This window comes from Pseudonocardia charpentierae (assembly GCF_031845345.1).
Lineage (GTDB): Bacteria > Actinomycetota > Actinomycetes > Mycobacteriales > Pseudonocardiaceae > Pseudonocardia > Pseudonocardia charpentierae.
The window spans coordinates 1-57,671 of the sequence record NZ_JAVREJ010000025.1 but is presented as its reverse complement, the minus strand read 5'-3'; the positions used below and the strand labels follow the sequence as shown (position 1 = coordinate 57,671).

Annotated in this window: 46 protein-coding genes and 6 pseudogenes (1 of these 52 running past the window's edge); 31 read left to right on the top strand and 21 right to left on the bottom strand. The window is 68.1% G+C overall.

Going from position 1 to position 57,671, the window contains the following annotated elements; genetic code table 11:
• The 5 genes and pseudogenes from amaB to RM445_RS32550 form a co-directional block, all read left to right on the top strand.
• Nucleotides 1–642: the end of an L-piperidine-6-carboxylate dehydrogenase gene (gene amaB / locus RM445_RS26585; protein WP_311559598.1), read on the top strand. Its footprint begins 906 nt before the window's first position; the window shows 642 of its 1,548 coding nt (coding positions 907–1,548); the start codon falls outside the window, past its left edge; it ends in the stop codon at nt 640–642.
• A gap of 45 nt (nt 643–687) precedes the next feature.
• Entirely contained in the window at nt 688–1,851 is a 1,164-nt protein-coding gene (locus RM445_RS26580) for a Glu/Leu/Phe/Val family dehydrogenase (RefSeq protein WP_311559597.1), read from the top strand.
• A gap of 10 nt (nt 1,852–1,861) precedes the next feature.
• Nucleotides 1,862–3,304: a 2-oxoadipate dioxygenase/decarboxylase gene (gene hglS, locus RM445_RS26575; RefSeq protein WP_311559596.1), complete on the top strand. Its 1,443-nt coding sequence runs from the start codon at nt 1,862–1,864 to the stop codon at nt 3,302–3,304.
• 42 nt (nt 3,305–3,346) lie between these two features.
• Nucleotides 3,347–4,144 (top strand): annotated as a pseudogene (locus tag RM445_RS32555) (FAD-binding oxidoreductase); the annotation flags it as partial.
• A gap of 68 nt (nt 4,145–4,212) precedes the next feature.
• Nucleotides 4,213–4,425 (top strand): FAD-linked oxidase C-terminal domain-containing protein, encoded by a 213-nt coding sequence (locus RM445_RS32550; RefSeq protein WP_449619191.1) that lies wholly within the window; start codon nt 4,213–4,215, stop codon nt 4,423–4,425.
• Nucleotides 4,426–4,557: 132 nt separating this feature from the next.
• Here RM445_RS32550 and RM445_RS26565 read toward each other — a convergent pair whose 3' ends face one another.
• Nucleotides 4,558–5,448 carry a LysR family transcriptional regulator gene (locus RM445_RS26565; protein WP_311559594.1) on the bottom strand — a complete coding sequence of 297 codons (891 nt, stop codon included), beginning with the start codon at nt 5,446–5,448 and terminating at the stop codon, nt 4,558–4,560.
• Between the two features lie 315 nt (nt 5,449–5,763).
• On the opposite strand from RM445_RS26565, the gene RM445_RS26560 reads away from it, so the two are divergent.
• Entirely contained in the window at nt 5,764–6,228 is a 465-nt protein-coding gene (locus RM445_RS26560; RefSeq protein ID WP_311559593.1) for an IS30 family transposase, read from the top strand.
• 8 nt (nt 6,229–6,236) lie between these two features.
• On the opposite strand, the pseudogene RM445_RS26555 reads toward RM445_RS26560, so the two are convergent.
• The 3 genes and pseudogenes from RM445_RS26555 to RM445_RS26545 form a co-directional block, all read right to left on the bottom strand.
• A pseudogene (locus RM445_RS26555) lies at nt 6,237–6,743 on the bottom strand (transposase); the annotation flags it as partial.
• A 154-nt stretch (nt 6,744–6,897) separates the two neighbouring features.
• Nucleotides 6,898–9,042: a putative bifunctional diguanylate cyclase/phosphodiesterase gene (locus tag RM445_RS26550; protein WP_311559592.1), complete on the bottom strand. Its 2,145-nt coding sequence runs from the start codon at nt 9,040–9,042 to the stop codon at nt 6,898–6,900.
• 2 nt (nt 9,043–9,044) lie between these two features.
• Nucleotides 9,045–9,851 carry an SAM-dependent methyltransferase gene (locus tag RM445_RS26545; protein ID WP_311559591.1) on the bottom strand — a complete coding sequence of 269 codons (807 nt, stop codon included), beginning with the start codon at nt 9,849–9,851 and terminating at the stop codon, nt 9,045–9,047.
• Nucleotides 9,852–10,344: 493 nt separating this feature from the next.
• Here RM445_RS26545 and RM445_RS26540 point away from each other — a divergent pair, with 493 nt between their 5' ends.
• On the top strand, nt 10,345–11,364 hold the full coding sequence (locus tag RM445_RS26540) for an IS110 family RNA-guided transposase (RefSeq protein ID WP_311559590.1): 1,020 nt from the start codon (nt 10,345–10,347) through the stop codon (nt 11,362–11,364).
• 526 nt (nt 11,365–11,890) lie between these two features.
• Nucleotides 11,891–12,067: a hypothetical protein gene (locus RM445_RS26535; protein ID WP_311559589.1), complete on the top strand. Its 177-nt coding sequence runs from the start codon at nt 11,891–11,893 to the stop codon at nt 12,065–12,067.
• 891 nt (nt 12,068–12,958) lie between these two features.
• Here RM445_RS26535 and RM445_RS26530 read toward each other — a convergent pair.
• From RM445_RS26530 to RM445_RS26515, 4 genes are all read right to left on the bottom strand, one after another.
• Nucleotides 12,959–13,990, bottom strand: a complete 1,032-nt coding sequence (locus RM445_RS26530) for a VOC family protein (RefSeq protein ID WP_311559588.1) — start codon at nt 13,988–13,990, stop codon at nt 12,959–12,961.
• Nucleotide 13,991: 1 nt separating this feature from the next.
• Nucleotides 13,992–14,504 (bottom strand): VOC family protein, encoded by a 513-nt coding sequence (locus tag RM445_RS26525; protein WP_311559587.1) that lies wholly within the window; start codon nt 14,502–14,504, stop codon nt 13,992–13,994.
• Between the two features lie 9 nt (nt 14,505–14,513).
• On the bottom strand, nt 14,514–16,394 hold the full coding sequence (locus RM445_RS26520) for an FAD-dependent oxidoreductase (RefSeq protein ID WP_311559585.1): 1,881 nt from the start codon (nt 16,392–16,394) through the stop codon (nt 14,514–14,516).
• Nucleotides 16,395–16,494: 100 nt separating this feature from the next.
• Nucleotides 16,495–17,385, bottom strand: coding sequence for a helix-turn-helix domain-containing protein (locus RM445_RS26515; RefSeq protein WP_311559584.1), 891 nt, complete (start codon nt 17,383–17,385; stop codon nt 16,495–16,497).
• Between the two features lie 741 nt (nt 17,386–18,126).
• On the opposite strand from RM445_RS26515, the gene RM445_RS26510 reads away from it, so the two are divergent.
• Nucleotides 18,127–18,261 (top strand): hypothetical protein, encoded by a 135-nt coding sequence (locus RM445_RS26510; protein ID WP_311559583.1) that lies wholly within the window; start codon nt 18,127–18,129, stop codon nt 18,259–18,261.
• Nucleotides 18,262–18,582: 321 nt separating this feature from the next.
• On the opposite strand, the gene RM445_RS26505 is transcribed toward RM445_RS26510, so the two are convergent.
• On the bottom strand, nt 18,583–19,212 hold the full coding sequence (locus RM445_RS26505) for a hypothetical protein (protein ID WP_311559582.1): 630 nt from the start codon (nt 19,210–19,212) through the stop codon (nt 18,583–18,585).
• A 456-nt stretch (nt 19,213–19,668) separates the two neighbouring features.
• Between RM445_RS26505 and RM445_RS26500 the strand changes: the two genes are divergently transcribed.
• The 6 genes from RM445_RS26500 to RM445_RS26475 all read left to right on the top strand — a co-directional run bounded on the left by RM445_RS26500 (nt 19,669) and on the right by RM445_RS26475 (nt 27,690).
• Nucleotides 19,669–20,037 carry a hypothetical protein gene (locus tag RM445_RS26500; protein WP_311559581.1) on the top strand — a complete coding sequence of 123 codons (369 nt, stop codon included), beginning with the start codon at nt 19,669–19,671 and terminating at the stop codon, nt 20,035–20,037.
• A 55-nt stretch (nt 20,038–20,092) separates the two neighbouring features.
• Nucleotides 20,093–20,311, top strand: a complete 219-nt coding sequence (locus tag RM445_RS26495; RefSeq protein ID WP_311559580.1) for a hypothetical protein — start codon at nt 20,093–20,095, stop codon at nt 20,309–20,311.
• Nucleotides 20,312–20,631: 320 nt separating this feature from the next.
• Entirely contained in the window at nt 20,632–22,278 is a 1,647-nt protein-coding gene (locus RM445_RS26490) for a LuxR C-terminal-related transcriptional regulator (protein ID WP_311559579.1), read from the top strand.
• A gap of 117 nt (nt 22,279–22,395) precedes the next feature.
• Nucleotides 22,396–22,671: a DUF4242 domain-containing protein gene (locus RM445_RS26485; protein WP_311559578.1), complete on the top strand. Its 276-nt coding sequence runs from the start codon at nt 22,396–22,398 to the stop codon at nt 22,669–22,671.
• A gap of 476 nt (nt 22,672–23,147) precedes the next feature.
• On the top strand, nt 23,148–23,960 hold the full coding sequence (locus tag RM445_RS26480; protein ID WP_311559577.1) for an alpha/beta fold hydrolase: 813 nt from the start codon (nt 23,148–23,150) through the stop codon (nt 23,958–23,960).
• 1,399 nt (nt 23,961–25,359) lie between these two features.
• Entirely contained in the window at nt 25,360–27,690 is a 2,331-nt protein-coding gene (locus tag RM445_RS26475; protein ID WP_397469404.1) for an ATP-binding cassette domain-containing protein, read from the top strand.
• Between the two features lie 146 nt (nt 27,691–27,836).
• Here the strand turns inward: RM445_RS26475 and RM445_RS26470 are convergent, their stop codons facing one another.
• Nucleotides 27,837–30,245: a serine/threonine-protein kinase gene (locus RM445_RS26470; protein WP_311559575.1), complete on the bottom strand. Its 2,409-nt coding sequence runs from the start codon at nt 30,243–30,245 to the stop codon at nt 27,837–27,839.
• A gap of 218 nt (nt 30,246–30,463) precedes the next feature.
• Between RM445_RS26470 and RM445_RS26465 the strand changes: the two genes are divergently transcribed.
• Both RM445_RS26465 and RM445_RS26460 read left to right on the top strand, forming a co-directional pair.
• A complete protein-coding gene (locus RM445_RS26465) occupies nt 30,464–31,192 on the top strand; it encodes a hypothetical protein (RefSeq protein ID WP_311559574.1) in 729 nt (242 codons plus the stop codon).
• Between the two features lie 2,142 nt (nt 31,193–33,334).
• Nucleotides 33,335–33,538, top strand: coding sequence for a helix-turn-helix transcriptional regulator (locus tag RM445_RS26460; RefSeq protein ID WP_311559573.1), 204 nt, complete (start codon nt 33,335–33,337; stop codon nt 33,536–33,538).
• A gap of 214 nt (nt 33,539–33,752) precedes the next feature.
• On the opposite strand, the gene RM445_RS26455 is transcribed toward RM445_RS26460, so the two are convergent.
• Nucleotides 33,753–34,088, bottom strand: coding sequence for an ASCH domain-containing protein (locus tag RM445_RS26455; protein WP_311559572.1), 336 nt, complete (start codon nt 34,086–34,088; stop codon nt 33,753–33,755).
• Between the two features lie 205 nt (nt 34,089–34,293).
• Here RM445_RS26455 and RM445_RS26450 point away from each other — a divergent pair.
• The 3 genes from RM445_RS26450 (at nt 34,294) to RM445_RS32545 (ending at nt 37,554) form a co-directional block, all read left to right on the top strand.
• Nucleotides 34,294–35,479, top strand: a protein-coding gene (locus tag RM445_RS26450; protein WP_311559571.1) for an IS3 family transposase whose coding sequence is annotated in 2 segments (ribosomal slippage) — nt 34,294–34,553 and nt 34,552–35,479 — 1,188 coding nt in all. Because the reading frame shifts where the segments join, the coding sequence is not laid out codon by codon here.
• Between the two features lie 117 nt (nt 35,480–35,596).
• Nucleotides 35,597–36,340 carry a tyrosine-type recombinase/integrase gene (locus RM445_RS26445; RefSeq protein ID WP_311559570.1) on the top strand — a complete coding sequence of 248 codons (744 nt, stop codon included), beginning with the start codon at nt 35,597–35,599 and terminating at the stop codon, nt 36,338–36,340.
• Between the two features lie 959 nt (nt 36,341–37,299).
• Nucleotides 37,300–37,554 carry an FHA domain-containing protein gene (locus RM445_RS32545; protein WP_397469403.1) on the top strand — a complete coding sequence of 85 codons (255 nt, stop codon included), beginning with the start codon at nt 37,300–37,302 and terminating at the stop codon, nt 37,552–37,554.
• Here the strand turns inward: RM445_RS32545 and RM445_RS26440 are convergent.
• On the bottom strand, nt 37,505–38,458 hold the full coding sequence (locus RM445_RS26440) for a tetratricopeptide repeat protein (RefSeq protein WP_311559569.1): 954 nt from the start codon (nt 38,456–38,458) through the stop codon (nt 37,505–37,507). The genes RM445_RS32545 and RM445_RS26440 overlap by 50 nt on opposite strands.
• A 1,078-nt stretch (nt 38,459–39,536) precedes the next feature.
• Here RM445_RS26440 and RM445_RS26435 point away from each other — a divergent pair.
• The 3 genes and pseudogenes from RM445_RS26435 to RM445_RS26425 all read left to right on the top strand — a co-directional run bounded on the left by RM445_RS26435 (nt 39,537) and on the right by RM445_RS26425 (nt 42,095).
• Nucleotides 39,537–39,947 (top strand): alpha/beta hydrolase family protein, encoded by a 411-nt coding sequence (locus RM445_RS26435; RefSeq protein WP_311559568.1) that lies wholly within the window; start codon nt 39,537–39,539, stop codon nt 39,945–39,947.
• Between the two features lie 122 nt (nt 39,948–40,069).
• Nucleotides 40,070–40,785 (top strand): annotated as a pseudogene (locus RM445_RS32540) (putative glycolipid-binding domain-containing protein).
• 710 nt (nt 40,786–41,495) lie between these two features.
• Entirely contained in the window at nt 41,496–42,095 is a 600-nt protein-coding gene (locus tag RM445_RS26425; RefSeq protein WP_311559566.1) for a GNAT family N-acetyltransferase, read from the top strand.
• A 5-nt stretch (nt 42,096–42,100) separates the two neighbouring features.
• Here the strand turns inward: RM445_RS26425 and RM445_RS26420 are convergent, their stop codons facing one another.
• Complete coding sequence (locus RM445_RS26420) at nt 42,101–42,358, bottom strand: hypothetical protein (RefSeq protein ID WP_311559565.1); 258 nt, start codon at nt 42,356–42,358, stop codon at nt 42,101–42,103.
• Nucleotides 42,359–42,513: 155 nt separating this feature from the next.
• On the opposite strand from RM445_RS26420, the gene RM445_RS26415 reads away from it, so the two are divergent.
• Nucleotides 42,514–42,753 (top strand): dodecin family protein, encoded by a 240-nt coding sequence (locus tag RM445_RS26415; protein ID WP_311559564.1) that lies wholly within the window; start codon nt 42,514–42,516, stop codon nt 42,751–42,753.
• A 601-nt stretch (nt 42,754–43,354) separates the two neighbouring features.
• Here the strand turns inward: RM445_RS26415 and RM445_RS26410 are convergent.
• Nucleotides 43,355–43,675, bottom strand: a complete 321-nt coding sequence (locus tag RM445_RS26410) for a hypothetical protein (RefSeq protein WP_311559608.1) — start codon at nt 43,673–43,675, stop codon at nt 43,355–43,357.
• Between the two features lie 121 nt (nt 43,676–43,796).
• On the opposite strand from RM445_RS26410, the pseudogene RM445_RS26405 reads away from it, so the two are divergent.
• Nucleotides 43,797–44,006 (top strand): annotated as a pseudogene (locus tag RM445_RS26405) (transposase); the annotation flags it as partial.
• 123 nt (nt 44,007–44,129) lie between these two features.
• Here the strand turns inward: RM445_RS26405 and RM445_RS26400 are convergent.
• Genes RM445_RS26400 through RM445_RS26385 form a run of 4 tightly spaced genes read right to left on the bottom strand, consistent with a single transcriptional unit; the run spans nt 44,130 to nt 49,192 of the window.
• Nucleotides 44,130–45,380: a serine hydrolase domain-containing protein gene (locus RM445_RS26400; protein ID WP_311559563.1), complete on the bottom strand. Its 1,251-nt coding sequence runs from the start codon at nt 45,378–45,380 to the stop codon at nt 44,130–44,132.
• 44 nt (nt 45,381–45,424) lie between these two features.
• Nucleotides 45,425–46,933 carry an alpha/beta fold hydrolase gene (locus RM445_RS26395; protein ID WP_311559562.1) on the bottom strand — a complete coding sequence of 503 codons (1,509 nt, stop codon included), beginning with the start codon at nt 46,931–46,933 and terminating at the stop codon, nt 45,425–45,427.
• Between the two features lie 40 nt (nt 46,934–46,973).
• Entirely contained in the window at nt 46,974–48,260 is a 1,287-nt protein-coding gene (locus RM445_RS26390; protein WP_311559561.1) for a serine hydrolase domain-containing protein, read from the bottom strand.
• Nucleotides 48,257–49,192 carry an alpha/beta fold hydrolase gene (locus tag RM445_RS26385; protein ID WP_311559560.1) on the bottom strand — a complete coding sequence of 312 codons (936 nt, stop codon included), beginning with the start codon at nt 49,190–49,192 and terminating at the stop codon, nt 48,257–48,259. Before RM445_RS26385 ends, RM445_RS26390 begins: the two co-directional genes overlap by 4 nt.
• A gap of 200 nt (nt 49,193–49,392) precedes the next feature.
• On the opposite strand from RM445_RS26385, the gene RM445_RS26380 reads away from it, so the two are divergent.
• Both RM445_RS26380 and RM445_RS26375 read left to right on the top strand, forming a co-directional pair.
• The gene (locus RM445_RS26380) at nt 49,393–51,090 is read left to right on the top strand and encodes a sensor histidine kinase (protein WP_311559559.1); all 1,698 of its coding nucleotides are present in this window, start codon (nt 49,393–49,395) and stop codon (nt 51,088–51,090) included.
• The gene (locus tag RM445_RS26375; protein WP_311559558.1) at nt 51,078–51,716 is read left to right on the top strand and encodes a response regulator transcription factor; all 639 of its coding nucleotides are present in this window, start codon (nt 51,078–51,080) and stop codon (nt 51,714–51,716) included. Before RM445_RS26380 ends, RM445_RS26375 begins: the two co-directional genes overlap by 13 nt.
• Here RM445_RS26375 and RM445_RS32535 read toward each other — a convergent pair.
• Together RM445_RS32535 and RM445_RS26370 are read right to left on the bottom strand one after the other, a co-directional pair.
• Nucleotides 51,706–52,026, bottom strand: a complete 321-nt coding sequence (locus RM445_RS32535) for a plasmid mobilization protein (protein WP_397469406.1) — start codon at nt 52,024–52,026, stop codon at nt 51,706–51,708. The two genes, RM445_RS26375 and RM445_RS32535, sit on opposite strands and share 11 nt — an antisense overlap.
• 248 nt (nt 52,027–52,274) lie before the next feature.
• Complete coding sequence (locus RM445_RS26370) at nt 52,275–52,754, bottom strand: hypothetical protein (protein WP_311559557.1); 480 nt, start codon at nt 52,752–52,754, stop codon at nt 52,275–52,277.
• A gap of 406 nt (nt 52,755–53,160) precedes the next feature.
• Here RM445_RS26370 and RM445_RS32530 point away from each other — a divergent pair.
• Nucleotides 53,161–53,235, top strand: a pseudogene (locus tag RM445_RS32530) (Lsr2 family DNA-binding protein); the annotation flags it as partial.
• A 1,115-nt stretch (nt 53,236–54,350) separates the two neighbouring features.
• Entirely contained in the window at nt 54,351–54,875 is a 525-nt protein-coding gene (locus tag RM445_RS26365; protein WP_311559556.1) for a hypothetical protein, read from the top strand.
• A gap of 172 nt (nt 54,876–55,047) precedes the next feature.
• On the opposite strand, the gene RM445_RS26360 is transcribed toward RM445_RS26365, so the two are convergent.
• On the bottom strand, nt 55,048–55,416 hold the full coding sequence (locus RM445_RS26360) for a hypothetical protein (RefSeq protein ID WP_311559555.1): 369 nt from the start codon (nt 55,414–55,416) through the stop codon (nt 55,048–55,050).
• Between the two features lie 55 nt (nt 55,417–55,471).
• Between RM445_RS26360 and RM445_RS26355 the strand changes: the two genes are divergently transcribed.
• Nucleotides 55,472–55,645, top strand: coding sequence for a hypothetical protein (locus tag RM445_RS26355; protein ID WP_311559554.1), 174 nt, complete (start codon nt 55,472–55,474; stop codon nt 55,643–55,645).
• Between the two features lie 953 nt (nt 55,646–56,598).
• A pseudogene (locus RM445_RS26350) lies at nt 56,599–56,802 on the top strand (transposase); the annotation flags it as partial.
• Between the last annotated feature and the right edge of the window lie 869 nt (nt 56,803–57,671).

Below are 57,671 nucleotides of genomic sequence, written 5' to 3'. Positions count from 1 at the left end.
CGCTGCACCACGCTGCGGCGTCTGATCGTGCACGAGTCGGTGACCGACGAGGTGGTTACGCGGGTGGCGGCCGCCTACCGCGGCCTGCAGGTCGGCGACCCCTTCGAGGCGGGCACTCTGGTCGGGCCGCTGTTCGGTGCTGCCGCCCACCAGGCTGTGCAGGACGCCCTCACCGAGGCGGTGGCGGCCGGTGGCACGCTCGTCGCCGGCGGGGAACGTGTCGACGTCGGGCACGACGACGCCTACTACGTCCGCCCGGCCCTGGTCACCATGCCCGCTCAGGCCGACGTCGTGCAGCGCGAGACCTTCGGGCCGGTGCTGTACGTGCTGACCTACCGCGAGCTGGACGACGCCATCGCGCTGCACAACGGCGTCCCGCAGGGCCTGTCCTCGGCGATCTTCACCCAGGACCAGCGCGAGGCCGAGGTGTTCCTGTCCGCCGAGGGCTCCGACTGCGGCATCGTCAATGTCAACATCGGCACCTCCGGAGCCGAGATCGGCGGTGCCTTCGGCGGGGAGAAGACCACCGGCGGGGGACGCGAATCGGGCTCCGACGCCTGGCGCGCCTACATGCGCCGCGCCACCAACACCGTGAACTACTCGCGCGAGCTGCCGCTGGCGCAGGGCGTCAGCTTCGCCTGATGCCCGTTCGCCCCGCATCCGAGCCACGTCCCGCGAGGAGCACCAGTGATCGCCGATGACTTCTCCCACGTCGACGAGTGGGGACCCGAGAAGATCGTGACCGTCGCCGATCCGCGCAGCGGGATGCGTGGCGTGCTGGTCATCGACAACACCGCCCGGGGCATGGGCAAAGGCGGCACCCGCATGAGCGCGGGCCTGACCGTCACCGAGGTCACCCGCCTCGCACGCGTCATGACGTGGAAGTGGGCAGCGGTCGACCTCGGCTTCGGCGGAGCCAAGGCGGGCATCCGCCTCGACCCGTCCTCGCCGGACAAGGAGCTCGTGCTCCGCAGATTCGTGCGGGCGCTGGCGAGCGAGGTACCTGCCGAATACGTCTTCGGCCTGGACATGGGGCTCACCGAGCGCGATGCGGCGATCGTGCAGGACGAGCTCCGTGATCGTGGTGCAGCCGTGGGAACGCCGCGCGAACTCGGCGGCGTGCCCTATGACCAGTGGGGGGTGACCGGCCACGGCGTGGCCGAGTCCGCCGACGCCGCGGCGCAGTGGGCCGGGAGGCCGCTGAGCGGCTGCCGCGTCGTCGTCCAGGGTTTCGGTGCCGTCGGTGTCGGTGCCGTCCGCCGCCTCGCCGAGCTGGGAGCCCAGGTGGTCGCCGTCTCCACCGCCGCCGGTGCCGTGCACGACCCCGCCGGCTTGGACATCGATGCGCTGGTGCAGGCCAAGGACCGGTGGGGCGACGCTCTGGTGCAGCACGTTCCCTGCGCCGACGTGCTGCCCGCCGGGCAGGAACTGCTCCTGGACTGCGACGTGCTCGTGCCCGCGGCGATGCAGGACGTCATCGACACCGACGTCGCCGCACGGCTCAAGGCCGGCATCGTGGTGGAAGGAGCCAACCTGCCCGTCAGCCCGGCCGGTCTGGACGTGCTGCGCGAGCGGGGCGTCGTCGTGGTGCCCGACTTCATCGCCAACGCCGGCGGCGTCGTGGCCGCGGCCTTCGCGATGGACGCCCGGTACTCCGTCTTCCCGGTCGAACGGGAGCCGGTCCTGCGGGCGATCTCCGACCGACTCCGCGGCAACACCCGCACCGTCCTGGAGAACGCGCAACGTCTCGCGATCACCACTCATGCGGCTGCCCGTCGCCTCGCCGAGCAGCGGGTTGCGGCCGCCATGGAGCTCAGCGGACGGCCCGTACGCACCCACGTCGCGCTGTGAGGAGAAGACGATGACGATCCACGTGCCCACCTGGGAGCTGCGCGCCCGCTTCGCGCTGGGCCTCGCCGAGATGTACGGCGGCGAGGTGCCCGCCTACAACACGCTCGTCGAGGTCTCCCGTGCAGTCAACGACGACGTCGCCGCCCTGCGCGGTCAGGACGCCGAACGGCTGGGAAGCATCGAACGGGTCACCGCCGAGCGCCACGGCGCGATCCGCGTCGGCTCGCCCGGCGAGCTCGCCGGCGCCGCTCGCGTCTTCGCCGCCTTCGGCATGCACCCCGTGGGCTTCTACGACCTGCGCGACGCCTCCAGCAGCTCGGTCCCGGTGGTGTCCACCGCTTTCCGGCCCGTCGACGCCGAGGAACTGGCGAGGAACCCCTTCCGGGTGTTCACCTCGATGCTCACCACCGACGACCGCCGGTTCTTCGATCCACCGACGCAGCAGCGGCTCGAGGCGTTCCTCGCCGGTCGTACCTTGTTCCGCGACGACCTGCTCGCCCTGGCCGACCGGGCGGCAGCCGGAGGCGGCCTGCCGGAGCCCGCAGCCACGGAACTGCTGCGCCTGGCCACCGCGGCCTTCCGGCTGTCCGACGAGCCCGTGGACGAGGACTGGTACCGCCACCTGGAGCGCATCTCCTCGGTGGCCGCCGACATCGGAGGCGTGCCCTCCACCCACGTCAACCACGTCACGCCCCGGGTGCTCGACATCGACGAGCTGTACCGGCGCATGCAGGCCCGCGGCATCGAGATGATCAGCGAGATCCAGGGTCCGCCGGCCTGGGAGGGACCCGACGTGCTGCTGCGCCAGACGTCCTTCCGCGCACTAGCGGAGGACCGCGTCTTCCGGGCCTCCGACGGCGGCGTGCGCCGCGGGCAGCTCAAGGTTCGCTTCGGCGAGGTCGAGCAGCGCGGCATCGCCCTGACGCCACGCGGGCGCGAACTGTACGACCGACTGGTCAACGAGGTGGACCGGCTGCGCAGCGCGGACGGCGAGCAGCGCACACGCGTCGAGGTCGCCGCCGAGGTGTGGCGCGCGAACCTGCCCCGCACCGAGCGGGAGTTCGCCGTGCAGGGCTTGGCCTTCTTCACCTACCGGGCACAGTCGGGAGCCACGATCCCCGCTGGCAGCGCAACGGTGAAGGACCTGATCGACCGTGATGCGCTGGTACCCGAGCCGATCGTCTACGAAGACTTCCTGCCCCGGTCGGCGGCCGGCATCTTCCAGTCCAATCTCACAGACGAGGGCACACGCGACGACCGCCAGAGCGGCACCGCCTGGGACATCACCGCGCTGTCCGCGGTGATCGGTCGGCCCGTCCGCGACCCGGCCGAGTTGTACGCCGCCCAGCAGGAGGCCTCGCTAGATGCCGCCGAGAAGGCCCTCGGCATCACCATCGACCGGACCGCCCTGCACGCGCTGGAGGGGATGGATGTCGCCACCGTCGACGTGTGAGCCGAGCGCGCCGCGCGGGACAGTACGGCCCTCGCCGAGCTCGTGCACGATCTGCCTGAGTCGGCGACGACCGACCCGCAGGTTCTCGCCGCCCTCAGTACCGACGCTTCCCGGGCGACGGCCACCGGGCTGCCGTTCGCCGCGGTCCGGGCCCGCACCACCCACGACGTCAGCCGCGCACTGGCGTGGGCGTCCCGTCGGCGCGTGCCGGTCTCCGTGCGAGGCGCCGGCACGGGGCTGGCCGGCGGTGCGGTCGCCTACCGCGGCGGGCTCGTCCTCTCCCTGGCGGGCATGGACAGCGTGCTCGAGGTCGACGTGCCCGGCCGGTTGATGCGCGTGCAACCGGGGGTCATCACCGCCGAGGTCGACCGGGTGGCCGGTCGACACGGTCTGATGTACGCACCGGACCCCGCCAGCCACCGCGAGTCGACGATCGGGGGCAACATCGCGACGAACGCCGGCAGACTGCGGTGCGTGCGTTACGGCGTGACCGCCGACAGCGTGGCCGGTCTGCAGGTGGTGCTCGCCGACGGTCGCATGGTCACCACCGGCTCCCGCACCCGCAAGAACGTCGTCGGCTACGACCTCACCCGACTGTTCATCGGCTCGGAGGGCACCCTCGGCGTGGTCACCGAAGCCACCCTGCGACTGCTGCCGCGCCCGACCGGAACCCCCGCCACGGTGCGGGCCGTCTTCGCCACCCTGGAGGCCGCCGGCGCCGCAGTGGCTTCGGCCATGGCCGGTCCGGTAACACCGGAGGTCATGGAGATGATGGACCGCGCCAGCGTGGACATCGTCGAGCGGTACCAGCCGACCGGCCTGGCCGACATCGCCGGCGCCGCCGTGCTGGTCGCCCAGACCACCGGCATCCAGGCGCGCACCGCAGCCGAGGAGACCGGCCCGCGCAGATGTTCGCAGCGATCGAACGCATCAGCACTGACGAGGGCGTGCTCATTCCTCCCTTCGCCCACGCCGGCGACGGCAACCTGCATCCCTCGGTGCTCGTCGAGAACGACGGAGCAGCGGCAATGGCCGAGGCGAAGCGCATCCTGCATCGCATCACTGCGGAGGCGCTGCGGCTGGGAGGACCCTCAGCGGCGAGCACGGCGTGGGCAGCGTGAAGGTGCCCGATGTACCCGAGCAGCTGGACGCCGCCACACTGACCGTGCACCACGCCATCAAGACCGCCCTGGACCCGGCGGGGGTACTCAGCCCCGGCCGAGGCTTCTGAACGCCTGCTCTCCGGTGGTCTGTCAACGTCCAGAAGGGTCGCGGTAGAGCTCAGCGAGGAGACCGACCACGTCACGGAGAGCGGGATGCGGATCATCGCGCCACCAGATCAGACGGACCGGAACCGGTGGGGCGCCGACAAGGCGGCGGAAGACGATGCCCTGGCGACGGTACTGGCTGAGCGTGCCCTCGGTGGTGACTCCGACACAGCGTCCGGCGGCGATGACCGCAAGCCAGTCGTCGATGTCGTGGGTCTCCTCCACCTGCGGGCGGCTGTCGGGTGACCAGAGCTCGAGGGTGGTGGTGCCGGTGCGCGGGTCGACGGCGATGACGCGGTCAGCGAGGTCGGCGAGGCGTACGTGGCGGCGCCGGGCCAGCGGGTCGCCCGCAGCGAGCGCGCAGTGGCGCGACTCCAGCCCGACGACGGCGCTGTCGAACCGACGCTCGGCCCATACGTGGTCAGTGGCGTCCGTGTCCGGTGCGGTGCGGATGACGGCGACGTCGCAGGCACCCTCCGCCAGACCGCCGGTCGGCGAGTTGTGGCGCACCAGGTGCAGCGTCATGTCCGGGTGTTGATCGGCCCAGCGATGCTGGAACTCGGGCGTCCGCTCGCCCACCGCCGCCCAGGCGTGCCCGACGCGCAGCCGGCCGCCACCGCTACGGGCCTCCCGGTCCAGGTCGTCGACCTCTGCGAGCACGCGCCGCGCCCGAGCCAGCACGCGCTCCCCCGCAGCCGTGGGCAGCACCTCGCGGCTGGTTCGGCGTAGCAACCGCACGCCGAGCGCGTCCTCGAGCGCCGCGAGCGTCCGCGACACGGTCGGCTGTGAGAGGCCGAGCTCGGCGGCGGCGCCGGTGAAGCCGCCCGCGTCCACGACTGCGATGAAGCAGCGCAGGTGCCGGAGCTCCACATCCATGCACGAAGCGTATTGATGCAGAGCAGCACGTGGCGTGCGTTCTCTCAGAACTGCTCGGCGCCTGCCGCTGCAGCGCGCGGTACTGGTTCGGGCGGAGCCGCTTTTGTTGCTGACGTGCACGGCCAACCAGTTGCATGCGTTGCTGCGTGACCTGCCCCCGGTGGGGCGGGCACCGACGTGACCGCTGCGAGGGTCCTGGTTGGGGTCCGCCCGGCAGTCTCGGTCGCGTGGAACCGCCCCGCGCAACGACATCCCGAACATCCGCCCACTCAGCCAGTGTCCGGCCAGCGTCGCCGATCGGGTCGAGCCGGGCACTTGGAAGGCGACCTGATCATCGGCCGCGGGCAGCGCTCGGCGATCGCCACTCTGGTCGAGCGCACCAGCCGGTTCGTCGTCCTGGTCGCCCTTCGCGGCGGCCACAAAGCGCCTTCGGTCCGCGACGCTCTCATCGCGGCTCTGCGGTCCCAGCCAGCGTCGCTGCGCAAGACCTTGACCTGGGACCGTGGACGAGAGCTGTTCTGGCATGAGCAGATCAGCGCGGCCACCGGCACCGAGATCTTCTTCGGCGACACGCACTCGCCCTGGCAGCGCGGCACGAACGAGAACACCGACGGACTGCTGCGCCAGTACTTCCCCAAGCACACCGACCTGAACGAGCACGACGCGCGCGTACTCGCTCGGGTCGCCCGTGAGCTCAACCGTCGGCCCCGTCTCGTCCTCGATGAACGCACACCCCAGGAGGTCATGCGAGACTGCCGAGCGACAGCAGCTCACCTCTGATTCGCGACCACCGCTGGAAACCGCCTCGGGTCCAGCGGCCGGTTCTGCCACTCGGCCATGCCCTCGAGGACTTTGTCGGTGATCGTGGAGATGGTCTGCCGGGAGACCTGGGCGCCGTAGACCTCGGCCAGGTGCGCCTGCACCTCACCGGTGGTCAGGCCCTTCGCTGACAGCGAGATGACCAGCTCGTCGATCCCGGACAGGCGGCGCTGCCGCTTCGCGACGATCTTCGGCTTGAAGGTGGCGTCCCGGTCGCGCGGGACCTCGACCTCGACCGGGCCGACCTCGGTCAGCACTGTCTTGGCCCGGTGGCCGTTGCGGGAGTTCCCACCGTCACGGCCCGCGGCGTTGTGGCGGTTATAGCCCAGGTGGTCGGTGATCTCGCCCTCCAAGGCGGACTCGATCAGCCGCTTGGTCAGCTGGGCGAGCAGCCCGCCCTCACCGGTCAGCGCCAGCCCACCCTCGCGGGCCTTCCCAGCCAGCCGGGCGATCAACTGCTCGTCCACCGCATCCAAGCCCTCGGCCGCCGTGCCCGCCGACTCGCCGCCCACGACCTTGTCCAGGTCCACGGCCTGCTCGGACAGATCAGTCATCGGGTCCACACTCCTTGATCGGAGTTACACCGATGGTCTTACAGTCCCGCGGAAATGGCGCCGACAGCGCAGCACTTCAGAGGGTCGCCCGACGCCGCAGCTGTGCCGCCACGACGTGCGCCGGTCCGGGTCGGGCGAGGAGCCAGCCTTGGCCGGTGTCGCAGCCAAGTGCGCGGAGGCGTTGGAGTTGTGCGGGAGTTTCGATGCCTTCGGCGGTTACGTCGAGGTTCATCGCGTGCGCCAGGGTGACGAGTGCGGACACGATCTTTTCTGCGGCGGGGTCGGGGGTGTCGATTTCACCCAGGCCGACGGCTAAGGAGCCGTCGAGCTTGAGCGTGTGTACCGGCAGCCGTCGCAGGTAGGCCAGATTCGAGTAGCCGGTGCCGAAGTCGTCGATGGCCAGCCGGACTCCGATCTCCTCGAGTGCGGCGAGGGCCTGCAGGGGGCCGGTCTCCTCGGACATCACGGCTCGTTCGGTGAGCTCGAACTGCAGTCGGTCCGACGGCAGGCCGGTGTCGGTCAGGATCGCGGTGACATCGGCGACCAGGTCGGGATCCTGCAGCTGACGCGGCGCGAGGTTGACGCTGATAAATGGCGCGTCGTCGCCGAACCGCTGGAGCCAGCGCCGGGCCTGTCGGCAAGCGGTGGCCAGGACCCAGCGGCCCAGCGGGATAATGGCCCCGCTGTCCTCGGCGAGTCCGATGAACCTGTCGGGGGTGAGCAGGCCGTAGGTGGGGTGCTGCCAGCGCACCAGGGCTTCGACGCCGCGCAGCGTCCCGTCGGACAGTGAGATCAGCGGCTGGTAGTGCACGACGAATTCGTCGCGGTCGATGGCGGCGGGCATGGTCGCCGAGAGCGTGTATCGGGCGATCTCCTCCTCGACGCGGCCGCGATCGAAGACGGCGTACCGGTTCTTCCCCTGCCGTTTCGCCCAGTACAGCGTGATATCCGCCGCTGACATGAGGTCGGCCGGGGTGGTGTCGGCGACCGATTGTTCGACGATGCCGATGCTGGCCGTGATGGCCAGCTCGTGGCCGCTCACGTGCACGGGAGTAACCACCGCGGCGAGGATGTGCTCGACGAGCTCAACGACCTGGTCCACCGCGCTCGTGCGCTCGACGAGGACGAGGAACTCGTCGCCGCCCATTCGAGCCACCAGCTGCCCGGGCCCGGGGCAAAGGTGGGTCAGGCGGTTGGCGACCGCAACCAGCAGCTGGTCGCCGACGTCGTGGCCCTGGCTGTCGTTGACCGCCTTGAAGCCGTCGAGATCAATGCAGCACAGGCCGATCCGCAGGCCTGGCTCATCCCGAGCGAAGATCGCGTCGAGCCGCTTGCAGAGCTGCGTTCTGTTGGGCAGACCGGTGAGTGCGTCATGGTAGGCGAGGTATTCCAGCTCGGACTGGAGCCGACGCCGCTCGCCGATGTCCTCGAGCAGCGCGACCTGGTAGGACGGTGCGCCGGTGTCGTCACGAACCAGCGACACAGTAAGATTGGTCCAGATGATGCCGCCATCCTTCCGGAAGAATCTTTTCTCGACTCGGAAATGATCGCGCTTCCCAGCTACCAGCTCGTCGTAGGATTGCCAGATGCTCGGCGCGTCCTCGGGATGGACCATCTCGCTGACATTGCGGCGGGTGAACTCGTCGGCGGTGTACCCGAACATCTGCAGCAGTGACGGATTCGCATCGGTGATATTACCGGCCAGGTCGCCGATGGCAATGCCAAGACCAGCCTCCCGGAACATCGTGCGAAACCGGGCCTCGCTGACCGCGAGCCGCTTCTCGGCCTGTCGGGTAGCCATCAGCATGGCTCGATGAATGCCATCTTGCTCGTCGAGTGCTCGGTCGCGTAGCGCGGTTGCGTACCCGGCGGCCAGCGCCCCGAGTGCCTGAACGAGCCGCCGATCGAGGTAGGCCGGTCGTGGACGACCGAACAGCGCCGGAAGTCCCTCGCCAAGCACGACCATCGTTTGCTGCAACGTCTCGCTGCCGGTGAAGTGGGCTCGAACGAGGTCGGCTCCGACCTGACTCACCGCGTCGGCGTCGTAGTCGAACGCTGACAGCAGCTCCATCAGGCGATCGAGCAGGCCGAGCAGGTAGTCAGACAGCTCCGCCGGGCCCCAGGGCACATAGCTGGTTCCGGCGACCTGCTCGGCCCAGTGCCGCGCGAAGGAGTATCGCGCAGCGGCGGCAGCGTCCCCGCCACCGGCGCCGCCGGCCACCCTCACCGACGGCGGCCCACCGCAGCGAACCCCGCAATGCGTTCGGGCTGATCGGCACCGACGCTGCCCGGCTCGGGACGCCACTGAGGAAGAAACACCACACCGGGGGGCACCAGGTCGAAGCCATCGAGCAACGCCGCGACCTCGGCCCGCGAGCGCATCGTCATCGGTGTGCCGGTGCGTCGGTAGAGCGCAACGTGTGGACCGGCCTGATCCGGTTGCCCCTCGTGCGTGGCATGCGAGACGGCCAGGTAGCTGCCGGGCGTCATCGCCCGACGATAGCGTGCCAGGACACCGGCGGGGTCGGCTGCAGCGGGCACGAAGTGCAGCAGCGCCACCATGAGAACGCCGACCGGCCGGGACAGGTCCAGCAGGCGCATCGTCCGGGGGTCCTCCAGCACGCCCTGCACATCCCGCAGGTCGGCGTGCACGACCTCCGTAAGATCGTCGCCTGCCAGAATCGCCCGGCTGTGCGCAACGGCGACCGGATCGACGTCGACGTACACCACGCGCGCTTCCGGATCGGCCGCCTGCGCCACCTCGTGCACATTGCCGACCGTCGGAATACCCGACCCAATGTCGAGGAACTGACTGACGCCCTGGCCGATCAGATAACGCACGGCCCGCCGCATAAACGCCCGATTGGCCTGCATGATCCGCGGCAGTTCGGGCCACAGCGCAATGGCCTGCCGAGCCATCTCCCGATCAGCCGGAAAATTGTGCGAGCCGCCCAAATAGTAGTCGTAAACACGCGCAGCGCTCGGGCGACTGATATCCACATCACCCGACACCCAATCCGGCAGCGTCACAAACGACCTCCCAACCACCGCATCCGAGCAGCAGTATATGTTCGACAGCTCACGCATCAAAGTTGCTCTGATCGCGACGAACGCTCGCCTGGAATGGACCTTGGCTTCGCCTGCGGGCCGACGCGCCGACCAGGGCGTCGGCATTGACCGCGTCAAGGAGGCCCCGCGAGCAACATTTTCGGGCACCCACAGGCTTGTAGGAGGCGTTGACGGTCGCTGCGAAGGGTTGATCGAGAGAGATGAACACGGTCGGGCTGGGCACGGCGGGGTCGGCGGTGCTCGGATCGGCCGCGGCAGCACGACGTGGAAGCCCGGCTCTTCACGCGCAGCCGCCGTCGTCCGGCGAGGGAGCGCCGGTTCCACGACACCTCAGGCCACCGCGAGTCCGACACCACCGTGCACCGCGGCCCGATCACCAAGATGGGATGTGGCGGCCGCGGCGGCGGCTTCCGTTCCCGAGTGGCCGCGAGCGTGGGAGGTCATCATGGCGGTCGTGGGTGGCATCGATATCCATCGAGCCCAGCTGACGTTCGACTACGTCGATCTCGACTCCGGCGAGGTGGTGCGCGGCCGGATCGCCCCGGCCAACCGGGAACGGCTGCGCCACTGGCTGCAACGGTTCGCCGGCCGGGATCAGGTGGCGTTCGCGCTGGAGGGCTGCACCGGTTGGCGGTATGTCGCCGAGGAGCTGGCCCGGGCGGGAATCACCGCGCACGTCGCCGAGCCGGCCGAGACCGCGGCCCGGCGCGGCCCGAAGCGGCGGGCCAAGACCGACCGCAGCGACGCCCAGCTGCTGCGTGAGCTGCTCCTCGAGGGACGGATCCCGGAGTCGTGGATCCCGCCGACCCCGGTGCTCGAGGCCCGCGCGCTGGTCCGGCTCTACAAAGACCTGCTCGATGAGCGGACCGGCTGGCTGCAGCGGGTGCACGCCAGCCTGTTCCACCTGGGCGCACCCGACCTCGACGTCGGGGCCATGTCCGCGGCCGGGCGGGAACGCCTGGCGGTCGCGGAGCTGTCCCCAGCCACCCGCACGGCCGTCGACGTGGCCCTGCGCCAGGTCGACCGGCTCACCACGGACATGACCCGGGTGCGCGAGCAGATCAGCGCGCTCGGCCGCCGCCAACCGGCCTGCCGAGCGTTGCAGGCCGCGCACTACGGGGTCGGGCCGCTGACCGCGGTGGTTATCTGGGCGGAGATGGGCGACACCCGCCGGTTCCACAGCTCCGACGACGCGGTCCGCCACGCCGGACTCGACGTCACAGTCTACTCCTCCGACGGCCGGCGCAGCGCCGGGCACCTGGCCCGGCAAGGACACCCGATGCTGCGCTGGGCGCTCTATGAGGCCGCGGTCTACGCCGGACGGCCCAGCTCTCCCGACCACACCTACTTCCAGCAGGTCAAAGCCCGCCTCGGCGGCCAGCTCGCGCTGCTGTCGATGGCCCGCAAACTCGCCCGCCGCTGCCACCACACCCTGCGCAACCTCGACGACCAGGTCCTCGCCCCCGCCGCCTGACCGTGCACCCCCGGAACTGCGTGTCGCGCCCACTCCCGCCGATGAACCCGCGGTCAGCTCCCGGCAACCCTGTTGCTGCCGGCCTTCGCGCCGGACAGCCGACCAAGAACGAGCGGCCGCGCCCGTTGAGACACCCCGATCGCCATCTTGTCGCCGGACCCGGGCTCCGGGCCGAGCACCCAGATAAGCAGGGGCGCCCGACGCAACCCGGGAAACCCGCGGCCAGGCCCAACCCCGCAAGGAGCACTCTTATGCACCACACCTGATCCGCTCAAGTGATCTTCTCCGACGCCCGGTGATGATGCGCCAGCCCGGCGCCGCCGCCCAGGCCCTCCGGCCGCTACGCGGTCGGGCTACCGCCCGAGCCTGGACCCCGACACCACCCTGGCGCGGTCAACCACCGCCGAGAAGATCCCGAAATCACTGGGCAACCAGCGAGTGGACGTCCCGGGTTGCCACAGATAAATAGGGCTCCACCCAGCTCCGCTGGGCCGCAGTCGAAGCCGCGCAACGCGTCCCGGCATCAGTGGGTTGGCTGGCCGGCACCCGCGCGCAGATCACCGCCCGCCGTGGTCGCAACATCGCCACCGTCGCAGTCGCCCGCCGCCTGCTCACCCTCGCCTACTACGGGCTGCGCGACGGCCACATCCGCGCCCTCCAACCCCGACCCACCCCAACGGGAACGCGATCAGGAGCGGCATGATCTTCGGTCCGATCGGGCGCGTGGTCGCCTGGGGGTATGGCTCCCGACAGCTGGCGGCGCAGCCGAGGCCTTGATTGACCCCGCCCGATCCAGGTCGCACCACACCATGCCCCAAGCGGTGACCTCAACGCTCGCGGGGCGAATGGATGACCGGCAGCCGAACCCCGGCCTGCCCCCCACTACGGGCTCGACCGTGGTGAATCGCGACCACCCACTACGACAACGTCCCCAACATCCCGTCGTCCCGGCCCGACCAGCATGACGCCCACGACGTCGCCGCCGTACGTCCTCGGCTCCGCCTCCGGGCGCTCCGCCTTGACCGCGACGCCCTATACACGCCTGCCCAAAACCCGGCCGGAACCATCAGAAAAACGGCCCAAGCCCCGTTCAGCAACGACTTGACCGGCCCCGCTCCTTCATGGATGACCCCCAGGCTCGGTCTCGGCGTTTGGCGACCGCTGCGGAAGTACGCTGAGCTGGAGAGACGGTCTCGGCAGACGTCGATCTATGCCCCTGAACCCGGGGCCGTTGCAGTCAACGTTGCTGTCAACTGAGCTGGCTCGACAGCGACTCGGAGGCGGATCCGGGGTCGGTGCAGAGGCGCTCAGGTCACTGCCGCCGACCGGTTGTTGCGGGGATGTCGGAGCCGTCGCCGCGTCTCGATCACCAGTAAGGCCTCGCGCGTCGACACCGCTGGCTTCGCTCCGGCAGTTCTCACAGCCGCGCTCGGGCTCTCTCAGGTGATGCGCGGCGGCGTCTCCTCCACGCTACGACAGTCCGGATCGGCGACGACGATCGTCGTAGACGACCTCGTCGTGGCAGCCGCATCATGCCGAGTCGAGTCGCCGCTCGGACAACCGGCCCGGCGTCACAGCATGGCGCATCGACCGCTCACCGAATCGGGACGGCCGATTTGGTGGTGGTGCGGGTCCCGATCACGGAGGGCTTGATCAACGACTCCTGTCCCGCGACGGGAGGCGTGCCGTAGACGAAGTAGGTCTCCGCGGGCAGCGTCGCACCACCGATGGCGATTCCGGTGTCGAAGTCCGCGAGGTCCCAGGTGACGGTCTCGAAGTCGGGCTCGAGTTCGAGGATCCCGGAGTTGCCGAACAGCTCGATTCGGTTGCCCCCGGGCTCGAAAACATAGAGAAACGCACCCTGAGTGATGCCGTGCACATCGGGTCCGGCCTCGATCTGGATCCCGTATTCGCGGCACAACTCCGCGGCGTCGGTGTTGTGCTGCGGCACCCCGTACCAGAACGCCAGGTGATGAAGTCGTCCCTTCGATCCGGTCGAGTCGAGCATGATCGCCATCTCGTGGCCGAGGATGTTGACGCTCATCCACGCCCCGATCTCGGTGTCGCCGTGCGCGAAGTCGACGACCCGTTCACGGGTGCCGAACCCGAGGGTTTGCTCGAACAGCTCCTTCTGCACCGTCACGTCCGATGCCATCAGGTTGACGTGGTCGAGCCGGCGCGGTGGCAGGCCGCGCAGGGGGCGCTTGGAGCGCCGGGTCAGGATCGGTGAGCGTAGCTCGGGCGGCGCGAGGTACTTCTCGACCTCCCACACCAGCTCCATCGGATGTCCGTCCGGCGAGGCGAACGCGAAGGTGCGCCCCACCCCGAGGTCGCCCTTCGTCCAGCCCCGCCCGAGTCCTGCCTTGTCCAGGGCTGTGGCGCGGCGCTCGAGCGCCTCGGGGGAGGTCGTGCGCCACCCGAGGTTGGCCAGGCCTGGCCCGTCCGCAGCAGTGACCTTGAGGCTGTGGTGGTAGGGATCCTCGTAGCAGCGCAGGTACACCGAGTCTCCCTGGCGGTCCACCTCGCGCATGCCGAGGAGCTCGGTGAAGAACCAGAGCGTGCCCTCCATGTTGGGAGTCAGCAGTTCGGCGTGGGCGAGGTGCGCGAGCTCGAAGCGCGGGTTCATGTCAGACCTCCGGGCGCCAGCGGCGCAGGTCGGTGGTGGCCTCGTAGGCCTGCGGGGAGGGGTAGGTGACGAGTTCGACCGTGCTGCCCCACGGCGTGCGGGCGTAGACGTAGCGGTTGCCGGCCCCGGCGTCGCCGCCGGGTAGCTCTCCCGGGCTGCTGAGCAAGAGGCCGCCGGCCCGTTCGAGCTGCTCGGCCGCTGCGTCGATGTCGTCGACGTAGACGCAGAAGTGCTGGAGTCCGTAGTCGCTCGGCCGGACCGGGTCGCGCTGCGGGACACCGGAGTAGGTGAAGAGCTCGAGGTTGGGGCCGTTGCCGAGGCGCAGCATGCGGATCGCTGTGATCACTGCGCCCTCGGGGACCCCGAGGCCCTTCTCGATCGCCGGGCCGCCGAGCGGCTCGTCGATCATGTCGTAGAGCATTTCGGCGTCGAACGCCGCGGCGAAGAATGTGGTCGCCTGCTCGAGATCGGGAACGGTCAGCCCGATGTGCTCGACGGCTCGGATGACGCTCATCGATCCTCCTCAGATCCGCGCCGCGGTCCAGAACCCGGACTGGGTCGCCTCGTACATCCGCCCGCCGCGCAGGCGCGTCCCGACCACCTGGACGTGTTCGCCGTCCACCCGGTCGGCGAGGACGGCGGATGCGACGCGCTCGCCGGCCCATACGACCGTGCCGGTCGGAGGCGGCTGCACGTCGGTACGGGTCGTCACGCCGAGCTGGGCCAGTAGCCCGGCGAGGTGTCCGCGCTGCATGTCGTTGGTGTCGATGCCGACGTCGCCGGCAGGTGAGCAGAGCGTGACCCGCTTGCCCTGCTCGGCCAGCCAGAGTGCGGCGAACATCGCCGTCTCCCCTGCGCCGAACACCGACAGGTCGTCGGCCGGGGGAAGTGTGCGGTCGGCGAGCATCGCGACGGCGTCGACCGTGCCGTCCGGACGGGTCGCGTATTCGGTTCCGGTCGCGAGGAGCACGTCGTCGTATCCGGTCAGGTCGAGACCGGTGGCGTCCACGCCCAACCGGACATCGACCCCGAGACGTTCCAGCTCGTGCCCGTAGAACGCGATCATGTTGCCGATCTCGGTGCGGAACACGCTGGCGGCGCTCCACGCGTGCAGTTGCCCGCCGATCCGGTCCGCGCGCTCGACCAGCTCGACGCTGTGTCCGCGCTCGGCCAGGAGCAGCGCCGTCTCGCACCCTGCCGGCCCCGCGCCGACCACCAGGACGTGCCTGGCGCGTCCTACGGTTCGCCGGGCGTCGGCGGCCCGCTTCTCCTGCGACAGCGCCGGGTTGATGACGCACTGCGTGCGCTGGCCGTTGAACATCCAACGGGACACACACTCGTTGACCGCGATGCAACGGCGTACCCGCTGCGGTTCCTTCAGCTCGGTCTTGCGAGGCGTCTCCGGGTCGGCGAGCTGGCTACGGCCGAGCGCGACGAAGTCCAGTTCGCCGTTGACGACGGCCTTCTCGAGGTCGTCGAGCAGCCACGTGAGCCGGCCCACCCCGATGACGGGGACCGACACGCGCGCCTTGACCGCCTTCGCGTACGACAGCAGCGACCCGGGCGGAACCATCGGGAGCAGGGTCATGGCCGTGTCGTAGTTGCCGCCGGTGATGTCGAGGGCATCGACGTGCGGATCGAGCATCTCGCAGAACAGGAGCCCGTCCTCGAGCGAGAGTCCGCCCTCGTAGGGTTCCTCGACCGACAACCGGTAGAGCAGCGGCACGTCCGGCCCGATCTGCGTCCGCACCGCGGCGACGACCTCCAGTGCGAAGCGCGCCCGGTTCTGCAACGACCCGCCGTACCCGTCATCGCGCTTGTTCGTCTTCGGCGAGAGGAACTGGGACAGCAGGTATCCATGAGCTCCGTGCAACTCGACTGCATCGAAGCCGGCGGCGACAGCACGGCGGGCGCCCTGGGCGTAGAGATCGACCAGTCCCGGGATCTCGTCGAGTTCGATCGCCCGCGGCGGTGTGCCGAACGCGCTCGTGATGCCCGCGGTCGGGGCGATCGGCGGCTCGTTGCGTTCGGTGTTGCCCTGCGAGTTCTGCCGACCCGTGTGATGCAGCTGGACGGCGATCTTCGCGCCCTCGTTGTGCACCGCCTCGACGAGATCGGTCAGCCCGGCCCGGAAGCGGTCGTGGTCGATCCGCATCGGGTTGCCGACGGTGCGGCCGAGCTCCCAGTCGATAGAGGTGTTCTCGGTGATGATCAGTCCGACACCGCCCCGCGCCCGTGCGCGGTGGTACTCGATGAGCCGTTCACTGACCTCCCCCCAGGTTGTCGCAAACTGGGTGAAGATCGGTGCCTGTACGAGTCGGTTCCGCAGCGTCATCGAACCGATCCGCGCCTCTTGGAAGAGCGCGTTCCCCGTGGTTGTGCCGGCTGTGGTGGTCGCCGTCATCCTGCCTCCTCGTCGTCGAGTCCGGGTAGGAACAGGCTCTTCGTCGGCAGAGCAAAGGGCATGCCCCAGACGGCACGGAACTTGACGAGTCGTGCAGAGTTCAGGCCTCGCGCCGGCGCGCCTCCCGCGGGGAGACGCCGAACCGGTTCCGGTAGGCCCGGCTGAACGTCGACGGGCTGTCGAATCCCGTACGGACGGCCACCTCGGTCACCGAGACCGGGGCGCCGGGCGCCAGCAGCAGCTCGTGAGCACGGTCGAGTCGGCGGCGGCGCAGGAACTGCCCCGCCGTCTCTCCCGTCGAATCGAAGAGCAGGTGTAGGTAGCGGACGGACATCGAATTTCCCCGAGCCACGGTCGGCAGATCGAGGTCGGGATCGGCGAGATGGCGCTCGATGAAGTCCTTGACCTGCAGCAATCGAACGATGCGCGTGTCCCGTGGGCCGTCGTGCAGCGCTCCGAGTGCCGATCGCACGAGATCGATTGTCACGCGTTCAGCAGCCCGCGTTCCAACGGCGTCGAGGTCTGTCTCCCGCATCGAGCTCTGCAACCACGATGTGAGCAGTCGGAGGCTCGTCGATGCCGGCACCTGCCGCGCAACCGAGGTCTCCACGTTCGGGACGAGGTCGCGCATCAGTTCACGTGGCATGAACAAGGTGTGTTTGACCAGCTCGCTGGGCGTTCCACACTCGACCGGGCGTACCCCGTCCCACAGCGCGGCGGTGCCGGGCCGCACCGTCGCACTCCGACCGCCCTGCGTCAGGGTCTCCTCACCGCGGTGCACGATCAGCAGCGCGACGAATTCTCCGGATGTCTGCCGGATCTCTGACGGCGATCGACGGCCTGTCATCGCCCCGATGCGGCACCGCACCACCCGCGACCCACCGAGGTCGGCCTCGCGCGTGCGCGGCACTTCAGCGCCGTCCAGACGAAGTGCCCACGGCAGGTGGCTGAGCGAGATCGCTCCAAAACGTTCGGCGTCGAGGATCGTCATGCGCCCCACCCCCGACGATCTGGGCGACACAACGCTCCCCCGCCGGCCCGACCCGTCCGGCGTCGCCAAGGCGCGCTGGTACAGCCGGTCTCTTCCGGCTCCTTGAGAGCGATCATCGGCACGTCGGACGTCTCGGTTCGCATCGCGCTGTGCCTCCTCCACTGTGAGGGCAAGTCGCTACGTAGGACGGTAGCGTGCCTCTGTTGGGACCGAGAGCAAATCGTTCCGCCAACCGGAACGGTGCACTTGCTGGGCCCCGCCGCGCGCGGGAGTGCAGGCGGACGTTGTGCACCCGGGCGGCAGCCTCGGGATCGAGCTCGGCTCGCCCGGTCCACGACCGCTCGTCGCCGTCGACGGCCGGATCAAACTCAACGAGCTCGGCGCGCGCTACATGCGAACGATGATCGACGATATGCGCGCCGCCGGGAGCCCTGCCCGTATACGATCACCGTCGCTGAGATCCTCGCCGCGCCGGGCCGGCCCAACGCGGCGAGCAGCGTCGGGCCCGCCGCGACACTGCGTGACCCACCCGCCCGCCTACGGCTTCGGCGGCCCCGCCATCGAGGCCATCCTCCCATTGTGGAACGGTCCAGCCTCGCGCTCTCCGTTGGTAGCGGCAGGTGCCTCCGACGGCACGACCGGCTCGGCGGACTGATAGACGAATACCAGCAGGTCGCCTGACATGTGCGGCGTTTCTGGCACCCACAACGGTGTCGGCGACGGCCAGCCGATGATCGCACCGTGGAGCCTCGGCTGATCCGTGTCCCGGCCCGGCCGGTCCGCCACGCCGGCGCGCTCACCCTACGCCTGCCATCCGGCGACGAGCTGCTCGAAGAGGTTCTCACCCGCATCCGCGCCCTGCCCGGCACGTCCTGACCCCAACCGAGCCGGAACCCGATCACGGCCACTCCACGTCTGCCAGACCAGTCCACCAGGCCGACCGGTGAAGCTGTCGATCGAGAACGACTGCTCCCTCGGGCGGGCCGAGCCGGTCGTGCTCGCGGCCGACACTCTGCCCGACGGGGAAGAGCGCAGGCCGCGACCCATTGGCCGTGACGTGTGGTCCCAAGTTGGTCCCAGGTTCGTCCGGCCCAGTCTCGAAGCAACGAGCGCGACACGCGGAAGTTCGAAGGCGTGTACAGCTCCTCGCGAGACTCGTGATCGCCGGAACGGGCGTCGCCCGGCCCCGTCGCGTGCTCATCCAACCTTGACGAAGTCCTCGCAGCCGCTCACCTTCACAGACTTCACCTTGCCGGACACCTTGACCCGAATCGGCTCATCGGCATTCGCGTTCTTCCAATCCAGGAAGGACGACTCTGCGTTCTCGTCGGAGTGCGTGGTGATTTGGCAGTACTCGAAGAGCCCCGACTGCGCGCCGGCCGACTTGTAGTTGCCCGGCACGATGTCCTCCCCGACGACCCAAGTGCCGTCCCCGAACGACGTCTTCGGACCTGACGTGACCGCTGCGGGCGCGTCGTCGTCGACGGCCTTGAGCGGGACAGCCGGGGCCGCCGCCACAGCTGAGGGCGGCGCGGACGCGACCGTGGTCGACGGCGGCGTCGACGAACTCCTGCTATTGCCAAGCGCGGGAACCACGAACAGCAACACGAACAGCCCACCAACGACCCACGGCCACTTCCGCTTTTTCGGTGCAGGCGGCGGGGGCGGCGGGTACGCGCCGTACGGCGGCATCTGCTGCCACTGCCGCGGGTCCGGCACAGATCCCGGCGGAGCCCACCCCGGCGTGGGGGCCTGCTGCTGGCCGTACTGGTGGGGGTCGAAGGGCTGCGTCATCGAGGCTTCGGAGTGATCGAGATTGTCGATCACAGTGTCGCCCGGTGCTACGACACCGTTACCCGACATCACCTGATCTGCTGACACCCCAATGAGCAGTCCAGGGTTTAGCTGCCGACAGTTCGGGAGGTCGAACTGCGAAAGCAGTGGCAGAGCGACACCCGCCCGGTCGACGTACTCCCACCGCCGCTCCGACCTTGCCTCAGCGACTCTGAGCCGAGCGAACCTCCGACGAGTACCCGCGCTGCAGATGCTCGTCGCTGGTCGCGCCCACCTCAAGAACCGGTAACGGCACTCCCGCTGATGCGACCTCCCGAGGTCCGTCTTTGATACATCAGAGTGTCGATGACCCAGCCGTACCCGAACCGTTCAGCCCCACGCGGCAAGCGAGCACAAGCGGGCTACCAGGTGGTGCCGCCCCAACGAAACGCCGACTACCCGGCTCCCCCGCCCGCCCCGACCCCGGGGAAGTGACGGCGGTGGCCGTTGATGGTCGGCATTGTGGTGGCCTTCATGGCCGGCATCACCGTGGGCAGTAGCGGCGCGTCGACCCCCGCCGCACCTACGGCGTCCCTCTCTGCAGGAGGCGCACCGGCGCCCCAGCAACTGGTCGAGCCCGCATCCGCGCCTGACGTACTCGAGCCCGATGCGGCACCGACAGCACCGACCACCCAGGTGAACGAGGTGGGCAGCACCGTCGTCAACGGCGGTATCGCCATCACTGTGAAGGCGATCCGCACGACCGACACCATTCAGATGAACGAGAGCAACTTCGGCCGGGATCGGGCTACGAGAGCTACACCAAGACATCAGCCGGCTCAGGTGCGAAGTACGTCATCGTCGAGACCCACGTGGTGAACAACGCCAAGGCCAGCATCGATTTGACCTGCAGCCTGCCAGTCAAGACGGCGTCGTGGACACTCAGCAGCGGAACTTCGACCCGATCGACGACCTGTACGAGCTCAAGGGCAATCCCGAGTGCAAGGACAACCTGCAGTCGGGCTTCGAGTCGGACATGACCTGGGTCTACCGCGTACCGTCAAGCACGACGATCCTCGGCTGGGCCCTCCAAGACATCACCGACCCCTCAGCGCCCCGCCACGACTGGACCACTGTCCGCCTGCAACTCTGACCTGTACAACATTGCGCTCAAGATTTACAGCGACGAGAGCCAGGGCGCCAACTCCTCTCGGTCAAGATGCAGGCTCCAGGTGGGGACGTGAGCTCGGCGAACGCATGCCCCGTCCCGGTCCTGTCCGGTTCCTCGGACACTCCTCGGCAGATCAAGATCGGCAAGTCACCCGCTGTCCTAGCCTAGCGCGACGCATTGCCCAAGAATGGATCAAGGAGCGCAATGGCTGTCATCGCTCGCTCCGTCAGCATTCGGCCAGGAATTCACTAGCGGGCGCCAACGGGTCCCGATATCGCGCCGAGGGCGCTACGGTTCGAGGGGTGTCACCCAGGGACGTAGCCGACATTCTTGACACTGCGAAGCGCGCGTTCGCACACAACGACTGGGCGACTGCGTTCTCGTCGTTCCGGGCGGCGGGCCAGATGGGAGGCCTGTCCGCAGACCAGTGGTACTCACTGGCCGAGTCGGCGTGGTGGCTCGGTGAGATCGATGCGGCTCTCGACGCGTGGAAGCGGGCCCACGACCTTTACGTGGCATCGGAAGATCTTTCTCGGGCAGCGATGTCAGCGATGTTCCTGGCCTGTCACTCGCTGGAACGCGGCGACACCTCCGTCGGCTCGGGCTGGATGCAGCGGACACGGCGCCTGCTCGACAATGCCCCTGAGGGCCCTGCGCACGGCTACCCCCTTTACTTCCGGATCTTCGCGGCGATGTCGGTCGGCGACCTCGACGAAGCGATGTCGTGGGCCGATGAGGTGGGAAGGATCGGCCGACGTTTCGATGACCCGAGCCTGGTCGCGCTCTCGTTGATCGGCAGGGGCCGTGCGCTGGTGAAGCGGGGTTCGGTGGCCGACGGGATGGCGCTGCTCGACGCCGCCATGCTCGACGCGCTCTCCGGGCGGCTGCATCCGGTGTGGACCGGCGCCGTCTACTGCCACCTGATGGACGCCTGCTACGAACTCGACGAGCTACGAAGAGCCGGTGAGTGGACCCATGCCGCAAGCCGTTGGTGCGACGGCATCCCCGACGCGGGTCTCTACCGGGGAATCTGCAGAGTTCACCGTGCCCAGATACTGCACACGCGGGGCTCGTGGCAGGAGGCGGAGCGCGAGGCCACCCAGGCCTGCGCGGACATGGCTCATGTTCATATCGGGACGATCGCCGAGGGCCACTACGAGATCGGTGAGATCCGGCGGCTGCGTGGCGATCTCGTCGGTGCCGAGGACGCGTTCCGGCGCGCCCACGAACTCGGCCGCGACCCCCAGCCCGGTCTGGCGCTGGTGCGGCTCGCTCAAGGACACGCCGACACCGCAGCCGCGTCGATCCGAACCGCGCTCGCCGTGCTGGTGCCCCCGCTGCCACGGGCGCGGCTCTGCGTCGCCCAAGTCGAGATTGCACTGGCGGCCGGCGACCTCGAAACAGCGCGGGCGGCGTGCACGGAACTGGAACAGACTGCGGCAACCTATGAAAGCTCCGGGCTCGCCGCCGCCGTCCAGCAAGCCCGCGGCGCCCTGCTACTCCGCGAGGGCGCGGCACCAGAGGCCGTCACCATGCTTCGCGCCGCGTGCCGTCGCTGGCAGGATCTCGACGCGACCCACCATGCGGCCAATACTCGGCTGCTGCTCGCCGAGGCCTACCGCAGCCTCGGCGACGAGGACGCCGCTGCGCTCGAGCTCAACGCGGCCGATGCAGTGTTCGCGCAGCTCGGAGCAGAGCCGGGCCGACGACGCGTGGCGAGCCTTCGCGGCCCTAGAGCACTGCCGGGAGGTATGACCGCCCGCGAGATCGAGGTGCTCCGGCTCGTCGCGACCGGCTGCAGCAACCGCGACGTCGCCGCGATGCTGTTCATCAGCGAGCGGACCGTTCACCGACACCTGTCAAACATCTACACCAAGCTCGGCATCTCCTCTCGCAGCGCCGCGACCGCCTACGCGTTCGAACACGGCATCGCAACTGGCAATGGGTAGTCCTACCCACTAGTCCAGATTGTGACTGCGCAATGCCGCCGATTCGGACACTGCCTCGCGCACCCTAGCTTTCGTTCCAGGCCACCGACCCGGAGGCCGCAACGAAGGAGAACAGCGATGCCCAAGTACATGATCGAACGCGAGATCCCCGGGATCGGTTCGCAGTCGGCCGAGGAGCTGCGCGCAGCCGCACAGACGTCGAACGACGTCCTGTCCACCATGGCGCCCAGGGCTCAATGGCAGCAGAGCTTCATCACCGGCGACAAGGTGTACTGCGTCTACATCGCCGAGAACGAACGCGCCGTCTACGAGCACGCCGAGCTGAGCGGGTTTCCCGCAGACCGAGTGAGCAAAGTCGAGGCCATCCTTGATCCCGCGTCCGCCCAGACTTGACCAACCCAACCGCCGAACTCGTGATCACGGACAGCCACGGCGGGTATCGGCAAGTAGTTGCCGCGAAGGGAAACACCGCGTTCGATACGCAGACTCGACCGAAACAATTGATGACCGCAGTTCAGGTCCTCTTCGCCGGCAGACTTTCGCTCACGATTGAGATCTGCACAGCCACATCGTCCGAGTAGCCCGCGTGGGCATTCAAGAAGACCGAGTGACAGCTTCAACGGTGCATAGCGAGACTTTGCCACCCTACGACACACGATCCCGTCGACACCCCTCTGCTGGACGGCGTCGAGCGGGGCACGTATTGCACGTCGAACGTCGCATCGGCCTAGAGTTGCGGCTCGAGCGTCCCAGTAGGACGACTAATCTACTCAGCCGACATTCGAGCCACCGGATTTGCCGACAGAACTCGTAAAGTAGCTGCGGATTCATCGAGGAGTTCCGCAGGTGAACGTCGGGAGGGGATCGACATGGCCTTAATTTCGGTCAACGACACTACTCTTTACTACGAGCTTCGGGGACGTGGCCCCGCCCTGCTGTTCATCTCGGGTTTTACCGGCGACGCCGGGCTCTGGACTGAGGTTGCCGAAACCCTGTTCGACGCCTACACGGTGCTGACCTACGACCGCCGCGGCAACTCGCGCAGTCCTCGACCGAAGAATTGGACGGCGGCCCCGATCGACCAGCAAGCCGACGACGCCGCCGAACTGCTCACGGCACTCGATCTCGCTCCAGCCGTCGCTCACGGCAACAGCCAAGGCGCGGTTATCCTCACCAGCCTTGTGCTGCGTCACCCTGAGGTGCTGCGTGCTGCGATCTTCCACGAGCCCCTCTACGCAACAGCCACGCCGTCAGAGGATGATGTCCGCCTGCGACAACTCATCGAGGAGGGGATGGCGAAGGGCGGCCCACCGATGGCCGCAGAACTGCTCTTGCGGTGGGTCGCCGGCGACGAGGTCTTTGAATCGTTCGACCTCAGCCTTCGCAACAGGATGCTCGGCAACGGCGAAGTCTTCTTCGGCCTGGAACTCGAAGCCCTCACCGAGTACCGCCCCACGCTAGAAGAGTTGTCGGCCGTCCGACTGCCATGCGTGGTCGCCACCGGCGTAGAGAATCGCGACCCAGAAGCCTTACGCCACATCTTCTACGAATCTTCCAGATGGCTCGCCGACGGTCTACGAGCACCGCTGATCGAAACACCCGGATCGCACGTACCCCAGGCTTCACACCCTCGAGCGCTCGCAGAGACCATGCGCCCGATCCTGGCCAACCTCAACCGTTAGGGGTGCATTCGTTCGGCACGATTCCAGCTCGGCGTCCGCACCGCGCCAAAGGCGAGGCGTACCGACCGGATCTCGACCGAGGACCGCTGGTGGTGCGCCTGCCAAACTAGTCGTGCACGTTCGGGGGACGGCGACCAGCAGATCGGCCGGATCGCCGAGCCCTTCGCGCAGGCCCTGCTCGTCACCGGGTTAAGCCGAGAGAACCGCCGCGCTCATCGAGAGCAACCGGCCGCTGCCAACTACCTTGACCAGCGGTCTATAGCGCTACGGGGATCATCAGTCGTACTGCTGCTGTGCGGCGCCGATCCGAGATTGCAACGCGACATCGCCGCAGCTCAGAGGCTCATTGCTTACACGCCCCACGAGCGATGTTGCCGGATCTGAAGCCCTCTCCCTCGTTCCGGAATCTCGAGTTGAGCGCCGATGCACGTCGTGCGCGATGAGTTGATCTGGGCCTGGTACCCATGGAGGCCCGAAGGCATCTGCTGAAGATGATCTAAAGTTGATCTCACCAGGCAAGGTGTGATCGACTAGTTGGACGTTTTCGCAGCTAGACGCGTCGAGGGCGGCACTCGATGATCGAGTACCGCCTTCGTTCGCCGCGTCGGGACGACAGGATTTGAACCTGCGACCCCTTGACCCCCAGAACTTCAGTTCAGGCGTTTCTGCACGTCAACGCGCTAGGGACACGATGTACGACGTGACATTCGCGCAGGTCGCAACTCGCCGCCCGTGACGTGAGGTCCCACGTTGGTCCCAAGAATGTGCAGCACCCCGTGTGCGAGACCGCGGCGATACAGGACCGCCGCGCCGACCATCCCGCGTGAGCCCGGTGGCAGATGGGATGCCAGCGCTGTACGGCTCGTGCTGCTCCAGAGCAGGAGTGACGTCTACACGCCAAGGCAGTCGAATGGTGTTCGGCCGGAAACAGCACCGGTCGGAACCGACAAACACAAGCGAGGACCTCGTGTACACCATCCGTCGTACTGCCACCATCGTCGCCGTCGCCGCCGGACTGGCGGTCGCATCTACCGGCCTGGCATTCGCCGCCGAGGGAGGCCCGGCAGGTACTGCAACTGTTGGCACCACCGCGGCTGCTTCCCCTGCCGGAGCCAACTCAGCGAGTTCGGCCGCCGGGGCGGCGTCCGGCACTGACGGCTCCACGACGGTGCGGGTGGAGACGCAGTCCAGCACGTCCGCTTCGACGGAGGCCGACGGGTCGGCACCGAACGTGCCCGCGGGGAACGACGCGACCAGTGGGGCGTGGTGCGCCACCTACCGCCTTGCTGTCGCCGTCGGTGGGGATTCGTGGCTCGGGACCATGCACATCAAGGGCCTCTGCGAGCAGACGCATCCCTGACCAAATCTCATTCACTACAAGCAGCGAAGGACAGCCCCGATGAATGGCACAACGGTGGCATGTGCGGCTGCAGCGCTGGAGGTGGTCGTGGGCGGCCGGCACGTGACCGTCGCTCCGACCCAGCAGTTCGTCCTCGGCCGGGGCGCCGGTGTCGATCTCGTCCTCGACCACCCGCGGGTGTCTCGCCGACACCTCATCCTCGAACATGCCTCGCAGGGCTGGACAGCCGTCGACCACAGCCGCAACGGCACATTCGACGGCAGCCAGCGAATCAGCGCAGTCACGTTCACCGCCCCGACGACGCTGTTGCTCGGTGGCATGTCCAACGGTCAGCGGATCGAACTGCATCCGCGAGGCGTCGGCGCACACGTCGACCACACGTCGACAACCGTGGCGCATAGCCGACCGTCCGCCATGCAGCAGGCCCGCCTGTCGACCATCACGATCGGGCGTTTAGTCGGCAACGACGTTGTACTCGACGACCTCCTGGTATCCCGCCGACACGCTCGCCTCGAGCGCACACCGGAGGGTTGGCGGCTCACCGACCTCCGGAGCAGCAACGGCACCTTCGTCAACGGACGGCGCATCACGGATGCGACGGTGACCGAGCGGGACGTCATCGGGGTTGGGCGTGGCCTGCTGCAACTACGCGGCGGCCGTCTGTCGCCGTTCGTCGAGTCCGGGGGTGGCACTTTCGCGGCCGACGACCTCACCGTCACCACAGCCACGGGACAGACACTTCTCCAGTCGGTCAGCTTCACCCTGCCCGGACGGGGTCTGCTCGCGGTGATCGGGCCCAGTGGAGCGGGCAAGTCCACGCTGCTCAACGCGCTGGTGGGGAACCGCCCCGCTGACCGAGGCACCGTTCACTACGCCGGCCGCGACCTCTATCGCGACTACGACGAACTGCGCCATCGCCTCGCATTCGTCCCACAAGACGACGTGCTGCACACCCAGCTCACTGTCCGCCAAGCGCTGGCCTTCGCCGCACGTCTGCGGTTCGCCGCTGACGTCGATGCCGCCGCCCGTCGCAGCAGGGTGACGGAGGTACTCGCCGAGCTGGACCTGACCGAGCAGGCTGACCAGCGGATCAGCAGCCTGTCCGGTGGCCAGCGCAAGCGCACGAGCGTCGCGCTCGAGTTGCTCACCAAGCCGTCGCTGCTGTTCCTCGACGAACCGACCTCGGGGCTCGACCCCGGACTGGACCGCTCGGTCATGCACACCCTGCGGAAGTTGGCCGACGACGACCGCACCGTCGTGGTCACTACACATAACGTGGACAACGTCCACCTGTGCGACCGTGTGCTCGTCCTCGCCGCCGGCGGCCGAGTGGCTTTCTTCGGCAGACCGGACGAGGCACTGCGCTATTTCGGCAAGAAGGACTTCGCGGACATCTTCCTGATGCTCAGCGAGCGGCCGGGCGGGTACTGGGCACAGCAATTTCGACAGTCGCTCCACCACGCGACCGTGGCGCCGCTGCGGCGCCCGCCGGTGCCGCCGGTCACTCGATTCGCGTCAAGTCCGGCGGGCGCACGACGTCAGCTGATGCAGTTCTTCGTGCTGATGCGGCGCTACCTGGTGGTCATCGCCTCCGACCGCGCATACATGGGGTTCCTCGCGGCTCTTCCTCTGGTCCTCAGTCTGCTGGCTCGATCGGTGCCCGGTTCGGCCGGGCTCTCCACTCGCGCCGCCCTGGCGGCCGGGGATCCGCAACCGCGCCAGCTGCTGCTGGTGCTCATCCTCGGTGCGGCGCTCATGGGGGCCGCAGCGTCGGTCCGCGAGTTGGTGAAGGAGCGGCCGATCTATCGGCGGGAGCGAGCCGTCGGCCTGTCGCTCGCCGCGTACGTGGCCTCCAAGGTTGCCGTTCTGGGCGGGGTGACGGGCCTTCAGGCAATCCTGTTCACCGCACTGGCGCTCCTCGGCCGCAGCGGGCCGGACGAGGCGCTCGTCCTGAGCCGGGGCACGCTGGAGAACCTCGTCGCTGTGGTCGCGGTCGCCCTTGCCAGCATGCTCACCGGGCTGGTCGTCTCCGCGGCCATCGACAACGCTGACCGCGGAATGCCGCTCCTCGTGCTGCTGATCATGGCGCAGCTGATCTTGTGCGGTGGGCTGTTCAGCGTCCATGACCGGCCGGTGCTCGACCAGATCGCGTGGCTCGTCCCGTCACGTTGGGGCTTCTCGATGGCCGCCGCGACAGCTGGGCTCACCAACCTGACACATCCTCCGGTCGACCCAGCTTGGCAGCACCTCGCTGGCACCTGGTTGAGCGACCTGGTCGCGCTCGCCATCACCGCAGTCGTTTCGCTCGGGCTCGTAGTGCTCAGTCTGGCGCGGCTGGACCCGAAACTTGGAACCGCCCGGAGAGTGTGACTTCTCCATTGCGCCGGTCCCGCGAGAACGACGGGATGGCAGCCATCGAGCGATTCTGGTGAGCTCTGAGCTCGTCGCGGCCGGCGGTCCAGCAGTCCCGCCCAAGCGCGGATGTTGACGTCAGATGCTGTGGCTCGCTCCGACGATCATGAGTCGGAAGCGTCGAGTACGGACACGGTTCCGTCGTCACCGTTGGATACGTAGATGGTCCGGCCGTCCGGGGACGCGGCTACGTAGCGGGGGCTCTTGCCCCCGGCCGTGGTCGACACGATGGCTCCGGTGGACGGGTCGATCGTGGAGATCGCGTCGGCGTCCTCGTTGACGACGTAGAGGTGCTTGCTGTCGGCGGCGAAAGCTAGGTGTTGCGGAGTGGTGCCCGCCGGGTTGGTCCCTGTGACCTTGTTGGTGGCCGTGTCGATGAACGTCACGGTCGCGTCGGCGAAGTTCGCGGCTGCGAGGAGCCGACCGTCCGGGGACACCGCGACGCTGTGCGGGCTCTGGCCGACGGGAATGGTGTCGACGACCGTGTTCGATGCCAGGTCGATGACGCTGACGCTGTTCGACTCGTGGTTGGCGGTGTAGGCCCGGTTGATCGACGGGGCGAACGCGACGCCGTGCGGGTTCGGCTGAACCGTGACCGTGGGACCGATTGTCAAGGTCGCGCTGTCGAGGATCGACACATCGGATGCGCCGTGGTTGGGAACGAAGATGTCACCGTTCGGGCCCGTGGCCAGCGCGTAAGGCTGCGGCCCGCTGGCCACGACCGAGCTCACCGCCTTGCCGGCAGTGTCGACGACCGCGACGGCGCTGTCCGCACCGTCGCCGGTGTACATGCCCACGTAGGCGTGGAGCCCGTCCGGGCTCACTGCGACATACCGCGGGGTGCCGGGCATCGGGATCGTCGCCGACAAGGGGGGCGTGGTCATGTTGATCATTGAGAGGAATCGGGATTCGATGTTGGCGACGAAGATCGTCGAGCTGTCCGGGGAGACGACGACGCCCTGAGGGCTCTGCCCCACCTTCAGCACAGTGCGAACGGTCGGGCTGCCAGTGCTGGTGGCAACCGTGGGCGCCGCCGGTTCAGCCGGGGCTGCAGCCTGCGGCGCGACTGACACTGGTCCGACTCCCGCGTCGCCGCCCGGTCCTTCGTTGCTGCTGAAAGGATTTGCAATCACAGCGACGACCAGTACGAGTACGGCGACGACCGCGAGCGCGGACAGCAGCACACGGTTCCGACCCGACTTGTCGCTGCTCGTCGGACGTCTTGCGTGTTCGACAGTGATGGCTTCGAGCGGCGCCACGGCGGCCGGCACCGGTGCTACCGCGCGCGCCGAAGAACCGCCGCTCGTCGTCGCCTCGGAACGATCCGATCCGCCCCAGGCCTCGCCGACGGCATCGGGGGCGTCCCCTGGCGCGTTCCAGACGGTGTCGACGTCTTCGCCGGCCGCTCCCTGTGTGTGTCGCTCTGTCACGCTGTCGCCCAGGTCGGTCACCGTCGCGGTGGCCGGCACCGGAGCGTTCCCGGCGACACCCTCCCGACTGGCATCGGCCTCTGCCTCGTCATCCGAGAATTCGTCCTCGATCAGCACATGACGGCCGGAGAACTCGATCCGCTCGCGTTGCTTCTGCTCGACGACGAATGCGTACTCAGCATCTCGAGCACGTTGCGACGTTCCCGACCCGACGTCCGACCCCTCACGCTCGGCCGAGGGATCGACGCCGGCGAGCGCTGCACGGGCCGCAGTGGCGAGCTCGCCCGCGCTGTGGAAGCGGTCGACTGGGTTCTTGGCCATACCTCGGCTGATGACGTCATCGAAGGCCGTCCCGAGGTCGGCGTTGAACCCGGACGGCTCTGGTGGTGCCACGTTCACGTGCGCGTGCATCAGCGCGGGCAGCCCAGCCCCGTGGTAAGGCTTCTTGCCGGTGAGCAGCTCAAAGAACACACACGTCAAGGCGTAGATATCGACACGCTTGTCGACCACACCGTCGAACTGCTCAGGCGCCATGTAGTCCAGGCTGCCGAGCAGCGCACCGGTGCGGGTCAACGAGTAACTTCGGGTGCTGCCGCTTGAGCGGGTGATGCCGAAGTCCGCCAGGTAGATGAAGTCGCCGAGCTGCTGGCTGACCTCGCGATCAAGCAGCAGGTTCGACGGCTTCACATCGCGATGGACAAGCCCAGCCGTATGAGCCGTGTCGAGGGCGCTGGCCACCTGCTCGACGAGCGCCACCGTGCGCTGCGGCGCCAGCGGGCCGACGGCCTTGATCAGATCTCCCGCGTCGAAACCCTCGACGAAGCGCATGTCGATGAACAGGTGCCCGGCCAGCTCACCGAACCGGTGGATCGTGATGATGTGCGGGTTGCGCAACCGCGCAGCCAAACGGGCTTCCTGCTTGAACCGGGCCCGGAAGTCGGGGTCGTCCGCCAGATGAGGAGCGAGCCGCTTCAGCGCCACGACACGCTCGTGCTCGGCGTCGAAGGCCCGGTACACCTCCCCCATGCCACCGCGGCCCAGAAGGGCGTCGAGCCGGTACGGACCGAACCAATCCTCAGCCATACACGGCAAGCGGTGAGAGGGGCTGCACGGCTATGGATTCGCTAGCCACCCCGTTCACATTACGGCTCGAGCACCGATCACGCCGGACACCGGTGCAGCCCTCAACACTTCTGATGATGCGGCACTCGGGAGACCCCTCCCCCCGGGCATCCTGGCTTCATCTACGACGCTGGCGCGATGTGCGTTGGCTGCAGGAGCCCCGAACCCGAGGCAGGTTCATGACCGACGCGTGGATCACCGTCCGCGAAGGCACACCCAGCAATGCGCCGGTGACTACGACAACCGGCGTCAGCCTCGACCAGCAAGTCACCGTTGGACGAGCCGGACACGTCGTGGTCGGTGTCGATGTCGTCGACAGCGGCATCTCCCGCGTAGTCGCCACGGTCACCGCGACGTCCGAAGGCTGGACGATCAAAGACACCTCCCGCAACGGCATCCTCATCCACCCCTGGGGTCTGGCCCCGCTCCGCGCAACAGCTGATGTCCGCCTGCACTGGCCGCTGATCGGGCTGCGCGTTCTGGGCGCTGAACCCGACGCCCGCCACTGGGTCCTCCTCGAATGCGACCAGTACTCCATCGACGGCTCTGGCCGGAATCAGGCCACCGGCACAACCTTGCAAGCCGACCCACCTCGGCCACTCACCCCGGCGGAACAGCAAGCGATCGCGACGGTCTTCGAGGCGATACTCGCCTGGCCACCACCCCTGATTCCCGGCGAGCCACTGCAACTCAAGCAGGCCGGCCGCCGACTCGGCATCACGGCCTCTGCAGTCAAGGTGAGGCTCGAAGGAGCCCGCACCAAGGCCGAGCTCCTTGGACTCGATCGGGCGGTCGGCGTCACCGATCCTTCCTATCTTCACCTGCTCGTTGCCGCTGGCTACGTACGCCCGCCGACGCACGGGTACTGCAGCCTCGCCGGGTTTCCACCAGTCGCAGATCGGGACTGACGAACCTCGAGAAGGCCGAGTTGCTCGGGTGGGACGCCGGGTCGGCATCACTGATCTGACCTACCTGCACGTGCTCATTGCCGTGGGTGCGTCAGGCCGCCCAGGTTCCGCCCACAACGTCGCTCGGCAGGCACCTGCTCCAGAGCAGGGCTGACATAGGCCATCTAGCCATCTGTAATAGAAGCCGTGACATCAGCCTTGACAAAGCCGGCGCTCCCAACCGATCTTCAGGCGACTACGCTTTTTTGATGATTCTCGCCTCATGCGTCTGCGTGGCGATAACGCGGCCAGATCGTCAAGCAAGTTACTCGATGCACTGACTTGCACACACGGCAGAATTGGCCATGTACATGTCGTGACGTCAGCGGATTCCACGCAGCAGTGCGGACATAGAAGTTGTTGACACGCCGTGCGTGTGCAATCTAGGCAGCACCACGACGAAGAGTGCCCGAAGTACCAAGGGTAGTCCTGACCAAGGGAGAGAGTGATGAAGCACCATCTGAGGTGGACTTCTGGAGTCCTCGCCGTAATTCTGATCATGCTGAGTACAGTTGGGACTGGATCCGCCTTGGCGAGCGCCCCCGTTGCCTACTTAGCGAGCCCGAAGGATACCTGTAAGGGATGGGGTGGCGTACTCGACAATGCCGTCCGATTCGGCACGGGGGCGCTCGCACCGCCGATTCTAGGCAAGGCCGACATCGGGACTCCATATGTGGATGGGGACGTCGTAAGGGCTGATAGCTCATTGCCCTTCAAAGCTGGGGAACCTGCAGCTCGCAAGTAGCTTTTCAAATGCAGACAAAAGCATGCGGCACGTGGGGATGCAACTGGGAAACGCGCAATCACGGAAAGTATGAGTTTCTCTGGAAGTACGCCGACAGCGGAAATGTTTCACAGCAGGTAACGATGGGATGTCGCAAAGGCACTCATTCTTACCGAGTGAAAATGGCCGTAGTTGGACTCAAGAGCGACTTCGAGGAAGGCGACAAGAACGGCAAGGGCAAGGCTATTGGAGCAGCGCCTTCCAGCCAGCAGGAGTACAGTCCGGTCGTCAAGCTGACCTGCGACTAACCGTAGGACGGGCAGTTCAAGTGAGCGCGGGTACGCGTCTCAGAGCTTGACCAGAGTCCAGAAGTGACGCCGCCCGCGGAAGCAATTTCCGTCAGTCAGCGGCGTCACTTCTGGCGGTCGGGATCCACGTTAAGAAGCTGCAGGATCTCCGGCTTGGCCCCGCTGAGTTGCCTGGGTCGACCATCCCGAGGTGGACCTCCGCTAGAGGCGCCACCCACGAGCGCAGATCGGCACCGCTGGTAAGGAAGCCACTCCCTGAGCGGTCGCGTCCCCGCTGTTGGGGCTGATTTCACACTGGGTGCATGTCTGCCGATCGTCTCCACGACTCTGAGCCATCCCGGCACCGGCTCGCTTTCTGGACCGGCATGGGCGTGACGATGGTGCGCGCCCCCGACCACGCGGGTGACCTCCCCCAGCACGCGGTACGGAAAGTCCCCACCGAGCGCCAAACGTCCCAGAGCGCACACGGTTGAACGTGACGACGGCGATTCGCGGAGCAGCATCAAGTCTGCGCAGAGGCTGAATATGGTCGCGGTGGTCAGCTGAGCCTTGAGGCCGGATACCAGTCATCAGTGGTCACTACCGACAGACCAGCACCACCGCTTGCGGTCTTCGCCGAACACTGACCGCCGAGCTGAGCCGTAGGGATTCCCCCACCCCGCCTCGGGGGGTCACACGCTGTGCCGCGGCGTCATGGCGCCCGATTCTTGCCGCTATGCCTTCCAACATCCCGTCCTCGCATGCTACCTCGGCTTCGGCGCGTGCCGATGCCGACCTGCCACCGTGGCACGACATTCACGGCGATCTCCAGCGCTGGTCAGACCCGGCCGTGCGAGCGCTTCTGGATCTCGCCGAGTGCGGTCCGCTTCCGACGCCGTCTCACGTCCTGTGAAGTTGACCCCCGTGGAGTTCCAGAAGGTCCGTCAACTTCGATTGCGCTCCGGCCGGACGTCAGCCGTCGGAGCAGGGTTAGCCGCGGCGTGGAATCGGATCTCGGCGACGAGTTGCGCGTGGTCTGAGGCGATGCGGTCGCGGTCGTCGTTGCTGAGTTGGCTGTCAAAGAGGTGGTCGTTGAGCTCCGGCATCGCCCACGGCACCATGTACGGGATCCTCGTCCGACTCGAGGGCTGGGGATGGCTGGAGAACCGCCTCGACTACCTCCCCGACCGCGCCACTCCCCCACGTCGCTACTACCGGCTGACCAGCGACGGCGCCGAACGGGCACGAGCAGCCGTCGAACAGGCCGAGCAACGCGCGATCCGTGGACGCCGGTGAAGCTCGCCGCCGCTCGGCAAGAAGGCGGGCTACGCGACATGACCACACCCACCCTGCAGCTCCTCGACTGGGCAGGCACCCGCGACCGCGGGCTGGATGTGGTCACGTAGGTCGATTCGACGAAACTCGGGGCAAACCCAGGCATTATCCGGCGACCTCGACCGGACCAGAGAGCAGCGGAGCGAGGCGCCCGTCGCCGTCCGCCGGCAGCTACTCAATCTGGCGGGGTGACGCCCGACCACCGCCGCCGAGTCTCTTCCGGTGTCAGATGCTCGACGTACAGAACAACCGTGTCGAGAGTGATCTGCGGGTAGTAGACGCGCATCCGATCGAGCAACTCCTCAGGCGTCGGCTGCTCAACGTCGTCCCGCGTCCGTCCCGCCACCTCCCGCAACGGTAGGTACTCCACCGAGGTCACATAAACCACGACACGCTGGTCCTCGAACGGCCAGTTCACATAGCACAGGAACCCCGGCTCGATGTCTCCCTCGTCGAGCCTGATGGTGTCGGTCTTCTCGCCCCGCAGCAGCGCCGGGAAGCGCGAGTCCATCAGGTGAAGGGTCTGCACATCTGGTCAAAATACGGGTCGGGCAGCCACGCCCGCAGGCGCTCTAGCAGCCAACCTCCCGCAGGTCGACCGTTGCTCGAAGCAGGCCGAACGGCTTTACTCAGCTGTGGCGAGAGAAGCTCGTGAGGTGCCCCGTTGTTCTCGGACCACGATCCAATAGGATCTGGCCCGGAAGGTGATACAAGGAATGGCGAGGAAGTACCGCAAGTTCAGTCCCGAGTTCCGGGACGAGGCCGTGCGATTGGTGATCGACGGGTCACGCCCGATCGCTCAGGTTGCACGGGAACTCGGCGTGAACGAAGGAACACTCGGCAATTGGGTGAACCAGTACCGCAAAGACCACGCCGGCGACGAGCCTCCGCTTAGTCCGCATGAGCGGATCCAGCTGGCCGAGACCCAGCGCGAACTTCGCGAACTTCGCATGGAGAACGAATTCTTGAAAAAGCGGCAGCGTACTTCGCCCGGGATCCCCGGTAGCCGAGAAGTACGAGTTCATCGACTCGTGCCGAGCAAGCGACGCGAAGTACGCCTATCCTGTGAAGAAGATGTGCACCTGGTTGTCGGTTTCGGCGTCGGGATTCTTCGACTGGCGCCAGCGGCCGGACTCGGCCACCGCGCGCCGACGCGAGCGACTCGCCGCACTGATCCGCGAGGCGTTCGAGTCCTCCGACGAGACCTACGGCTACCGCCGCATCCACGCCCAGCTCACCCGCTGGGGCGTGCCCTGTGGTCCCGAGCTCGTCCGCGGCATCATGCGCGAGCTGGGCCTACAGCCCTGCCAGCCCCGGCCTCGGCGGGCCAACCTGACCGAGCAGGACGGCCGGACTCACCGCATCCCCGACCTCGTCGCCCGCGACTTCACCGCCGAGCGGCCGGGCCAGAAGTTCGTCGGCGACATCACCTACATTCCGACTTGGGAAGGCTGGCTCTATCTGGCAACGGTAATCGACTGTCACACAAAAATGGTCGTCGGCTACGCCATGGACGACAACTACAAGACCCCACTGATCGTCGAAGCATTGACCCGTGCAGCGAACTCCACGACACTCGCTCCCGACGCGATCTTCCACTCCGACCGCGGAAGCAACTACTGCTCCCGCGAGTTCGCCACCACCGTTGCGGCACTCGACATACGCCAATCGGTCGGCCGGACCGGAATCTGCTACGATAACGCCATGGCCGAGTCGTTCTTCGCCGCATTGAAGAACGAACGCGTTCACCGGACGGCCTACCCGACACGCGCACACGCACGCGCCGACATTGCTCGCTACATCGAGTTCTGGTACAACAGGAACCGGCTCCACTCCGGGTTGGACTACAAATCTCCCCAGGAAGTCCTCAACGAGTGGACGCAACACCAGCAAGCGGAATAACACGCAACAATTCAATTGGTCCGAAAATTTCGGGGCTGATCAGCCGTCCGAATCTGGATCGCCGACGACACGAGCCGGTCCACAATCAAGAACACGTTGGCCATGCTCGTGCGAATCATGGAGCAAGCCCTCCGCGACGGTCTCGTCGACCGCAACCCCGCCCGCATCAGCGGATGGCAGCGCGAGTACCAACGCATCGAGGACGAGCTCGACGACCCGCGCAGCCTCGCCCTACCCGACTGGACCGCGCTGCAGACCCTCGCCGACGCCCTCGTCGCCCGTTCCGCCGACCACTACCCCGGCTGGGGCGACATCGTCATGTTCGCCGCCGCGACCGCCGCCCGCATCGGCAAGGTCTCCGGCTGCCGCGCAGTGGACATCGACACCAAGCGATGGTTCTGGACCGTCCGCCGCCAGACCACAACCTCGCCCGGCGGACTGGTCGATAAAGGCACGAAGGGCGAACGCGCTCGCATCGTGCCGCTCATCCCCGAGGTCCGCCCGATGGTCCAACGTCGACTCGCTCTGGCTGCACAGCGGGCCGACGGCCGCTTGTTCGTCGGCCCGCGCGGCGGCCGGCTCAGCACTGCGATCCTGCGCGACGCCACGCACTGGGACGAGGTCGTCGCCTCTCTGGGCTTCGACCGACTCCGCCGTCACGACCTCCGGCACACCGGACTGACCTGGATGGCCGACGCCGGCGTCCCGCTGCACCACCTCCGCAAGATCGCCGGGCACGGCTCGCTCACCACCACCCAGCGCTACCTGCACCCCGATCAGCAAGCCGTTACCGAAGCCGGTCACCTGCTGTCCGCACACCTGAACGCCGGTCCCGACCGTGCACGGCTGCGGCTGGTCTAGCAGCGCCTGGTCCCAAATTGGTCCCAGATTGATCTTCTGGGCACTTTGCTAGATCAACTCAGCAAACGCCAGGGCCAGGGCTGCATCGCTGAACGGAGCTGTTTCGCCTGCTAGACGCGTCGAGGGCGGCACTCGATGATCGAGTACCGCCTTCGTTCGCCGCGTCGGGACGACAGGATTTGAACCTGCGACCCCTTGACCCCCAGAACTTCAGTTCAGGCGTTTCTGCACGTCAACGCGCTAGGGACACGATGTACGACGTGACATTCGCGCAGGTCGCAACTCGCCGCCCGTGACGTGAGGTCCCACGTTGGTCCCAAGAATGTGCAGCACCCCGTGTGCGAGACCGCGGCGATACAGGACCGCCGCGCCGACCATCCCGCGTGAGCCCGGTGGCAGATGGGATGCCAGCGCTGTACGGCTCGTGCTGCTCCAGAGCAGGAGTGACGTCTACACGCCAAGGCAGTCGAATGGTGTTCGGCCGGAAACAGCACCGGTCGGAACCGACAAACACAAGCGAGGACCTCGTGTACACCATCCGTCGTACTGCCACCATCGTCGCCGTCGCCGCCGGACTGGCGGTCGCATCTACCGGCCTGGCATTCGCCGCCGAGGGAGGCCCGGCAGGTACTGCAACTGTTGGCACCACCGCGGCTGCTTCCCCTGCCGGAGCCAACTCAGCGAGTTCGGCCGCCGGGGCGGCGTCCGGCACTGACGGCTCCACGACGGTGCGGGTGGAGACGCAGTCCAGCACGTCCGCTTCGACGGAGGCCGACGGGTCGGCACCGAACGTGCCCGCGGGGAACGACGCGACCAGTGGGGCGTGGTGCGCCACCTACCGCCTTGCTGTCGCCGTCGGTGGGGATTCGTGGCTCGGGACCATGCACATCAAGGGCCTCTGCGAGCAGACGCATCCCTGACCAAATCTCATTCACTACAAGCAGCGAAGGACAGCCCCGATGAATGGCACAACGGTGGCATGTGCGGCTGCGACGCTGGAGGTGGTCGTGGGCGGCCGGCACGTGACCGTCGCTCCGACCCAGCGCTTCGTCCTCGGCCGGGGCGCCGGTGTCGATCTCGTCCTCGACCACCCGCGGGTGTCTCGCCGACACCTCATCCTCAACGTGCTCGTCCACCTGCCCGGACCGCCGCCCGAGGTGCGAGTCACCGCCTGGCGCGCACCTGCTCGAGCAGCTCGTTCACCTCTTCGATGAACGTGGCGCCCGGCCCCAGCACCGCCTCGGCGTCCACCAGCAGCGATTCCAGATCGGCGATCGCATCGGCGTGGCGTCCGGCCCGATCCTTCCAATAGGCGAGGTGGCGCCGGAGTCCTAGGACGTTGATGTCTCTGCGCCTCAGGACGCGTTCCGCCTTCGTCACCAGTCCGGTGAACTCGCCGACCGCGTCCTCGGCGCAACCCGACCTGCCCAGGTAGGTGGCGGCCCCGGTCTGCACCTCGAGCACCTCCTGGCTGTCGTCGCCGAACAACCGCTCCGCGTCCGCGGCGAGCCCGAGCAGTACGGCTCGCGCCTGCTCGGGGTCACCGGCGTCGCCCCGGTACTCGGCTGCGATACCGCGCGCGTGGAAGGTGTCGACGTGGTCCGGGCCCACCCCGCGTGCGAGCACGTCTACGATCTTTTCGTACTCGGCGACGGCACCGGTCTTGTCGTTCGCGTCCCACCGGTACTTCGCCAGCGCCTCTCGAGCCTTCACGGTCAGCGGATGCGACGGGCCCAGAACGCGATCCCGCTCCGCCACGAGGGCCTCATAGTCCGCCACGGCGGCAGCCGGATCGTCAAAGCGGCCGCGCTGGAAGAGGATCGCGGCGAAGGTGTCGCCGATGCTCGCCTCCTCGCCGCGCAGCCGCACCTCCTCGGTCAGCAACTTCTCGAAGATCTGAGCTGCGCGCCTCGCATCGCCCGAGGCCGACACCGCGTTGCCGAGGCGGTACCGGATCTTCAGCGTGACGGGATGATCCGAACCCACCGCGCACAGCACATCGGCGAGCACCCGCTCGTACGCGAGCCCTGCCGCCGCCGGATCGCCCGCATCCGCGAGTTCGTCGGCCAACTGCACCCGCCGCCACAAGTTCTCCGGCGTGTCCTTGGTCTCCCGCACGTGGCGACCCTGCCAGATTCTCGTTATGACCGCGGAGATTTCGTCATGGCTGACGAGGCTCGGCAGCAGCGGAGGAGCAGCAGCGCTTCAGCCGTAAGCGAGGTCGGCGAAGCGGCTGTAGTGCAGCCGATTGGACCGCCGTCGTGCTCGACGCCGCGGGGCTACCCGACGGATGGGGACACTGGCTGCTGGTCCGCCGCCAAACTCGCCCGGGCGAGGGCAAGAAGTACGGGTTCTGGCGAACGTTACTGGCGCCGTCCTCACCGAATCCGACCTCACCGACGCCGGCGTCACCGGAATCATCGGATTGACAAGTAAGCAACTCGCGCGGGTGCGACGGCTGCCGGATGGGTCTGCACCCTCAGCAGCCGTCCTTGACAGGTAGTCCTAGCCCGTCCCTCCGGTGCTGCGGAACCTCGTCGCGAGTGGAGCAGGACCTCTCATTCCAGTGGGTCGATGAGGTTCAGATCATGAGCTCACGGATTATGAGTGGCCGGGAGATGGTGATGTCGAGTGATGCCCCGTGACGTCGTCTACCTTCCTGTGCACGTCAGCGACATGCGCCGTGCCGTCTGGTGATGGCTCGTATCGAGCAGGTCCGGTCCGTCCGCATACACACACGACGCACACTCCTGCCTGGGACAGGGACGGTAAGCCCCTCGGGACCGACCAGACGGTCACGCTGTATCGCAAAGCGCAAGGCCCTCGCTTGACAACCCTGCAGGGCACATCAGACAGCTTCGGCCCCGACCAGTGCCTCTACCCGGCTGCGTCCAAGGACGTGGTGTACGACGTCGCTGCTGATAAGCGGCGTGGCGTCGGGGATGGGTACGGCCACTGCGTGATCCTTCGAGTGCTCTGGTGCTCGAGGGAGGAGACGCGATGGCCGCGTCCGAGACATTGATGGCGGCCGAGGCCGCCACGGTGTGATCGAGCTGCCCGTCCGGCGCCTGGTCTGCGTGGTGGGCAGGATCGGTAGTCGCGCACGCCGTGGCGGTGCTTTGCTCTTCGGGCCAGTGTCCGCTCGGCCACCCACGGGCGAGGCGGGACATGGAAGCCGGACACGTCGTCGGCGCGCTTGACGGTCGATTTCTCCCTCGCACCGGGCCACCGGCCCGACCCGCGCTACGACGATCCGCACTTCCGCTACCTGTTCGCCCGTCTCGTGACGCACTACTGGCGCCACGCGGCGTTCCTCGGCAACGACCAGCTGATCCAGAACGCTGGGATCCTCAACGGCACCCTCGGTGTTCTGGTTCACGGGCGCTATTACGTGAGCGGCCCCCTGGAGACGGCCTGGCGATTGCATCAGGGGTGGTCCACCAGCGCGCTGCGTATCGTCGACGATGCCGGGCACCGCGGCGGCTCCATGAGTCGTGCGGTGTTCGAGACCGTGGGGCGGTCACGGCCTCGGTCTCCTGACCAACACGCGTCGCGCCACCTCCGTAGGCGCTTCACACCGTTGTCGACTCGCGGGCCAGGGCGGTGACGAGGACATCGAGATGGCGCTGGCTGGCTTGGCCGAGCCGTAGACGCTGGTGTTCAACACCTCAGCCACCCGGCCGCCGCGGCTCAACCTCGTCCCGCCCGGGTTCGCCCAGGTTCCCATACATGTCCACCGTGACGCCGAGGAGGCCTTCAACGTCCTCCGTCCGGCGCGCCGTCGAGGCCGCCGGCCGGCCCGTCGATGCTGCGGCAGGTACGGCGGTCGTGATGACCAGTCGACCGCCGCCCGGCCGCCCACCCCGGCGTCGATCGGACGGTGGTCCCGCGCGCAGCCGCGTGCGAAGGCTGGCGAAGACACGGCGGACGGACGTGGTCGGCCTCGAGCGCCTGTCGTTGAGCGTCGCCGTCGACGTGGTGACGGCCGAGTCGACCGTGATCTGCACTGAGGACGGCGGCTTCCGGCCCGACCACCGCTGGACGCTGACTCGCGACTGGCGCAGCTTCTCGCTGGACGTCGAGCGCCGGAGACGGGTCGGCCACGTGCGCGTCGGCGTCGAACGCCTGGACGGCGGCTGGAAGGTCGACGGCGTAAGCCGTCCCGACCTCGACGGCGCGGAGGAACCGGACCTCTCCGTCACCCCTTCTGCAACACCTTCCCGATTAGCCGAACGCCGGACCACGTGGGAGCCAGCCTCACACTCGACACCTGCTACGTGGACGGGGCGGCGATGACGGTGAAGCGGTCCCGCCAGCGGTACGACCGGCTCTGCCCGAACCGGGTGCGCTACGTCGACCTCGGGCTCTCCCGGGCTTCGAGGCGGACCTGGAGGTCGACGACCGGGGCCTGGTGCTCCGCTACCAGCACCTGTTCGGACGAGTGACGCCCGACTGATGAGGTGAGGCTCCGATGTGGCTCAGAGCGGCCCCAGGAGCACCCGGAGACCGCCCCACACTCCGGGGTCTCCCGGCGCATCCATGCGTCCGGCCCGTGCCCGGGCTGATGCTCACCGCGGCGACGAGGCCGACGTCCTCGTCGGGTTGGCCGTCGAGGCCGACTAGTACCTCACCGAGCCGTTCCGCATGCGGGAACTGGTCGCGCAGATCGCGGCACTGCTGCGCCGGGTCCAGCGGCCGCAGAGCTGGCCGCCCGGGGCGCCGCCACCGACCTGGACGACTCGCGCACCGGACCGGGCACGTACACCGGGTCGGGTGTGGCGGAGCAGCCGTCGAACCACGCACCGTTCTAGGCGCCGGTGGTGTACCCGACCCTTGCGGTCGGTATCGGGGCTTCTGGTGGCGGCGGCTCGGACGTGGCTTCCGGTGTGGTGACCTGGAGGCGGGTCTTGCTCGAGACGCCCAGCGCGGCCATGGTCAGGGCATGAGTTCGTCGGTGGTTCCGTCCGAGGGCGAGCACCTGACGACCGGGTGGGAACCAGATGTGCCGCCGGAGGACACCCTGGTCCGTCAGGCGGTGTTGGTGCACGCGTCTTGGCCGGTGGCCGTCGCCGGTGCTGCCGGACGGCCGTGGCGATCAGCAGCGCGTTGGGCCGGAGGTTGGATCGGAGATCGTGGCGCGCTCACGAACCCGGTCGTGCTGACCCAACCGTTGACCCATGTCGACGACGTGCTCGGGGAGATCGGCGCGCTGATCCCGCCGTCAGTGCCCTACCTGCTTCTCAGCCCGTGGCCGACAGCGGACCTACGGGAGCACGGCCTCGTCCTGATCGGGCATCCACCGCTGATGGTGCGCTTCCCCGCTCCGCCTACACCCCTGCCGCGGTGGTCGGGGGAAGTCCGCGAGATCCGCGATCCCGCCGAGCTGGCCGTTGCCGAGCGGGTCCTGGTCGAGGGCTACCCCATGCCCGAGCTCGATCCGCTCACACCAGGAGACCTCCTGGGCCCCACGCTCCTGCGGACGGCCACCCGGCTCTGGATCGCCTGGCTCGACGGCGCCCCGGTTGCGATGGCCGCCGCTCACTCTGCCGCGGGGGTCACCCTGGTCGAATACGTCGCATCACTTCCCGCGGCGCGCGGTCGGGGCGCGGGCGCTGCGGTGACGTGGGCGGCCACCCTTGCCGACCCCAACCGCCCGGCGGTGCTGATCGCCAGCGACAACGGCAGACCGGTCTACTCGAGAATGGGTTTCCTGGCCGTGGAACGCTGGTCCGCCTGGTTACGCCCCGCCCGGTAGCTCGCCTACTGGCCGAGCGCGATGTTGTGGTTCAGCCGGAAGAGGTTGGTCGGTCGTACTGTTTCTTGATCGCCGCGGCGCTGCCTGCGCTCGACGACGAGCACCCCCCGCGGCCCGTCCTGACGGAACCACGCTCCGAAGTCGCGCCCAAGCTCTCGCTTGCTGATGGGCAGGTCGCGCCAGCCGAACAGCCCCTCGTCACCGATGGCCCGAGTAGTACGCGGGTGGCCGTAGCCGTTCCCTGTCGGTCGGCGTATTTTCACCCGCCCGGCCTTCGGTGAGGCCGGATCTGACGGCCCCACCCGGAATCGTGCGGCCCGGACTACTCAACGTGGCCACGCCTGCGACCGCTGGCGGAGTGTAGTCCCCGTACACGACTCGGGGCGGAGTCTCGCTCGTGCCGACCGGAGGAGGAGATATGTCCGAGCAGCCCGATCATGTCCCAGGAGCCGTAGTCCGGATCACCGAGGTCGTGGGCAGCTCCCCGAACTCGTTCAGCGATGCCGTACGCAATGCGGTATCGGCGGCGGCGGAAACCGTCCGCGGCATCCGCGGCGTCGACGTCATCAGCAGCAGTGCCGACGTGGACGGGGATGGCAACCTGTCCCTCTACAAGGTCAACTGCAAGATTGCCTTCATCGTGGAGCGGTCGGCATAAGCAAGAGACACGGTCGTACCACTGGCACTCGGGCACGCCTGGGTGCTGGTGGTGTCGACCGTCCCAAGCTGGGTCTGTCGCAAAAAGGGCGCGATTGTCAACATCACCGACAGCGTCCTACTGTCGTGATCGTGCGTTCGTAGTCGGTGGGGCGCTTACCATTGCCGCAACGCGGCGGGTCAGGGCGCGTAGCAGTACGCGGCCTGGCTGGAAGTCCTGGCTGTATCCGGCGCAATGGTTCAGGTTCCGCATAGCACTCCCCCTGGATAGCAAAAGACGGCCACGGGGGAAGCGCGCCGACTGACAGTGTAGCGCGGGCAACAAAAGAAGGGCCACGCCAACGGACACGTTCGTCGCATGGCGCAGGAGCTACGCTGCCTTAGCTCACCAGCTTAATCGTCACCTAGAATCTGATTCTTCATATCTACCAGCTTCTTCAGCACATCGAGCGCTTCCTCACGCATAAACGCAACGCCGGATACCGTTGCGTCTGGCCGTCCCTCGTATTCCTTGACTAGCTGCTGTAGACGTAGAGCAGCGGCCTGGATTATCGCGTTCAGTCTGGCTTCAGAAGTACCTCGTGCTTCAGTATCATTCACTATTAGTGACGCCCTCGTCCATCATCGGCATGCGCGGAGTCTACCCCGCCAGGTTCATTCTTTCCATCCTCAGCGGGCTGCGTTATAAGAAATAGCACCAGGACAATGACTGTCGATGTCAGCGCACCGTTTACCAGCCGCGCGCTGCCGATCGTCGGATCGTCCTTACTTGCCAGCACGACCAGCGTGATCCAGCCGGCAGCGACGAGGTTCAGCATGACGAACACGGTGGTGAACCGATGAAAGTAGTCGGGTCCTTCGTCGGCGTGATACTGCCGACGCCGCTCCAGCGTGAACGCCAGCAGCAGCACCGTCGACGTCAACGTCGTTCGTCCTCGCTGCGCTGCGGGCGCTCCACATTGGACCCCTCCTCACCTGCCGAGCCGAAGCCCGGACCAGGACAAGCAGCGGGCACCACACGGTCACCTTGACAAGGCCGTTCCACATCAGGAGATCAAACGCCACACCAACGTGGTCGGGGTGTTCCCCAACCCGGCTGCGCTGCTGCGGCTGGCCGGCGCCGTCCTGGTCGAGGCCCACGACGAGTGGCAGGTCAGCGACCGCCGTTACCTGTCCGAAGGCTCGATGGCGCCCCTCACCCCCACCAGCACCGCCCAGGACGAGGTCGCGCAACCCGAACTACTCCCGGCATAGTCAGCACCATCGCTGACCGACACGGTCCAGACGATCTACACCACGCCACGGGACGTCATCTGGGGTTCACTTTCGTCGATCATGCGTGCTCAAGGGCTTCATGCCGAAAACCGCCCCACGACCCTACCGAGCGGGGATCACGTTCGCCTGGATCGTCGCGGTGATCCGCTCGGCGGGGAGAGCGTCGAGGAAGTAGGTGTTCGGCCCGAGCAGCAGATTCGTCAGCACGACGATCGTGGTGCCGGTGGGCGGGTGGAAGTAGACAGAGCCCTGGAATCCGGGGACGGCGCCGTCGTGCCCGACGAGTCCGCTGGGGGTCTGCTGCACCCCCAGCCCGTACCCGGATTCGGCGCCGTACTTCACACGCTCGGCCTTCACCTCGGGGCTCAGTAACGAGCCGGTGGCCAGCGCCTTCGCCCACACCGCCATGTCCTTCGCGGTGGACACGGCGCCGCCGCTGGCCTGGCCGTTCGTGGGAAGGTCCGTCACGTCGTTCGGTCGCGTGCCGGGCGGCACTGTGATCTGAGCGGCGGCTGTGTCCCCGGCGAGCAGGGCGTTGTAGGCGGCGTTGCCCTCCTGGTTCGTGCCGAACATGTAGCCCTGCGGGTGCGGGTCCGGCAGGGTGCCGTCGTTCCACGCCGGGAGGCTCGTCCGGCTCATGCCGAGCTTGCCGAGCACCATCTCGTCGAGCAGGGCCGGCAACGGCTTGCCGCCGACCTTCTCCGCGACCACGCCGAGGATCTCGTAGTTCGTGTTCGAGTAGTGGTAGCCCTGCCCGGGCGGGAAGTACGGCGGGTGTGCGAGGGCGATCCCGATGACCTCGCCGGCGGTCCAGGGGCGGGTCGGGTCCTTGTCCAGGGTGGTGTTGAAGTAGTCGTCCTCCGTGTAGTTGAAGAGCCCCGACGTCATCGCCAGCACCTGCCGCACGCTGATCGCCGCCCCGTTCGGCACGCCGGGGAAGTAGTTCGTGATCGGGTCGTCGAGCCCGATCTTCTCCTCGGCGACGAGCTGCAGGATGATCTCCGCGGTCAGTGTCTTGGTGACGCTGCCGATCTTGAAGTGGTCGTCGACGGTCACGGCGCGGCCGCCCTGGTCCGTCGTGGATCCCAGCGCTGCCTGCCAGGTGCCCTGGCCCGGGACGTCGACGTAGATGCTGGCGCCGGGGATCTGCAGCTGCTGCATCACCGCGGTGATCTTCGGCTCGAGCTCCGCGGCGTAGGCCGGGGGTGCTGCGGGAGCAGGGGGTGCCGCGGGAGCTGGGGTCGGTGCAGGAGCTGGCGCGGGGGCAGGTGCCGGCGCCGCGGCGGGCGAGCAGGCGGTGAGGGCCAGGACCACTCCCGCGAGCGCGACGACCAGACGACGATGAACGGGCATGCGAAGCCTCCGTGGCGGGCAGGAACGGGTGGACGGGTGTCGGCTCATCCGACCGTGAACGTGGGTGTCGCCAGCCTCGCCACGCAGCCGAGGTCAGGGGCGTCCGGCCGGTCCAGGAAGCCCTGGATCACGTCGAGTGCGCACTGCGGCGACCAGTTGGTGACGTCGTGTCCGGCGTCCGGGAGGGTCACGCGAACGGCGTTCGGCAGGGTCCGGGCGACGAGGTCGCCGTTGGCCGGGGCGGTGAGCGCGTCCAGGGCACCGTCCATGACGAGGACCGGCCGGTCGCTCGCCACCGGCGTGCGCACGGACGCCGGTGCGGCGGGAACGGGCCACCGCGCGCAGTCCGCGAAGACATACGGGGACTGGGGGACCAGCGACAGCACCTCCGCCGGCAGCTCGGGAAACACCGTGCGGCCGCCCTCGAGCAGGTCGTCGGCGGCACCCGTGAACTCGCGGCAGAACACGCCGTAGGTCAGGCCGTAGCCGGTGAAGCCGGGTGGTGCGCCCCCGTCGAGCAGCAGGGCGGCCGCGAGGGCGCCGTCACCGCGGGCGAGGTTCTCGACGATCCTCGGGATCTCCGCGGCCGCTCCCGGTGCCGTGGTCGCCTTGGCCAGGACGTTGGCGACCTTGTACCCGTCGACGACGACGGTCCCCTCCGGCGTCGTCACGGTGCGGGGGTTCGCGGCGAGGTCGGTCACCAGCGCCAGGAAGTCCGCACGCAGGGTGGGGTACGCAGCCTGACAGGCGGGTTGGGCAGTACAGCCCCGGAAGACGGCGTCGAGCGCAGAGGCCACCGAGGGCCACATGAGCCTCGGGGTCTGTTGCGGCGGCACGATCGAGTCGACGACAACGCTGCGGATGCCCTCGGGATGGTCGCGCAGGGTCTGCAGCGCGAGGTCGCTGCCGTAGGAAGCGCCGTAGAGGTTCCACTCGGCGATCCCGAGGGCGGTCCGGAGGTCGGCGACGTCGGCACTGTTCTCGCTCGTGTTGTACGCCGCGAGATCGGCATTGGCCGCCAGCCGGTCGTGGCAAGCCCCGACCGCGTCGGCGCTGCGGCGAGCTGTGGCCGGGTCCAGTGTGTCCGAGCCGACCCACTCGGCGGCGAACGTGTCGATCTCGGGGCAGGACAGGACCGGCTCGGCCTTGTAGCTGCCGCGCTGCTCGAGGAAGATCACGTCTCGGGTCGCGTTCCAGCCGGCGGCGATCTTCGCTCCCACGCTGATCGTGCTGCTCCCTCCCGGCCCGCCGGTCAGGTACACGAGCGGATCCGGTGCGGGGTCGGGTGCCGTGGCCTTCGCCCGGAAGACGGGGAGTCGGATCGTGCGGCCGTCGGTCGCGGCGCGGTTCTCGGGCACCGTCAGGACGCCGCACTCCACGCCGCCGGGGATGTCGAGCTGCGGAAAGCCGGGGACCACCGGGTTCGGGCACGGCGCCGGGGCGTACGACGGGGTCGCCGTCACGACCACACGTGCCGGAGCGGGTGCGGCACAGCCCGCGAGCACCGCGGCGACGGCCAGGCCCGCCACCGACCACGTACCTCTCTGCGACATGGATCTCCCCCTGATCACGTCGTCGACGACGGCGCCGTCGTCACCCGGGCAGCTGGGCCTCGGGCAGGTCGGGAACCGGCGGCGGCGTCGCGTAGACGAGTGGGAGCAGCCCGGCGACCACCGCCTCGGCGGGCGGGAAGCCGTTCGCGGCCGGCGCCAGGTTCGCCCACGCCACGATCGTCACGTCGTTGACGGGGTCGTAGCCCATGAAGGAGTTGAATCCCGGCAACCCGCCGGTGTGCCCGTACAGCGGGCCCAGCTGTGCCAGGGCGAACCCGTAGTCGGCGCCGTTTCCGGTGGGCAGCATCGAGTCCACTCGGGCCTGCTGGGTCGCGGCGTCGAGCAACTGCCCGCCGACCATCGCCTTCACCCATACGGCCAGGTCGTTCGTGGTGGAGACGCCCCGGCCGGCCGCCCCGGCCCAGGAGGTGTTGTCGTCTGTGTGATCCGCCGGGTCGAGCGTGCCCGCCTCCACCTCGGCGAGCTGGCCGGCGGGCAGCGACGGGTCGCTGAGCTGGGCGACGTTCGTGCCGTACATGTAGCCGTGGGAGTACGAAGCGGGCATCGTCGAGTCCGCGCCTGCGGGAAAGGACGTCCCGCGCAGACCCATCGGTGTGAAGAAGCGATCCTGCAGGATCCGGTCCAGCGGCTTCCTGTCGATCTGCTCGGCGATCTCGCCCAGCAGGACGGTGTTGGTGTTGGAGTAGTGCCAGCCCTGACCCGGCGCGAAGTAGGGCGGGTTGGCGAAGGCGAGGGCTAGCAACTCCTCGTTCGTCCAGACCCGGCCCGGCTCGGTGTCCAGGGCGGTGTTGAGTTCGAGGGTCTCGGTGTAGTTGAACAACCCGCTGCGCATGTCGCCCAGCTGCGCGATCGTGATCGCCTCTCCCCCTGGGACGTCCGGCAGGTACCTGGCGACCGGGTCGGTGAGCGCGATCTTGCCCTCCTGCACCATCTGCAGGATCGCGGTGCCCGTCATGGTCTTGGTGTTCGAGCCGATCCGCATCTTCGTGTCCGGGGTGACCGGCGTGCTGCCTCTCCACTCGGTGACCCCGCGGGCGTTCACGTACTCGTCGTGCGGCGTCCGGATCAGCACGACCATGCCCGGCTGGTGCAGTTCGGTGGCCGTCTGTTCGACGACGGCGTCCATTGCAGCGTGGTCGAGTGAGGAGCGGACGACCGAGCCCGGGCCGGGCATCGCCCCCGCGGCCGCACCGGTCGGCGCCGCTGCGGGCGGTGTGGCGGGCACGGGGCCGGAGCATGCCGTCACGGTCAGTGCTCCCACCGCGAGCAGCACCGCCGCGGCTCGCGCGGTAGGGGTCCCCATCATCGGTGCCCTCCTCGGATCATCAGGAGCTCAGCGGTGGCGGAGACGAGGTCCGGGTCGTGGACCTGGACGTAGTGGTCGCTCCCGGTGGCCAATGTGTGCGGCGTGCGCGGGGTCAGCTCGACGACCGACTGCTGGCCCTCGGGCCAGATCCGCTCCAGCGTCAGGCCGATGTCCGGTGACATACCGTCGGGCTGCAGGAAGGGCTCGGTCTTGGACAGGACGGCGGTCGGGACCGGCGGGTAGGCAGCGGCCGCACGGACCTCCGCCACGCTCGCGTCGATGTCCACGTCCTCCCAGACCGGGTCGTTCGCGAACTGCGGTACCGGGCGGGCGAGCACCTCGGCGTAGGCCGGCCAGTTGGCGCCCATCAGGTCGCGCATCTCGAGCGGGAACGCGTCGACGAACACCACACCGGCCACGTCCGCGGGATGCAGCTGCGTGTACAACCGGGCGAACAGGCCGCCCAGCGAATGCGCGACCAGCAGGTAGGGACCGGGCACCTCGGCGGCGCGGAGCAGGGCGTGCAGGTCGTCGACGACCGCGCGGGCCGTGCGCGGCATCGGGACCGGGGAGCTGCGGTCCGTGAGCGCCACCGGGTCGGCGTACCGCAGCGTACCCGGCCGGTCGTACGCACAGACCCGGTTTCGTTCCGACAGGCGCTCGAAGACCGGCGGCCCGACCGCGGGAGCCTCCGCGTCGGTGAGGGTCCACGGGTCCGACGAGTCGTGGTAGCCGGACTCGAGCACGATCGTCGGGCGACCCGGTGCCTCGGGCCCCGCACAGTGCAGGTAGAGGTGTCGTCCGCCGCCGATGTCCACGGGGCCGTCGACCACGGCGGGAGCCGCGGGCGTCGGCTGTCCGGCTGCAGGTACGCAACCGACCAGCGCCAGGATCATGACTAATGCGGAGCCGAGACGGCGGGACCGGTGCATGCGCGGTTCCTTCGGGCCGGAGCCGGAGCTCGTCGGTGATCCCCACCGACGCTAGGTCAGGCCGACCACCCCCGACAGGGACCCAGGTCTCGTCCGCACACGCGACTCTCATCCGGCGACGAGGTCGACATGACTCGGGGCGGCGTGCCACTGTGCCTCATTGATCTCCCGGGGGGGGCCGAGGAGTGGTCCGTGCGCTCGTGCTGTTCCTGTTGCTCTGTGCCGGGGTCGTCGGGGTGGAGGCGGCGCTGCTGGTCGGCAGCCCCAGGGGGCCGTACTGGTTGCTGGTGGCCCTTCCCCTGACCGGGCTGTTCTACGCCGTGGTGGGCGCCTTCGCGTGGACGAGGCGGCCGAGCAGCGGCATGGGTCCCCTCTTCTGCTTCGGCGCCGTCACGTGGCTGGCGGCCGGGCTGGGCGACACGAGCGTCCCGGCCCTGATCGCGGTGGGGCTGGTGGTAGCGACGGTCCCCATCGCGGTCGTGCTGCACGCCCTGCTCGCGTTCCCCTCCGGCCGGGTCACAACCCGGTCCGGCCGGTTCCTGACCGCGGCCGGGTACGTCTACACCACTGTCCTGGTGACGTCCCAGTACCTGGTCACCCCGCAGCCGCCGCCCTATGATCCGCTCTTCGTCGCCGACCGCCCGGACATCCGGGCGGTGTTGACCCCGGTGGTCGTGGCCGCGGCCGTCGCGCTCGTACTGGCGACCGCGGTGGTGCTGGTGCGCCGGCTTGTCACGGGGACCCCGCACACCCGCCGCACGCTCGGCCCCGTCTACTCCTACGGCGCCTTCGCGCTGGTGGGAGTCTGGGGCGTGGTCCACCTGCTGTTCCTGCTCGGGGTTCCCGCGCCCGTCCTGCCACTGGTGCAGATCATCCTGCTCGCCGGGGTTCCCGTCGCCTTCGTGGCGGGGGTGCTGCGCGGCGGCTTCGCCCGGACCCTGGAGCTCCAGGAGCTGGCTACCGCGCTCGGCCGCGAGCCCACCGGGCGGGGCGGTCTCGGCCGGGCACTTGCCGGCACGCTCGGCGACCCGTCACTGCGCCTCCTCTTCCGGGTGGTGCGCGACCCGGCGCCTGCCGCCGACGAGTGGGTCGACGACGCGGGCTCGCTGGTGGGGCCACCCGACCCGTCCCGCCGCCGGGTGCCGGTCGAGCTGGGCGACCGCACGGTCGGCGCCGTCGACTACGACAGCACGCTGTTCCCCGACGACGCGCAGGTGCGGGCCGCCTGCGGCGTCGTCGCGCTCGCGGTGGACCACGAACGGCTGACCGTCGAGCTCCTCGCCGGCCGCGAGCAGCTCCGGGAGTCCCGGCTGCGCCTGGTCGAGTCCGGCGACCGGGAGCGCCGGCGCCTCGCCCAGGACCTGCACGACCGGCTGCAGAGCAGGCTGGTTCTCCTCGCCATCACCGCCGGGGGGCCGGACGGATGCGAAGCGGTGCGCCGAGGCATCGACGAAGCAATCGACGAACTGCGCCGGATAGTCCACGGTGTGATGCCCGCGCTGCTGTTGGAGCGGGGTCTCGGCGCTGCGGTCCGTGACCTCGCCGCGCGCAGCCCGCTGCCGGTCGACCTGGAGATCGACCTCGGCATCGGCTTTGGTGTCGAGGTCGTCGAACGGGTCCCGGAGCCGGTCGAGAGCACCGCCTACCTCGTCGTCGCCGAGGCACTGACCAACACGGTCAAGCACGCGGCCGCCCAGCGTGTCGCGATCCGCCTCGACCGCAACGACGGACGGCTCCGCCTCCGGATCGACGACGACGGGGTCGGCGGGGCCGCGCCGGCCGGCGCCGGTCTGCAGGGAACGATCGACCGGGTGACCGCCCTCGAGGGATCGGTCCGGCTCGACAGTCCGCCCGGCTGCGGCACCCGACTCACGGTTGAGATCCCGTGCGCGTCGTGATCGGCGAGGACGAGGCCCTCCTTCGCGAGGGCCTGAGACTGGTGCTCGAGCGCGAGGGGTTCGAGGTCGTCGCCGCCGTGGCGGACGCCGAGGAGGTGGTCGCTGCCAGCGCCAGGACAGGCCCGGACCTGGTGCTGACCGACCTGCGGATGCCTCCCACCCGTACCGACGACGGGCTGCGCGCGGCCCAGCGGATCCGCGCCGACCAGCCCGGCACCGCGGTGGTGGTGCTGTCCCAGCACGTCAACGGTCAGTACGCGGCCGAACTCCTCGGCGAGCGGGCTTCGGCGGTCGGCTATCTGCTCAAGCAGCGGATCGCCGACGCCGGGAACTTCTGCCGCGACCTCGTGCGCGTCGCCGAGGGCGGAGTCGCGCTCGATCCCGAGGTCGTCACGGCCATGCTGGCCCGCAGGGACGACGCCGTGGAGCGCCTCAGCCCCCGCCGCCTCGGCGTCCTCGCACTGATCGCGCAGGGCCGGAGCAACGCGGCGATCGGCCGACTGTTGGGCATCTCGGAGAAGTCGGTCGTCGCCCACGCCTCGGGGATCTACGACACCCTCGGCCTCTCCAATGACGCCGACGACCACCGGCGAGTGCTCGCGGTGGTCCGGTATCTCACCCGATGATCCATCCGCGCCGGAGCGCGGTGTCTCCCACCCACGCCCCTACCGACATGCCCGCCCGGGCGGCCGCTTCAACGATGAGCGTCGCTTCGTCCGGGGTCAACCGCACCCGCACCGACTTTCTGCGCGCCACCGCCGCCCGAGCCCGCCGACGCGCGCCGGCCGCACCTACCTCGGGAACCGGGTCGCTGCTCGCCACAAACCCGAGCCTCACCCACGCCCGTGCCGTCCTCGAGGTCGTCGTCCGGACTGGAGGCTCGACGCGGGCGCCACCGATCTGCGCTGGGAGGACCAGTCGTTGAATGATGTTCATCGGGTTCGCCCGGTAGGGGTGGGCGTCCAGCACTTCGTTGCCTGCGACTACGGCGAGGCTGAAGCACTCGCCGGTGCTAGAGATGCACCCCGATTAGTTCGTGCATCTGGTTGTGGTCCACGCCGTGTGCCGTCGGCGCGACTTCGGCCATCTCTGCCTGGAACCGTATGAACTGCCAGGCCTTCGGCACCTCGAGCTTCTCATTTCACCTTCGCCTGTCGAGTACCTGCGCGAGCTCTCGCGGTCCGCTATCTCGTCGCCGCCGCAGCGGTCAGTGCGGTGCGCACCTCGGTGCCGGCCTGGTTCACTGCATCCGAGGCTTGGGCGGCGGCGTTATCCCAGGCGTCCGAGGTGACCGGGATTTGGACCGGCTCTGGCGCGTTGAGGATGGCTGTCTTCACCGCGTCGCGTTGGCCGTTCGCCGAGGCGGTGACAAAGTTCACCGGGCCCTGGGAAGGGGGCAGCGCCACCAGATACTCGGTCAGCGCCGCGGCAAAGGCGTTGTCGGAGACCCCGACGGACGCCCGGTCCTCCGGGGTAACGGCGCCCGTGCGTAGGGCCGCGCCGAGCACGGTGTGCTGGAGAGCGAGCGCCTCGGACCGGAGATCACGGCCGTCAGGGCGTCCGCCAAGCCGGCCATCTCCGAGGTACGCACCTGCCGAAGCAGCGTGCGGTCCAGTCACCGTCCCGACCGCCTCCGATGCGTCGAGGTCATCGACGAACCTCACAGCCCATAGCGCGGCGGCGACGTCCGGTCAACGCGGCGTGGAAGCGGATCGGCCCGCAACCCACAGCCGGGCCGGGACAGACCACCAGCGGCTTCGCTGCTCGACGCGTTGACCGATCTCGTCGCCACGCCGGGCGGACCGGGGGCCAGCAGCCGTTGCCGACATCCGCCCGCGCTTCGCCGCCACCCGCGAGACCCTTGAAGCCGCCGTCGCCGCGGCACGTCGCATTTTCCCGGCAGGAGGCAGCGGAGAACGTGCGGACGATCACTCAACCGAATGGCAGCTCGATTCCCTCGCCGCACGCAGCAGCGCCGATCGGCGGGACTGGGCGGGGCTTGTCCTGCACGCCGGACTGCCCGCCCGGTGGGTGGCCAGCGACGAGGTCTAGACCGCGACCTGGGCGTTCTCGAACGGCCACAAGGTGAACGACCGCGGTCGCATCTCGAAGTCGGTCATTGAGGCCTACCAGGCCGCGAGCTGACCGGAGTGGCGGCGGCGGGTGTTTGCTGAAACGCCTCGGGTGTGGTGGAGGCTCTGATCTACTTCCGATGACGAAGCGAAAGCGAAGACGGTCCGCAAGCGTGGTGATGCGACCCGCCGTCAGGTCGACAGGTTCGGGGGGCGGAACGTCTTCCCGGTGGGTCACCAACCGTCGCTGCATGCCGTGCGCGAACACCATCCCTGCGCATGTCTCGGAGGCAGCGCGGTGTCGTTGCCGTAGTCGTCGCGGCATAGCGCCACCTCCTGTCGGCTACTTGCGAGCCTGCCACCAGCAGGCCTGCAGCACCAGGTCAGGCGGGGTCATACGGTAGGCCCGACAAAGTCGACCGACTTCCGGCACCACCTCCTCTGTTTCAGAACCGTTCGTTTGAGAGACCACGCCAAGGCGGAGCTACTCGGGCTGGAACGCCAAGTTGCTGTCACCGACCCCACCTACCTGCACGTACTCGTAGCTGCCGGTTACGTTGTGCTGCCCGTGAACCGTGCACATCGGCAACCTGCTGTAGAGCAGGGCTGACACGCTCGTCGCGATCCGGTGTGATACGTACATGTTCAGAAGTGCGAACGACGAAAAGCAGAAGCGCGCACCAATTGCCGAAGGTAAAACCACTTGGCGCGGCCGACCACCACCATACCTCCGACTACGCTTACGAAGAGCGTATTAGCAGTCGGAAACGACGCGCCTCCAGTGCGACGAGGATCCCAAGGTCCACGCCCGTCCACTTATGTAGTCGTCCGCGGTGACGCACCTTAAGCCCGACCACAGCCAGCGTAAGCGCGCGCTCGGCGGCCTTTCGACGTACGGCAGGTCGGTCAAACCCGCGTCTTGTCCAGGCCAGGTGTGTGATGGATTCCACCATGCAGCGATGACAGAGCGCCCTAAGCTGCGATACAAGCGTCAAGCCACGCGTCTCCCCCCGCTAACCCTTGGTTGTTCTTAATCATATTGACGAGTAAAGCCACCAGGACGGCGAGCGAGCCCAACTGCCCAGCGGTTGACCCCTCGTGAAAAGGGCTCATAACTGCGCCATGACGGAAGCTCGGCCGACTCCCAAACTATCGAACGACAAGCACTCCTGAGATGAGGACCAACCAATGATTCGGAAGATTGCCACCGTCGTCGTTGCGAGCATTGCGCTCGCCCTCGTTCCCGGCACGGCGCACGCCGTGGACACCTGCAAGGAGGGTAGCCGGAAGATCGACACCTCGGATGTGCAGGAGATCCAGAACATCCTGTTGGACGGCACGCAAGGACACGCCGAGGTGACTCTGCGGTACTCGCCGAAGCACCAGTGCGTATGGGGCCTGCTCGAGGGCACAGGAGCCATCTGGATGGAACGAGAGCTGCGCACGGATGAGTTCGAGCGCCACAGTCCTCAGGTCCTGACCAAGCCAAGTATTACGCACACGGCAGCGCTTGACCTGCGACGCGCCCATGTGAGGCTGTGCGGGTTCACGTTCGACGGCTCCACTACCGTCGAGAGCAACTCGAAGGTCGACCTCAATGCGACCATTGTCGGGAAGCGCGGTGTCATACTGCCCTCAACGGGTGGAGGTTCGAAGTCGTCGACGACCACATCTCATGGTGTTGTGCAGTGCACGAAGCAGTTTGGCTTCTGAAACACTCTGCCAGCAGCAGCCCGAATGACCTCTTTCTAGGCACACGCCCGCCAAGCGGGTCCACTGCGACGCGCTCCGTTCCGTCCTGCAGGACGGCGGCACCAGGATGGACAACGTGTTCTGCAAGCGTCCGGGGGCGTAGCCGCTCACTTCGTCGCTCAGTGAGGTGATCTCAGCAAGATCGGCGCGAGCCGGTGACCAGCGTGCGGCTGTCCGGGGCGACCGCGACGGATACGACGTCGCGGTCGTGCTCCAGGGTGCGCGCGTAGCTGGTGTGGCCGAGGGTGTCGACATCGACACCAAGCGGTGGTTCTGGACCGTGCGCCGCCAGACCACCACCTCGCCCGGCGGGCTGGTCGACAAGGGCACCAAAGGCAAGCGCGCCCGCGTCGTGCCCCTCATCCCCGAGGTCCGGCCCTTGCTCGAACGCCGCCTCGCCCTGGCCGCCCCCCGGCCCGACGGCCGGCTCTTCGTCGGTCCGCGGGCGGGTCTCCACCGCGATCCTGCGCGTCGCCACCCACTGGGACGACGTCGTCGCCACGCTGGGCTTCGACCGGCTCCGCCGCCACGACCTGCGCCACACCGGGCTGACCTAGATGGCCGACGCCGGCGTCCCCCTACACCACCTCCGCAAGATCGCCGGACACGGCTCGCTCACCACCACCCAGCGCTACCTGCACCCCGACCACGAGTCGATCACCGCAGCCGGTCACCTGCTGTCCACGCACCTGAACGCCGGTCCCGACCGTGCACGGCTCCGGGTGGTCTAGCAGCGCCTGGTCCCAAATTGGGTCCCAAGCAGCCAACAAAGATCATCTACGACGATCTCGTTCAGGGGATGTGTGGCCCGACTCAAGGTCAGCTTCGAAGGCATAACCGCTGGTGAAACAACTGAAGCCGGCGCCACGAAGATCGCGACACCGGCTTCAGAACTCTGTCGGGACGACAGGATTTGAACCTGCGACCCCTTGACCCCCAGGCACTTCCCGATCATGTCAGGCCTGCGGTCCTAGTCGTTCCGGCCCTGCTCAGACGTCCGGTGTTGTCCGCCAGTGTCCGGTCGTTCTCGGGGCGATTGTCACTCACTTAGTCACTCACCAGCGGCCGGCTGATCGGCTGCACCGGCAGCCGTCCGGCCCGATCCCCACGCCTCCGAACCAGCAGCCCAAGGAAGCTGCCCGTCGACGCGGCGCTCAGCATTTGCGCCGGTTGTTGCGGCGTCGCTGATCCTCGTGTGACACGGCAGTCTTTGGGGGGTGGCGTGGCGCCGGGCCGCTCGGGGCGAAGCCGAGCCCCGCCCCAGCATGCACGCACCGCCGCGGCTACGCCACTCATCACCCTGATGACGGCCAAGCAAGTGATCTGACTGCCTACATAGGGTCGTCGGCGGAGCGCCGAGGTCCGGGCCAACTGGGCCGGTGTCCTCGGTGCCCAGAGGGCGCATCGGCTGTCCGCTCAGCACCGCCCCGCCCCAGTGCTCAGGAGGCGGGGCGGTGCTCCAGGCTGGCGTCCCCGGCCGACTCCGAGCGGGTTTGCCCAACCCTGGCCGAACTGAAACTCGCTTGGCGACCAACAGGTATTACGGGAACCCCCCTTCGGGGGGTCGCGTCCCGGTTGGTGGTGTAAGTCCTGGTCCTCGTCGGCGTGGCTGACCACGTAGGAGAGGCCATCGCGTGAGTCTCTGCAGGAACCCGCCAAGGAACCCGTAGAGAGGCACCACGCGATGGCCCTGGATCAGTCTGCCCTGCTCGAAGTCCTCGATGCGCTCAAGGTTGCCGATGTCGGTGATCGTGTCCGCCAAGCCGCGGAGACGGTCTACCAAGCGTTGATCGAGGCCGAGCTCACCGAGGTGATCGGCGCCGGCCTGCACGAGCGCAGCGATGCCCGCACCGCCCAGCGCAACGGGCACCGCACCCGGACCCTGGCCGGCGCGGTGTTGGTCGAGGCCCACGACGAGTGGCAGGCCACCGACCGGCGCTACCTCGGCGAGGCCACCATGACCCTCCTCGTCACCCCGGCACCGCAGGAAGCAGTAGCCACCCCGGAACTCATCACGGCATGATCTGAACCGCAGAGACTCCCGCGAACCGAGTTACACCACTCGACGGGACGCGACCCTTCGGGGTCATGGGGATACTTGCTCAGTCGTGTCGGAGCCCGGAAGCTGCCCAGTGCGTCGTCATCCCGTTGCACAACTGCAGGTACCCGCATCGCGCCATTCTAGCGACACCGCTAGAGATCGGTGCGGCGCTGGCGCAGGGTGGGGCTATGCCACCCGCCCGATCTACCGCATCCCTCACGGCGACCGCCTCGAGGTCAACGTGGGCTCGCCCTGCGGATCCGGGTGCAACGCCTATAGGGTTCCAAAAGTCGGCCTGAGCTCGTGACCTGCGGCGGTCGGCGACCGCGCTGTCGACCTGATCACGAGGGTGTCGCTGCGCCTGCATTACCCGATCGTCGGCCGGTTCCTCGACGCCGCACCGCCCGCGCCACCGTGTGGCGCGAGATCGTGGTCGAGCGCCATTGGAACCAACACGACGCCCCAGATCATTGAACAGGGGCACGGCGACACCCGTGCCTGACGACTAGACAAGGCGTCAGGCGCGGAACCGGTCATGGGCAGGCGGGCTTGACCAAACGACAAGAGCTCCGCGAGCAGAATATGAGCGTGTCAATGGCCAGTTCGTTCTCCCCGCTGGCGGCCAGGAGTTGTCCCCACTGGTGGCCAGATAGTTCTCCCCGACGGCGGCCAGATAGTTCCCCGCCTCGGGTCGTTCGGGGTCAGGTCAAGGCCGT

Excerpts from the sequence above, each read along its gene's own strand:
- hglS (WP_311559596.1), top strand. The coding sequence starts at position 1,862 with ATGACGATCCACGTGCCCACCTGGGAGCTGCGCGCCCGCTTCGCGCTG.
- RM445_RS32550 (WP_449619191.1), top strand. The coding sequence starts at position 4,213 with ATGTTCGCAGCGATCGAACGCATCAGCACTGACGAGGGCGTGCTCATT.
- RM445_RS26565 (WP_311559594.1), bottom strand. The coding sequence starts at position 5,448 with ATGGATGTGGAGCTCCGGCACCTGCGCTGCTTCATCGCAGTCGTGGAC.
- RM445_RS26530 (WP_311559588.1), bottom strand. The coding sequence starts at position 13,990 with ATGAACCCGCGCTTCGAGCTCGCGCACCTCGCCCACGCCGAACTGCTG.
- RM445_RS26525 (WP_311559587.1), bottom strand. The coding sequence starts at position 14,504 with ATGAGCGTCATCCGAGCCGTCGAGCACATCGGGCTGACCGTTCCCGAT.
- RM445_RS26520 (WP_311559585.1), bottom strand. The coding sequence starts at position 16,394 with ATGACGGCGACCACCACAGCCGGCACAACCACGGGGAACGCGCTCTTC.
- RM445_RS26515 (WP_311559584.1), bottom strand. The coding sequence starts at position 17,385 with ATGACGATCCTCGACGCCGAACGTTTTGGAGCGATCTCGCTCAGCCAC.
- RM445_RS26500 (WP_311559581.1), top strand. The coding sequence starts at position 19,669 with ATGGTCGGCATTGTGGTGGCCTTCATGGCCGGCATCACCGTGGGCAGT.
- RM445_RS26485 (WP_311559578.1), top strand. The coding sequence starts at position 22,396 with ATGCCCAAGTACATGATCGAACGCGAGATCCCCGGGATCGGTTCGCAG.
- RM445_RS26480 (WP_311559577.1), top strand. The coding sequence starts at position 23,148 with ATGGCCTTAATTTCGGTCAACGACACTACTCTTTACTACGAGCTTCGG.
- RM445_RS26475 (WP_397469404.1), top strand. The coding sequence starts at position 25,360 with ATGAATGGCACAACGGTGGCATGTGCGGCTGCAGCGCTGGAGGTGGTC.
- RM445_RS26470 (WP_311559575.1), bottom strand. The coding sequence starts at position 30,245 with ATGGCTGAGGATTGGTTCGGTCCGTACCGGCTCGACGCCCTTCTGGGC.
- RM445_RS26465 (WP_311559574.1), top strand. The coding sequence starts at position 30,464 with ATGACCGACGCGTGGATCACCGTCCGCGAAGGCACACCCAGCAATGCG.
- RM445_RS26455 (WP_311559572.1), bottom strand. The coding sequence starts at position 34,088 with ATGGACTCGCGCTTCCCGGCGCTGCTGCGGGGCGAGAAGACCGACACC.
- RM445_RS26445 (WP_311559570.1), top strand. The coding sequence starts at position 35,597 with ATGGAGCAAGCCCTCCGCGACGGTCTCGTCGACCGCAACCCCGCCCGC.
- RM445_RS32545 (WP_397469403.1), top strand. The coding sequence starts at position 37,300 with ATGAATGGCACAACGGTGGCATGTGCGGCTGCGACGCTGGAGGTGGTC.
- RM445_RS26415 (WP_311559564.1), top strand. The coding sequence starts at position 42,514 with ATGTCCGAGCAGCCCGATCATGTCCCAGGAGCCGTAGTCCGGATCACC.
- RM445_RS26400 (WP_311559563.1), bottom strand. The coding sequence starts at position 45,380 with ATGCCCGTTCATCGTCGTCTGGTCGTCGCGCTCGCGGGAGTGGTCCTG.
- RM445_RS26395 (WP_311559562.1), bottom strand. The coding sequence starts at position 46,933 with ATGTCGCAGAGAGGTACGTGGTCGGTGGCGGGCCTGGCCGTCGCCGCG.
- RM445_RS26390 (WP_311559561.1), bottom strand. The coding sequence starts at position 48,260 with ATGATGGGGACCCCTACCGCGCGAGCCGCGGCGGTGCTGCTCGCGGTG.
- RM445_RS26385 (WP_311559560.1), bottom strand. The coding sequence starts at position 49,192 with ATGCACCGGTCCCGCCGTCTCGGCTCCGCATTAGTCATGATCCTGGCG.
- RM445_RS32535 (WP_397469406.1), bottom strand. The coding sequence starts at position 52,026 with ATGAACATCATTCAACGACTGGTCCTCCCAGCGCAGATCGGTGGCGCC.
- RM445_RS26365 (WP_311559556.1), top strand. The coding sequence starts at position 54,351 with ATGATTCGGAAGATTGCCACCGTCGTCGTTGCGAGCATTGCGCTCGCC.
- RM445_RS26355 (WP_311559554.1), top strand. The coding sequence starts at position 55,472 with ATGGCCGACGCCGGCGTCCCCCTACACCACCTCCGCAAGATCGCCGGA.